The sequence below is a fragment of the Streptomyces sp. NPDC100445 genome, assembly GCF_044759735.1.
Classification (GTDB): domain Bacteria; phylum Actinomycetota; class Actinomycetes; order Streptomycetales; family Streptomycetaceae; genus Streptomyces.
The window spans coordinates 186,820-242,811 of the sequence record NZ_JBIVZV010000010.1; the positions used below are offsets into that span (position 1 = coordinate 186,820).

At 72.2% G+C, this 55,992-nt stretch carries 48 protein-coding genes, 1 tRNA gene, 4 pseudogenes and 1 riboswitch (2 of these 54 cut by a window edge); of the genes and pseudogenes, 21 read left to right on the forward strand and 32 right to left on the reverse strand.

The features are described 5' to 3' along the window. On the reverse strand, positions 1-647 hold the 5' portion of the coding sequence (locus tag ACIQVT_RS23690) for a GNAT family N-acetyltransferase (RefSeq protein ID WP_403757316.1). The gene continues 220 nt to the left of window position 1, outside the view; only the first 647 of its 867 coding nucleotides appear in the window; it begins with the start codon at positions 645-647; the stop codon falls past the left edge of the window. A 367-nt stretch (positions 648-1,014) separates the two neighbouring features. Here ACIQVT_RS23690 and ACIQVT_RS23695 point away from each other — a divergent pair, with 367 nt between their 5' ends. Then, positions 1,015-2,337: a globin domain-containing protein gene (locus ACIQVT_RS23695; RefSeq protein WP_403757319.1), complete on the forward strand. Its 1,323-nt coding sequence runs from the start codon at positions 1,015-1,017 to the stop codon at positions 2,335-2,337. A 6-nt stretch (positions 2,338-2,343) separates the two neighbouring features. Here ACIQVT_RS23695 and ACIQVT_RS23700 read toward each other — a convergent pair whose 3' ends face one another. From ACIQVT_RS23700 to ACIQVT_RS23720, 5 genes are all read right to left on the reverse strand, one after another. Then, positions 2,344-2,826 carry an NUDIX domain-containing protein gene (locus tag ACIQVT_RS23700; protein WP_403757322.1) on the reverse strand — a complete coding sequence of 161 codons (483 nt, stop codon included), beginning with the start codon at positions 2,824-2,826 and terminating at the stop codon, positions 2,344-2,346. An 89-nt stretch (positions 2,827-2,915) separates the two neighbouring features. Further along, entirely contained in the window at positions 2,916-3,821 is a 906-nt protein-coding gene (locus ACIQVT_RS23705; RefSeq protein ID WP_403757325.1) for a LysR family transcriptional regulator, read from the reverse strand. A 307-nt stretch (positions 3,822-4,128) separates the two neighbouring features. Then, positions 4,129-5,280, reverse strand: a complete 1,152-nt coding sequence (locus ACIQVT_RS23710; RefSeq protein ID WP_403757329.1) for a cystathionine gamma-lyase — start codon at positions 5,278-5,280, stop codon at positions 4,129-4,131. Beyond that, complete coding sequence (locus tag ACIQVT_RS23715; RefSeq protein WP_403757333.1) at positions 5,277-5,768, reverse strand: low molecular weight protein-tyrosine-phosphatase; 492 nt, start codon at positions 5,766-5,768, stop codon at positions 5,277-5,279. The genes ACIQVT_RS23710 and ACIQVT_RS23715 overlap by 4 nt, the downstream gene beginning before the upstream one ends. Positions 5,769-5,775: 7 nt before the next feature. Continuing rightward, positions 5,776-6,153: a phage holin family protein gene (locus ACIQVT_RS23720; protein WP_403757336.1), complete on the reverse strand. Its 378-nt coding sequence runs from the start codon at positions 6,151-6,153 to the stop codon at positions 5,776-5,778. A gap of 71 nt (positions 6,154-6,224) precedes the next feature. Here ACIQVT_RS23720 and ACIQVT_RS23725 point away from each other — a divergent pair, with 71 nt between their 5' ends. From ACIQVT_RS23725 to ACIQVT_RS23740, 4 genes are all read left to right on the forward strand, one after another. Beyond that, complete coding sequence (locus ACIQVT_RS23725) at positions 6,225-6,542, forward strand: cupin domain-containing protein (RefSeq protein ID WP_403757744.1); 318 nt, start codon at positions 6,225-6,227, stop codon at positions 6,540-6,542. Positions 6,543-6,675: 133 nt separating this feature from the next. Beyond that, positions 6,676-6,888, forward strand: a complete 213-nt coding sequence (locus ACIQVT_RS23730) for a DUF5326 family protein (RefSeq protein WP_403757339.1) — start codon at positions 6,676-6,678, stop codon at positions 6,886-6,888. Positions 6,889-7,082: 194 nt separating this feature from the next. Next, entirely contained in the window at positions 7,083-7,994 is a 912-nt protein-coding gene (locus tag ACIQVT_RS23735; RefSeq protein ID WP_403757342.1) for an IclR family transcriptional regulator C-terminal domain-containing protein, read from the forward strand. A 99-nt stretch (positions 7,995-8,093) separates the two neighbouring features. Continuing rightward, positions 8,094-8,531, forward strand: a complete 438-nt coding sequence (locus tag ACIQVT_RS23740; RefSeq protein WP_403757345.1) for an SsgA family sporulation/cell division regulator — start codon at positions 8,094-8,096, stop codon at positions 8,529-8,531. Between the two features lie 105 nt (positions 8,532-8,636). On the opposite strand, the gene ACIQVT_RS23745 is transcribed toward ACIQVT_RS23740, so the two are convergent. Further along, positions 8,637-10,109, reverse strand: a complete 1,473-nt coding sequence (locus ACIQVT_RS23745) for a YibE/F family protein (protein ID WP_403757747.1) — start codon at positions 10,107-10,109, stop codon at positions 8,637-8,639. An 81-nt stretch (positions 10,110-10,190) separates the two neighbouring features. After that, positions 10,191-10,367: riboswitch (TPP riboswitch) on the forward strand. Between ACIQVT_RS23745 and thiC the strand changes: the two genes are divergently transcribed. Then, positions 10,360-12,144, forward strand: coding sequence for a phosphomethylpyrimidine synthase ThiC (thiC, locus tag ACIQVT_RS23750; RefSeq protein WP_403757348.1), 1,785 nt, complete (start codon positions 10,360-10,362; stop codon positions 12,142-12,144). (Overlaps the previous riboswitch by 8 nt.) Before the next feature lie 99 nt (positions 12,145-12,243). Here thiC and ACIQVT_RS23755 read toward each other — a convergent pair whose 3' ends face one another. From ACIQVT_RS23755 to ACIQVT_RS23765, 3 genes are all read right to left on the reverse strand, one after another. Beyond that, a complete protein-coding gene (locus ACIQVT_RS23755; RefSeq protein WP_403757352.1) occupies positions 12,244-13,113 on the reverse strand; it encodes a hypothetical protein in 870 nt (289 codons plus the stop codon). Between the two features lie 189 nt (positions 13,114-13,302). Beyond that, positions 13,303-14,382, reverse strand: coding sequence for a metallophosphoesterase (locus tag ACIQVT_RS23760; RefSeq protein WP_403757355.1), 1,080 nt, complete (start codon positions 14,380-14,382; stop codon positions 13,303-13,305). 287 nt (positions 14,383-14,669) lie between these two features. Then, positions 14,670-15,782 carry a LacI family DNA-binding transcriptional regulator gene (locus ACIQVT_RS23765; protein WP_403757358.1) on the reverse strand — a complete coding sequence of 371 codons (1,113 nt, stop codon included), beginning with the start codon at positions 15,780-15,782 and terminating at the stop codon, positions 14,670-14,672. A 453-nt stretch (positions 15,783-16,235) separates the two neighbouring features. Between ACIQVT_RS23765 and hisC the strand changes: the two genes are divergently transcribed. The 4 genes from hisC (at position 16,236) to cydD (ending at position 23,901) form a co-directional block, all read left to right on the forward strand. Beyond that, complete coding sequence (hisC, locus tag ACIQVT_RS23770; protein ID WP_403757361.1) at positions 16,236-17,315, forward strand: histidinol-phosphate transaminase; 1,080 nt, start codon at positions 16,236-16,238, stop codon at positions 17,313-17,315. A gap of 422 nt (positions 17,316-17,737) precedes the next feature. Beyond that, the gene (locus ACIQVT_RS23775) at positions 17,738-19,246 is read left to right on the forward strand and encodes a cytochrome ubiquinol oxidase subunit I (protein ID WP_403757364.1); all 1,509 of its coding nucleotides are present in this window, start codon (positions 17,738-17,740) and stop codon (positions 19,244-19,246) included. Between the two features lie 15 nt (positions 19,247-19,261). Beyond that, positions 19,262-20,281, forward strand: coding sequence for a cytochrome d ubiquinol oxidase subunit II (gene cydB, locus ACIQVT_RS23780; RefSeq protein WP_403757367.1), 1,020 nt, complete (start codon positions 19,262-19,264; stop codon positions 20,279-20,281). 59 nt (positions 20,282-20,340) lie between these two features. Beyond that, positions 20,341-23,901 (forward strand): thiol reductant ABC exporter subunit CydD, encoded by a 3,561-nt coding sequence (gene cydD / locus ACIQVT_RS23785; protein ID WP_403757370.1) that lies wholly within the window; start codon positions 20,341-20,343, stop codon positions 23,899-23,901. 16 nt (positions 23,902-23,917) lie between these two features. Here the strand turns inward: cydD and ACIQVT_RS23790 are convergent, their stop codons facing one another. The 4 genes from ACIQVT_RS23790 to ACIQVT_RS23805 form a co-directional block, all read right to left on the reverse strand. Beyond that, positions 23,918-24,808, reverse strand: a complete 891-nt coding sequence (locus ACIQVT_RS23790) for a Cof-type HAD-IIB family hydrolase (RefSeq protein WP_403757373.1) — start codon at positions 24,806-24,808, stop codon at positions 23,918-23,920. A gap of 79 nt (positions 24,809-24,887) precedes the next feature. Further along, a complete protein-coding gene (locus tag ACIQVT_RS23795; protein WP_403757378.1) occupies positions 24,888-25,790 on the reverse strand; it encodes an LLM class flavin-dependent oxidoreductase in 903 nt (300 codons plus the stop codon). Between the two features lie 35 nt (positions 25,791-25,825). Further along, positions 25,826-26,374: an RNA 2'-phosphotransferase gene (locus ACIQVT_RS23800; RefSeq protein WP_403757381.1), complete on the reverse strand. Its 549-nt coding sequence runs from the start codon at positions 26,372-26,374 to the stop codon at positions 25,826-25,828. 181 nt (positions 26,375-26,555) lie between these two features. Next, entirely contained in the window at positions 26,556-28,310 is a 1,755-nt protein-coding gene (locus tag ACIQVT_RS23805; protein ID WP_403757384.1) for an SDR family oxidoreductase, read from the reverse strand. A 582-nt stretch (positions 28,311-28,892) separates the two neighbouring features. On the opposite strand from ACIQVT_RS23805, the gene ACIQVT_RS23810 reads away from it, so the two are divergent. From ACIQVT_RS23810 to ACIQVT_RS23825, 4 genes are read left to right on the forward strand one after another with little or no spacing between them, the layout of a single operon-like run. Beyond that, positions 28,893-29,858, forward strand: coding sequence for an ABC transporter ATP-binding protein (locus ACIQVT_RS23810; protein ID WP_403757750.1), 966 nt, complete (start codon positions 28,893-28,895; stop codon positions 29,856-29,858). Next, the gene (locus ACIQVT_RS23815; RefSeq protein ID WP_403757387.1) at positions 29,848-30,756 is read left to right on the forward strand and encodes an ABC transporter permease; all 909 of its coding nucleotides are present in this window, start codon (positions 29,848-29,850) and stop codon (positions 30,754-30,756) included. The genes ACIQVT_RS23810 and ACIQVT_RS23815 overlap by 11 nt, the downstream gene beginning before the upstream one ends. Then, positions 30,753-31,664 carry an ABC transporter ATP-binding protein gene (locus ACIQVT_RS23820; RefSeq protein ID WP_403757391.1) on the forward strand — a complete coding sequence of 304 codons (912 nt, stop codon included), beginning with the start codon at positions 30,753-30,755 and terminating at the stop codon, positions 31,662-31,664. The genes ACIQVT_RS23815 and ACIQVT_RS23820 overlap by 4 nt, the downstream gene beginning before the upstream one ends. 9 nt (positions 31,665-31,673) lie before the next feature. Further along, on the forward strand, positions 31,674-32,393 hold the full coding sequence (locus tag ACIQVT_RS23825) for an ABC transporter permease subunit (RefSeq protein WP_403757394.1): 720 nt from the start codon (positions 31,674-31,676) through the stop codon (positions 32,391-32,393). Between the two features lie 136 nt (positions 32,394-32,529). On the opposite strand, the gene ACIQVT_RS23830 is transcribed toward ACIQVT_RS23825, so the two are convergent. The 9 genes from ACIQVT_RS23830 to ACIQVT_RS23870 all read right to left on the reverse strand — a co-directional run bounded on the left by ACIQVT_RS23830 (position 32,530) and on the right by ACIQVT_RS23870 (position 42,459). Continuing rightward, a complete protein-coding gene (locus ACIQVT_RS23830) occupies positions 32,530-33,327 on the reverse strand; it encodes an HAD family hydrolase (protein ID WP_403757397.1) in 798 nt (265 codons plus the stop codon). Next, positions 33,324-34,601: a serine--tRNA ligase gene (gene serS, locus ACIQVT_RS23835; RefSeq protein ID WP_403757400.1), complete on the reverse strand. Its 1,278-nt coding sequence runs from the start codon at positions 34,599-34,601 to the stop codon at positions 33,324-33,326. The genes ACIQVT_RS23830 and serS overlap by 4 nt, the downstream gene beginning before the upstream one ends. A gap of 542 nt (positions 34,602-35,143) precedes the next feature. Then, a complete protein-coding gene (gene pheA / locus ACIQVT_RS23840) occupies positions 35,144-36,076 on the reverse strand; it encodes a prephenate dehydratase (protein ID WP_403757403.1) in 933 nt (310 codons plus the stop codon). A 113-nt stretch (positions 36,077-36,189) separates the two neighbouring features. Then, complete coding sequence (efeB, locus tag ACIQVT_RS23845) at positions 36,190-37,470, reverse strand: iron uptake transporter deferrochelatase/peroxidase subunit (RefSeq protein WP_403757406.1); 1,281 nt, start codon at positions 37,468-37,470, stop codon at positions 36,190-36,192. Between the two features lie 6 nt (positions 37,471-37,476). After that, positions 37,477-39,468, reverse strand: coding sequence for a copper resistance CopC/CopD family protein (locus ACIQVT_RS23850; protein ID WP_403757409.1), 1,992 nt, complete (start codon positions 39,466-39,468; stop codon positions 37,477-37,479). Between the two features lie 13 nt (positions 39,469-39,481). After that, positions 39,482-39,952, reverse strand: coding sequence for a copper chaperone PCu(A)C (locus ACIQVT_RS23855; RefSeq protein WP_403757412.1), 471 nt, complete (start codon positions 39,950-39,952; stop codon positions 39,482-39,484). Next, a complete protein-coding gene (locus ACIQVT_RS23860) occupies positions 39,949-40,599 on the reverse strand; it encodes an SCO family protein (RefSeq protein ID WP_403757415.1) in 651 nt (216 codons plus the stop codon). Before ACIQVT_RS23860 ends, ACIQVT_RS23855 begins: the two co-directional genes overlap by 4 nt. A gap of 116 nt (positions 40,600-40,715) precedes the next feature. Further along, the gene (locus ACIQVT_RS23865) at positions 40,716-41,435 is read right to left on the reverse strand and encodes a YcnI family protein (protein WP_403757418.1); all 720 of its coding nucleotides are present in this window, start codon (positions 41,433-41,435) and stop codon (positions 40,716-40,718) included. Between the two features lie 151 nt (positions 41,436-41,586). Beyond that, the gene (locus ACIQVT_RS23870; RefSeq protein ID WP_403757421.1) at positions 41,587-42,459 is read right to left on the reverse strand and encodes a hypothetical protein; all 873 of its coding nucleotides are present in this window, start codon (positions 42,457-42,459) and stop codon (positions 41,587-41,589) included. A gap of 181 nt (positions 42,460-42,640) precedes the next feature. On the opposite strand from ACIQVT_RS23870, the gene ACIQVT_RS23875 reads away from it, so the two are divergent. Then, positions 42,641-43,084, forward strand: coding sequence for an ATP-binding protein (locus ACIQVT_RS23875; protein ID WP_403757424.1), 444 nt, complete (start codon positions 42,641-42,643; stop codon positions 43,082-43,084). Between the two features lie 357 nt (positions 43,085-43,441). Here the strand turns inward: ACIQVT_RS23875 and ACIQVT_RS23880 are convergent, their stop codons facing one another. Further along, positions 43,442-44,926: an aminopeptidase P family protein gene (locus ACIQVT_RS23880; protein ID WP_403757427.1), complete on the reverse strand. Its 1,485-nt coding sequence runs from the start codon at positions 44,924-44,926 to the stop codon at positions 43,442-43,444. A 157-nt stretch (positions 44,927-45,083) separates the two neighbouring features. Continuing rightward, complete coding sequence (locus ACIQVT_RS23885; protein ID WP_403757430.1) at positions 45,084-46,469, reverse strand: PP2C family protein-serine/threonine phosphatase; 1,386 nt, start codon at positions 46,467-46,469, stop codon at positions 45,084-45,086. A gap of 605 nt (positions 46,470-47,074) precedes the next feature. Here ACIQVT_RS23885 and ACIQVT_RS23890 point away from each other — a divergent pair. Continuing rightward, the gene (locus ACIQVT_RS23890) at positions 47,075-47,740 is read left to right on the forward strand and encodes a bifunctional DNA primase/polymerase (protein WP_403757434.1); all 666 of its coding nucleotides are present in this window, start codon (positions 47,075-47,077) and stop codon (positions 47,738-47,740) included. A gap of 56 nt (positions 47,741-47,796) precedes the next feature. After that, entirely contained in the window at positions 47,797-48,381 is a 585-nt protein-coding gene (locus ACIQVT_RS23895; RefSeq protein WP_403757437.1) for a hypothetical protein, read from the forward strand. A gap of 226 nt (positions 48,382-48,607) precedes the next feature. On the opposite strand, the gene ACIQVT_RS23900 is transcribed toward ACIQVT_RS23895, so the two are convergent. The 3 genes and pseudogenes from ACIQVT_RS23900 to ACIQVT_RS23910 form a co-directional block, all read right to left on the reverse strand. Next, the gene (locus ACIQVT_RS23900) at positions 48,608-49,570 is read right to left on the reverse strand and encodes a DUF5926 family protein (protein ID WP_403757440.1); all 963 of its coding nucleotides are present in this window, start codon (positions 49,568-49,570) and stop codon (positions 48,608-48,610) included. Positions 49,571-49,995: 425 nt separating this feature from the next. After that, positions 49,996-50,613 (reverse strand): annotated as a pseudogene (locus ACIQVT_RS23905) (ATP-binding protein); the annotation flags it as partial. A 102-nt stretch (positions 50,614-50,715) separates the two neighbouring features. Continuing rightward, entirely contained in the window at positions 50,716-51,543 is an 828-nt protein-coding gene (locus tag ACIQVT_RS23910) for a glycerophosphodiester phosphodiesterase (RefSeq protein ID WP_403757443.1), read from the reverse strand. 248 nt (positions 51,544-51,791) lie between these two features. Here ACIQVT_RS23910 and ACIQVT_RS23915 point away from each other — a divergent pair, with 248 nt between their 5' ends. Continuing rightward, positions 51,792-53,258 carry a S1C family serine protease gene (locus ACIQVT_RS23915; protein WP_403757446.1) on the forward strand — a complete coding sequence of 489 codons (1,467 nt, stop codon included), beginning with the start codon at positions 51,792-51,794 and terminating at the stop codon, positions 53,256-53,258. A 207-nt stretch (positions 53,259-53,465) separates the two neighbouring features. Here ACIQVT_RS23915 and ACIQVT_RS23920 read toward each other — a convergent pair. Both ACIQVT_RS23920 and ACIQVT_RS23925 read right to left on the reverse strand, forming a co-directional pair. Further along, positions 53,466-53,750 (reverse strand): annotated as a pseudogene (locus ACIQVT_RS23920) (HTTM domain-containing protein); the annotation flags it as partial. Further along, a pseudogene (locus ACIQVT_RS23925) lies at positions 53,728-53,925 on the reverse strand (DUF5819 family protein); the annotation flags it as partial. The pseudogenes ACIQVT_RS23925 and ACIQVT_RS23920, both read right to left, overlap by 23 nt. Here ACIQVT_RS23925 and ACIQVT_RS23930 point away from each other — a divergent pair. The 3 genes and pseudogenes from ACIQVT_RS23930 to ACIQVT_RS23940 form a co-directional block, all read left to right on the forward strand. Continuing rightward, a pseudogene (locus ACIQVT_RS23930) lies at positions 53,915-54,268 on the forward strand (hypothetical protein); the annotation flags it as partial. The pseudogenes ACIQVT_RS23925 and ACIQVT_RS23930 overlap by 11 nt on opposite strands. Before the next feature lie 126 nt (positions 54,269-54,394). Then, positions 54,395-54,484: transfer RNA gene (locus ACIQVT_RS23935), tRNA-Ser, on the forward strand. 132 nt (positions 54,485-54,616) lie between these two features. Beyond that, a complete protein-coding gene (locus ACIQVT_RS23940; protein ID WP_403757449.1) occupies positions 54,617-55,279 on the forward strand; it encodes a histone deacetylase in 663 nt (220 codons plus the stop codon). Here the strand turns inward: ACIQVT_RS23940 and ACIQVT_RS23945 are convergent, their stop codons facing one another. Together ACIQVT_RS23945 and ACIQVT_RS23950 are read right to left on the reverse strand one after the other, a co-directional pair. Next, positions 55,280-55,804 (reverse strand): hypothetical protein, encoded by a 525-nt coding sequence (locus ACIQVT_RS23945; protein ID WP_403757452.1) that lies wholly within the window; start codon positions 55,802-55,804, stop codon positions 55,280-55,282. Positions 55,805-55,878: 74 nt separating this feature from the next. Next, on the reverse strand, positions 55,879-55,992 hold the final stretch of the coding sequence (locus ACIQVT_RS23950; protein ID WP_403757454.1) for a bifunctional DNA primase/polymerase. The gene runs 759 nt beyond the window's last position; only the last 114 of its 873 coding nucleotides appear in the window; its start codon lies off the right edge, out of view; its stop codon occupies positions 55,879-55,881.

A 55,992-nucleotide genomic window follows, 5' to 3' on the forward strand; every position in this document is an offset into this window, starting at 1 on the left:
CGGGCGATCAGCGGGCCGACGACATGGGTGTCCATGTTGGGCCAGGCGGCCGTGTACCCGATGAGCCGACCACTCTCCTCCGCCACCCTCAGCTGATCGGCGAAGGCCGGCAGCCGGGTGATGAGGGGGGTGCGGTCGGTGCCGAACACCTCTTCGTCGAGACGCAGGATCGCGTGCAGATCGTCCGCCGTGGCAGCACGGGTGGCGATCCGCGGCTCGGCCCCGTCCGGAACGAAATCGCCCCTGAGCATCTCCGCCCGGCCCGTCACCTTGAAGCCCAGCTCTTCGTAGAGCGGGCGGCCGTGGGGCGTGGCGTGCAGGGTCAGCGGGGTGGCTCCCATGGTTGACATGACATGCCGCATCAGGCGCCGGCCGACACCTTGGCGGGCGTAGCGGCCGGCCACCAGCACCATGCCGATGGCACCGAGATCCGGCCGCCCCCAGGAGCCGTACTCCGTGATCACGCACGCGGCGACGAGACCGCCTTCGGGGTCGTCGATCCCCAGGCCTTTCCCGGCGGTGAGCAGGAGACCCCACTTGTGTTCCTCGCGGGGCCACCCCCGGTCTTCGGACAGATCGGCGCACGCGGTGCGATCGCGGAACGTCAGGCGGCGGATGGGCAGAGCGGCGAGAGGAGGAGTCGGCACGCAGGTCAGGCTGTCCGACCGACACCCTCGCCGTCCACCCGTTTCGATGCGTACACACGTGCTTTTGGCCATCTCGTGGCCTCGTGGACAGCGCGAGGTCAGCTGAGGGCGTTTCACGTGAAACATCGGCGGACGTTTCCCGCGCGGGATGCGGGGCGCGCGCCCGTACGGAAGGGATCGGGACACGCAGCCTAACGGGAAGGAGAGATCGAGACTCGCGTTTCCGGGTATGCGACCGCGGCAGCCGGTCGGGATGGCAGGCTGCCGACCGAGTGCTACGGCCGGCCACCCGCCGGGGGAATGCATGCGCCCTGCGAAGAGCGGGGTGCGCGGACCGACCGAGAGATGTTCGAGGCGAGGGCACACCATGGACGCGCCGACCACCACGTCGGGGGAGAACGGCATGCCGGGCGAGGGCGGCTGGTTCCTGCCGCACGCGGAGCCTTCGGGGCCGGCCGGTGATCAGGCATCGCCGGGCGGGAGTGGGTCAGGCCCCGCGCCGGCACCCGTTCCACGGGACTCCGTGGTTCCGGAGCGCGGGCTCGCGCGACGGTCGGCGCCGGCCACGGCGGAGGACTCCGGGGACGCCCTCCTCATCCGCCGCACGATGACCGAGATCGCCCCCGTCGCCGACAAGGTCACCTCCTACTTCTACGCCCTCCTCTTCGTCCGCCACCCCGAACTGCGCTCGCTGTTCCCGGCCGCGATGGACACCCAGCGGGACCGCCTGCTCAGGGCGCTGCTCACGGCCGCCGAGCACCTCGACAACAGACGTGTCCTCGTGGACTACCTCCAGAACCTGGGCCGAGGACACCGCAAGTACGGAACGCGCGCCGAGCACTACCCGGCGGTGGGGGAATGTTTGATCGGCGCGCTGAGCAAATACGCCGGCACCGCCTGGACGCCGGAGACCGAGGCGGCCTGGGTACGGGCGTACACGACGATCTCCCAGGTCATGATCGACGCGGCGGCGGCGGACGAGCTGCGGGCACCGCCCTGGTGGCAGGCGGAGATCGTCGCCCACGAACTGCGCACCCGTGACGTCGCCGTCCTGACGGTCCGCCCCGCCCAGCCCTATCCCTTCCTCGCGGGCCAGTACACGAGCGTGGAGACGCCCTGGTGGCCGAGGGTGTGGCGGCACTACTCCTTCGCCTCCGCGCCCCGGCCGGACGGGCTGCTGACGTTCCATGTGAAAGCGGTCCCGGCCGGCTGGGTCTCCCAGGCGCTGACCCACCGGGCGCGGCTCGGAGACGTCATCCGGCTCGGCCCGCCCATCGGCTCGATGACCGTCGACCACACCACCGACAGCGGACTGCTCTGCCTGGGCGGCGGCACCGGCATCGCACCCATCAAGGCTCTGGTCGAAGATGTCGCCGGACACGGCGGACGCCGCTCCGTCGAGGTGTTCTACGGCGCCCGCACCGACCATGACCTGTACGACATCGACACCATGCTCAGGCTCCAGCAGCGCCACCCCTGGCTGTCGGTCCGCGCGGTGACCGATCAGCGGGCCCGGATGCGGCTCCCGGACGCCTTACGCGGATACGGTCCCTGGTACGAGCACGACGCCTATCTGTCGGGACCTCCCGAAATGATCCGCAGCGGCATCGCCGTCCTGCGGGACATCGGTGTCCCACCGGGGCGCATACGGCACGACACGGTGGAGGAACGACTCGTCGTCACCCGCTGACCATGATCACCCCAGGTCCGGGGCGTGCATCGCGCGCACACCCTCGATGTTGCCGTCGAGGTAGTGGCGCAGGGACAGCGGGACGAGGTGGACGGAGGCGATGCCGACACGGGTGAACGGGATGCGGACGATCTCGTACTCCCCGGCCGGCTCCTCCACCTCGGGGCCGTGTCGCAGGGAGGGGTCCATGGACTCCAGGCGGCAGACGAAGAAGTGCTGCACCTTCACGCCGGTCGTGCTGCTGTCCTCGCCGATGTGCTCGACGGTGTCCACGAAGCACGGCACGACATCGGCGATCTTGGCGCCGAGTTCCTCGTACACCTCGCGGTGCAGGGCGTCCACGACGGTGGAGTCCCCGGGCTCGACCCCGCCACCGGGGGTGACCCAGTACGGATCGACGCCGGGCTTGGTGCGCTTGATGAGGATCAGGTCGTCACCGTCCAGCAGAACGGCGCGGGCGGTGCGCTTGACCACGGGTCGGACGGTCATGGGAGAAATGTGGCCCGGCTGGTTCCACGTGAAACATCGCAAAGCGCCACGAGAGGACCACACGGTGTGCAGGCCCGGCCACCACGGCCTCAGCACCAGGCCGTTGCGGCACGCTGGAGCCACTCGCAGGCCCGTGCGACAAGGGGCAGGGCGAGGGTGCCGGTGCGCACCACCAGGAAGTACGTGCGCAACGGCGGGACCACCGGATCGTGCAGGGTGACGACCGAGCCCCGGCGGAGCGCCGGGGCGCACAGATAGCGGGGCAGTACGGCCAGCCCGGCCCCCGCGACCGCGCAGGAGAGGGCCGCCCGCAGATCGGGAACGACCACCGTGCCCGAGGCGGCCGGACGGGTGTCGAAGACGGAAGCCCAGTAGCGCGCGACGAACGGCAGCGATTCGTGCACCTCGACGACGGGCAGGTGGTCCAGGACCGGTGCGCCCTTCAGCCGCAACGCCTCGGAGTCGATGCGCTCCGCCCAGCGGGGGGCGGCGACCAGGACGTGTTCCTCGTCGCAGAGCGGAGTGGCGCTGAGCAGGGCCCCGCGTGGCCGGACCGTGCTGATGGCCAGGTCGTGATGGCCGGAGGCCAGTCCCTCCAGCACGTCCTCGGCGGTGCCGAAGGAGGCACGCAGCGCCAGGCGCCGGCCGTCCTCGCCGGTGAGCCCCGTGAGAGCGGGCAGGGCACGTTCGGCGGTGAACTCCGGGGGCCCGGCCAGGTGGAGCGTCCGGGGCGCAGACTCGTCGTCCAGACTGCTCTGGGCTATCTCCACCAGGGCGTCGAGGTGCGGTGCCGCCTTGTGCGCGAGTTCGTCACCGATGGTCGTCGGGACCACTCCGCGCGCCTGGCGGAGGAAGAGAGGTCTGCCCAGTTGCCGTTCGAGCGTGCGGATCTGCGAGGTGACGGCCGGCTGGGAGAGGCCGAGCAGTGCGGCGGCGCGGGTGAAGGAGCCGGCCCGGTGCACGGTGACGAAGGTCCGCAGCAGGGCCAGATCCATGGCATGCCTCCCTCTGCCCGCCTCTCCTCCGGCCCCCGCGCAGGCACCCACTATAAATATGTCGATAGACTCCTGTCGCTAGCGTGATTGGACACTGACGCTAAGTCAACTAGCCTTGACCACGCGGCTCTTCGGCAACGGGGCCGCGGACGGTCCGAGCCACGAGGGGGGAGGCTCGGACCGTCACCGAAGGCCCCGGAGACGTGCCGCCCGAGGCCTGCACCGGGTCACCACCGGCCGGCACTGCGTCCGGCACCGGGGCACGGCGTCCGGCGTGGCCCGTCCGCCCGGGGCCGCCCACCCCGGCTCAGTCCGCCGACTCGTCCAGGGCGCGCAGGACATCGGCCACGAGGTCCTCGGGGTCCTCCGCGCCGACCGACATCCGCACGAAGCCTTCCGCGACCGCGTCCCCGCCCCAGCGTCCCCGCCGCTCCGCCGTGGACCGCACCCCGCCGAAACTGGTCGCGTCCTCCACCAGATGCAGGGCCTCGAGGAACCGCTCGGCACGTGCCCGCGTGGGCAGGGTGAAGGAGACGACACAGCCGTAGCGGCGCATCTGCTGCGCGGCGATCTTGTGCGCGGGGTCGTCGGGCAGCCCCGGGTAGCGCAGGCCGGAGATCTCGGGCCGCTGCCGCAGGGCCTCGGCGAGGACGAGCGCGGTGGCGTCCTGCCGGTCGACACGCATCTGGAGCGTGGCGATGGACCGGTGCGCGAGCCAGGCCTCCATGGGCCCGGAGATCGCCCCGGCGATCTTGCGCCAGCGGCGCACGGCCGCCATCGTCTCGGCGTTCCGGCCGGTGACGTAGCCCAGCAGGACGTCACCGTGCCCGGTCAGTTGCTTGGTGCCGCTGGCCACGGAGAAGTCGGCGCCCAGCTCCAGCGGGCGCTGCCCGAGGGGCGTGGCGAGGGTGTTGTCGACGGCCACCAGAGCGCCACGCGCGTGTGCCGCCTCCGCGAGCCGCCGGATGTCGCAGACGTCGAGCCCCGGGTTCGACGGGGACTCGATCCACAGGAGCCGGGCGCCGTCCAGCACGTCCAGCTGGGCGTCGCCGCCGGTCGGCGCGGTGCGCACCTCGATGCCGTACGCCTCCAGCTGGGCGCCCACCAGCGGCAACACCTGGTAGCCGTCGGACGGGAGCACCACCGCGTCGCCCGCCCGCAGCTGGGAGAAGAGCACGGCGGAGATCGCCGCCATGCCGGAGGCGAAGACCAGGGTCTCGACGTCCTCCCGCCCGGGCGCCTCCAGCTCGCCGACGGCGCGCTCCAGCAGGGTCCAGGTCGGGTTGTCATCACGGCCGTAGGCGTACGGTCCCGTCACCTCGCCGGGCAGGTGGAAGTGGGCCGCGAACACCGGTCCGGGCAGGGTCGGCTCGTGCTTGACCGGCTCGGGCAGCCCGGCCCGCACCGCGCGCGTCCCGTCTCCGGCGCGTCCCTCGTCCCTCGTGGCGTCGTCGCTCATGCGGCCCGTTCCTCCAGCTCTTCCCGTACGGCGGCGAGCAGACCCGCGCTCGCCGCCTCCACCATCTCAAGACACCGCTCGAAGCCGTCACGCTGTCCGTAGTACGGATCGGGAACGTCGAGGTCGTCGCCGGCGGCGGCGTCGTAGGAGCGGAACAGGCGGATTTTGGCTTCGTCCTCCCCGGTCGGCGCGAGACGGCGCAGGGTCCTGAGGTGTCCGGAGTCGAGGGCGATCACGAGGTCGAGACGGGCGAACCACGACGGCTCGAACCGACGGGCGACGTGCTCGGCGCCGTAACCGTGCTCCTCCAGGACCGAGACGGTGCGTGGGTCGGCGTGCTCGCCCTCGTGCCAGCCGTCGGTGCCGGCGCTGTCGACAGCCACCAGATCCTGGAGCCCGGCCTCCGCCACGCGGGCGCGGAAGACGGACTCGGCCATCGGCGAGCGGCAGATGTTGCCGGTACACACGAAGCAGACGCGGTAGGTCATCGCGGGCTCAGTCCTCGTCGGGCAGGATGACATGCATCGCCCAGGAGACGATCGAGATGATCAGTCCGCCTAGCACGGCCGTCCAGAAGCCCTCCACGTGGAAGCTCAGGTCGAGCTTGCCGCACAGCCAGGAGGTCAGCAGCAGCATCAGCGCGTTGACGACCAGGGTGATCAGCCCCAGGGTCAAGATGAACAACGGCAGAGTGAGCAGCTTCACAACGGGCTTGACCAGCCAGTTCACCAGGCCGAAGATCAGCGCGACGACGACCAGCGTGCCGGCCTTCTTCGCGGTGTTGTCACCCGTGAGGGTGATCTTGTCGAGCAGCCACACGGCGACGGCCAGGGCGCCCGCGTTGGCGATCGTCTTGACTACGAAATTCTTCATGTGTCTGATCGTGGCAGACCGGACGGTCGACCAGCAGGGGCATGGTGAGCAGTGAGGCGAGGGCGGCGGCGATGAAGGCATTCCGGCTGGACGAACTGGAGGCGGAGCGTGCCGCCCACGACGGGGCCTACCTCCAGTTCCTGCGCGAGCGGAACATGTCGGTCGGCCTGTACGCCCTCGACGCGGGTGAGCAGGACCCGCAGAAGCCCCACCGCCAGGACGAGGTGTACTTCGTCGTCAGCGGCCGGGCGTCGATCACCGTCGGTGCGGAGACCACGCAGGTGGCGCGGGGCAGCGTCGTCTACGTCCCGGCCGGGGTGCCGCACAAGTTCCACCACATCAGCGAGGACCTCAGGGTTCTCGTCGTGTTCTCTCCCCCCGAGGCGTGAGCCCGGACCCCGAAGTCCCTAGGGGACGGATCAGGGGAGGACGAGGGGTGCGCGGCCCCCTCGGAGCCCCTTCGCGGCCCTAGCATCGTGTGCAGGACATCGACAGCGCACGAGAACACGAGGGACGAGGACGATGCGGGAGATCTTCGCGGGGATGCCGTGGTGGGTGAAGTGGGTCGCGGTGCCGGTCATCGCCCTGGTCGTGTTCGGCGGCCTGATAGCGACCGTCGTCGGGTTCGTGATCGGCCTGCTGTTCAAGCTGCTGGTCTTCGTCGCCCTGGTCGGCGGACTGATCTACGTCGTACGCAAGTTCGTGGCGAGCTCCTCGTCGCGCAGCGACTGGTGAGCCCCCTGGGGGCCGGCGGCATGGCGGGGCCATCGGTTCCCTCGGGGGAGGGAAGTTTTCGCGGGAGCCGTCTGCGCGCGGTGGCCGACGGTTAGAGTCCGGAACTCCCCACGGGATCCGGCTCCGTGGGTGGCGCAGACCCCCCTCCGTGCCCTTCCCGCACGGGCTGCCCCCTCGCGCTACGGGAGTACCCCTTGGCCACGGTCGACACCGCACCGGCAGAACCCCACGCACCCCCCGTCCCACCACGCTCGTGCGCGCCGCCCGCCCAGCGGCCGGCGCCCCTGGCCGCCCCCGGACGGTCCACGACCCCCGCCGTCCCCGGACAGCCCACGGCCGACGCGCCGGGACCACCGGCCGGCGCGACGCTCATCGGATCCGTCCAGCGCGCCATGCGCCTGCTCGAGGCCGTCGCCGCCCGGTCCTACGGTGCCCCCGCCAAACAGCTCGCCCGTGAGACGGGCCTCGCGCTGCCCACGACCTACCACCTGCTGCGCACCCTGGTGCACGAGGGCTATCTCTACCGGGAGAAGGGCCTGTTCTTCCTCGGTGACGCCGCCGCGCGGCTCGCGAGCAGCGGAGCACAGCAGAAACGTCGCAGCTCGGTGGGGAACATCCTTGCCCACTGGCGGGATTCGATCGGTGTGCCGGTGTACTACGCGATGTACCGGGACGGCGAGATCGACATGATGTGCGTCTCCGAGTCCCGTGAGGCTCCCGCGGTCGAGGAATGGGCCGACTTCCGTGAGACGGGCCACGCCCATGCCGTCGGCCAGTGCCTGCTGGCGCAGTTGGACGAGGACGCCCGGCGCGACCACCTCTCCCGCTACCCGGCCCAGCCCCTCACGCCGTACACCGTGCGGGACCACGGGGCGCTGCTGCGACGGCTGGCCCGCACCCGGCGCATGGAACTGATGGTGGAGCGCCAGGAGTACGCGCTCGGGACGGTTTGCGCGGCGGTCCCCATCACGGTCGGCGCGACCGCGGCCACCCTGGCCATCTCCCTGCCCGCCCAGCGGGCGGACCGGCTGCTGCCCGCCGCGCGTCGGCTCCAGACGGAGATCGGCCGGCACGTCGGGTCACTCACGCTTTCTATCAGTATGTGAAAACTCACTCCTTGTGATCTGTCGCGTACGTTCAGCAAGATTTACCCAGGGCTAGAGGGATCAATCCCGGCCAGTCGATGTCATATGACGGGGTAGGCGATGCGCGAGTCCGTACAGGCAGAAGTCATGATGAGCTTTCTCGTGTCGGAGGAGCTCTCCTTCCGCATCCCGGTGGAGTTGCGCTACGAGACCTGTGATCCGTACGCGGTACGGCTCACCTTCCATCTGCCCGGTGACGCCCCGGTGACCTGGGCCTTCGGGCGTGAACTGTTGATCGACGGGGTGGGGCGGCCCTGCGGGGAGGGTGATGTGCGTATCGCCCCCGCCGACGTCGAGGTGCTGGGCGAGGTGCTGATCCGACTCCAGGTGGGCGCGGACCAAGCGCTGTTCCGTTCCTCGACGCCGCCGCTGGTGGCCTTCCTGGACCGCACGGACAAGCTCGTCCCCCTCGGGCAGGAGGGCGCGCTGGCCGACTTCGACACGCATCTCGACGAGGCCCTGGACCGCATCCTGGCCGAGGAACAGAGCACGGGCTGAAGCCTCACGGCAGGGGCGCCGACACTTCGTCATCCCGCCCGCGGTTGTGCAGGAACGCTTCTTCAGCCGGTCGCGGACCGCCGGCTCCCGACGGACCGCGGCGTTTCACCGCTTCCGGCGCCGGCCCCGGCCGCCGCGCGTCGGTCCGGGACGCGCTCCGGCAGTCGCCGCGGCGGCCGGTTCCGGCCGGTCGGCCGAGACCACCAGCGCGGCCAGCAGGGTGGTGACCGGCACCGAGGCGACCAGGCCGATCGACCCCACGAGCGTGCGCACGATCTCCGTGGCCACCAACTCGCTGTTGGCCACGGTCCCCACGCTGCTCCGGGCGATCGAGAACAGCAGCAGCAGCGGCAGCGCGGCACCGGCGTAGGCGAGGACCAGGGTGTTGACCACGGAGGCGATGTGATCGCGGCCGATGCGGATGGCCGCCCGGTACAGTCCGCGCCGGCCCATCGCCGGGTTCGCCTCGTGCAGTTCCCAGACGGCCGACGTCTGCGTCACCGTCACGTCGTCCAGGACACCGAGCGAGCCGATGATGACGCCGGCCAGCAGCAGACCGCTCATGTCTATCGACGGATACAGGCCGTGGATCAGACCGGTGTCGTCGTCCGTGTTGCCGGTCAGCGCGGACCAGCCGATGAAGATCGAGCCGAGCAGGCCGATCAGCGCCAGGGAGACCAGCGTGCCGAGCACCGCCACCGACGTGCGGGCCGACAGGCCGTGGCACATGTACAGCGCGATCAGCATGATGGCGCTCGCTCCCACCACGGCGACCACCAGGGGGTCGGAGCCCTGGAGGATGGCGGGCAGGATGAACAGGGTCAGCACCAGGAAGCTCACCGCCAGGGCGACCAGTGCCATGACCCCGCGCAGCCGGCCGACCACCACGACGGCGACGGCGAAAATCCCCGCGAGCAGCGCCATGGGGAAGCCCCGGTTCACATCGGTCACCGAGTACTGGAGGTTCCTCGGTGCCGAGGGCTCGTAGGCGACGACGACCTTCTCGCCCTGGTGCAGTTGCCGGGTCTGGTCCGGCTGCACGATCTCGGTGAACGTACGGCCCTTGTCCCCGCCGGTGTCGACCCGCACGGTGGCCTTGACGCAGGTTCTGCCGGCTCCCTTTTCCGCGGAAGCGCCGCCACCCGTGGCAGGGGCGCCGGGCGGTGCGGCGCCGGACGCGTTCACCGAGGCGCAGTCGACCTCGCTGACGCGGGTGACCGTGGCCTGCTGCGTCTGCCGGTCGAAGCCGACGCCGGTGCGGGTGTGGGACGGGGCTCCGTCGGGCCACAGCACCACCAGGCCCACCACGACCGCCACGGTGAACGGAACCAGGATCGCGGCGATGACCTTCCGCAGATGCCGGGAGACCGGTGCGGCCGGGCCGTGTCCGTGCGCGTGGCCGTGATGGCCGCCTCCGTCGCTGCCCCTCGCGTGCGTGAGGTGGCCGCCCTCACCGGCGCCCCTGTCGTGCACGTGCGTGGGATGGCCGCCCTCACCGATCCCGTCGCCGTGCCCGTCGGCCGGTTCCGCGGCGTCGCGGCGGGGCGGATCGGACGGCTGGTGGGGATACTGCTGCATCCTGGTCACCGCCCGATCATCGCAACAAGCGCGGGGGCCTACTGTTCACCGCGCCCTCCATGCCGCTAGCGTGGAGACACCTTTTGCACACGCGGGAGCTCGGAGCACCGGGCTGAGAGGGCGCTGACCTCCGTAGACGCGATGTTTCACGTGGAACACCCAGGTTCCACCCAGAACATCGGCATACGGGATCCGCTGCGTCGACCGCCGAACCTGTTACCGGGTAATGCCGGCGTAGGGAGTAGGTCTGATGACCAACAAGGACGCACGCACGCCTGCCTCCGTTCGGGACGACAAGTCCGACGAGGCCGGGAAGTCCATCGGCTGGCACAAGGCGTACGTCGAGGGTTCGCGCCCCGACCTGCGCGTGCCGGTCCGTCAGGTGCACCTCACCAACGGGGAGTCGGTCACGCTGTACGACACGTCGGGCCCGTACACCGATCCGCTCGCCGACACGGACGTCCGCAGGGGGTTGTCACCGCTGCGGGAGAACTGGATCATCGGCCGCGGTGACACCGAGGAGTACGCGGGCCGTCCCGTACGCCCCGAGGACGACGGGCTCAAGCACACCTCGCCGCGGGGCGGGCTGCGCAATCTGGACGCGGTCTTCCCCGGCCGTCCCCGCCAGCCGCGGCGGGGACGCAGCGGCCGCCCGGTGACCCAACTCGCGTACGCCCGACGGGGCGAGATCACACCGGAGATGGAGTTCGTGGCCCTCCGGGAGAACGTCTCCCCCGAGGTGGTCCGGGAGGAGATTGCGGCGGGCCGAGCCGTGCTGCCGGCCAACGTCAACCACCCGGAGATCGAGCCGATGATCATCGGCAAGCGGTTCCTGGTCAAGGTGAACGCCAACATCGGCAACTCCGCGGTGACGTCCTCCATCGAGGAGGAGGTCGAGAAGATGACCTGGGCGACCCGCTGGGGTGCCGACACGGTCATGGACCTCTCCACCGGCCGCAACATCCACACCACACGCGAGTGGGTGCTGCGCAACTCCCCCGTCCCCATCGGCACGGTGCCGCTCTACCAGGCCTTGGAGAAGGTGGACGGCAAGGCCGAGGAACTGACCTGGGAGATCTACAAGGACACCGTCATCGAGCAGGCCGAGCAGGGCGTGGACTATATGACCGTCCACGCGGGCGTCCGGCTGCCGTACGTCCCGCTCACCGCCAACCGCAAGACGGGCATCGTCTCGCGCGGCGGATCGATCATGGCCGCGTGGTGCCTGGCCCACCACAAGGAGTCGTTCCTGTACGAGAACTTCGAGGAGCTGTGCGAGATCCTCGCCGCCTACGACGTCACGTACTCGCTCGGGGACGGGCTCAGGCCCGGTTCGATCGCGGACGCCAACGACGAGGCGCAGTTCGCGGAACTGCGGACGCTCGGGGAACTCAACCGCGTCGCCAGGCGCTTTGACGTACAGACGATGATCGAGGGCCCCGGGCACGTCCCGATGCACAAGATCAAGGAGAACATCGACCTTCAGCAGGAGATCTGCGATGAAGCGCCGTTCTACACGCTCGGCCCGCTGACCACGGACATCGCGCCGGCGTACGACCACATCACCTCCGGCATCGGTGCCGCGATGATCGCCTGGTGGGGTACGGCGATGCTCTGCTACGTGACGCCCAAGGAGCACCTGGGCCTGCCCAACCGGGACGACGTCAAGACCGGCGTCATCACCTACAAGATCGCCGCGCACGCGGCCGACCTGGCCAAGGGGCATCCGGGTGCCCAGGAGTGGGACGACGCGCTGTCGGACGCCCGCTTCGAGTTCCGGTGGGAGGACCAGTTCAACCTGGCCCTGGACCCGGACACGGCACGGGAGTTCCACGACGAGACGCTGCCCGCGGAACCCGCCAAGACGGCCCACTTCTGCTCCATGTGCGGGCCGAAGTTCTGCAGCATGAAGATCTCGCAGGACATCCGGCGTGAGCACGGAGGCGACCGGGCCGAGATCGAGCAGGGCATGGCCCGGAAGTCGCAGGAGTTCGCGGCGGCGGGCAACCGGGTGTACCTGCCGATCGCCGACTGACAGGTGCGGTGAACCCGCCGCGCGTGCCGGGCCCGTGACGGGACGGCCGGCGCGGCGGGCTCCGGCCGGCCGGCCCGGCCGGGACCGCCGCGGGTGCGGTCAGTCGGGCTGGTGCTCCGGACCGCCGTAGTCCGGGCTCGTGTAGTCGGGACTGGTGAAGCTCGGGCGGCCGGTCGCGGTGCCTTCGTCCCCGGGACTGCTGAAGCCGGGACGGTCGTAGCCCAGACGCGGGATGCGGCCGGTCGTCGGCGCGGGTGGGGTGGTGCGGCGGACGGCGGGCGGACCCGGGTCGCGGAGCGCCTCCCGCAGGAACGGCAGGATGCCGCGCTCCAGCAGCGCCTTCTGCCAGGCCTCTCTGGCTCTGACCAGTTCCTCGTGCGCCGCCTTCTGGGCGCGGGCCTCCGCCGAGGTGCTGTTGCGCAGGGCGGTGAGCAGCAGCCCGACGGCGGCGACGAGTATCCCGGCCGCCGTCAGCGCGCCGAACACCCAGCCGGTGGTGAGCATGGTCCGGGCGAAGGCGTGCCCGGGGTCCAGCGCCTTCAGGATGTAGCCGACGAGCAGGAAGAGGACGGCTGCGGTTCCGGAGAGGAGGGGAGCGAGGACGGCGATGACGGCGACGGCACCCGCGCCGGTGCTGTCGGCGGCCTCCCCGAGGGCGGCGGCGAGGTCCGTGGTGTCCGGGCCGGCCTCCGCGGCGCCGGGGCTGCCGGTGGCGGGCTGTGCGGACAGTGCCGGGTGCCGCAGTTCGTCGCGGACCTCGACGTAGTGCTGGTACTCGGCCGCCGCGGCCGCGGTGATCAGGGCGCCGGCGTTCCGGGCCATGGTGCGCAGTTGTTCGGGATTGAGCCGCTGACCCACGGCGGCCAGGTCCGGCCGGTCGGGTGCGGAGCGCAGCGCCTCGTCGAGGAGCCGCTCGAAGTCCTGGCGGTCCTCGCTCAGAAGGTGCTGCGGAACGCTGTTCATGTGCATCCCCCGGTGCTCCGTAGGGCTGGGGCTCGCACGCCGGCGAGCCGTCGGGCAGAAACGGAGGGGAGCCTGCTACGGATAAGCCGATGGTAGAGCCGGTACGGCGCGCGGTGACAGGGGTTGCCGGAAATTGCATTCCGGCCTGCGGTTATGCGGCCGGATGACGCGCGCGACGGGGTGTGCCGGTAACGGTCAGCGTTCCAGGGGCAGTTGCTGGACCAGCAGCTTGCCGGCCATGGTGACTCCGCCGTCCATGGCGATGGCGAGGCCGTCGGCGTAGACGTGGGGTCCTTCGACGGACGGGCCCGTGCCCTCCTCGCCGTCCTCGGAACCGACCTCGCCGAGGAGGTAGGGAATCGGGCTGTGTCCGTGAACCACCCGGGTGCCTCCGTACGTACCGAGGAGCGAGCGGACGGCGTCGGCGCCGCCCTCGTCACGGAAGGAGAAGCGCTTGGTGAACTTGCGGAACAGGTCCCAGACCTCGTCGGCGTCGTTGCGGGTCAGGGCCTCGCGGATGGTGTCGTTGACCGCCTCGATGGAGTCGCCGTAGTCGAGGTAGGCGGTGGTGTCGGAGTGGATGAGCAGATAGCCGTCGACCTCCTCGACGGCGTCGAGGCGGGCCATCCACTGGAGGTGGTGGTCCTGGAGGCGGTCCATGTCGGTCTTTTGGCCGCCGTTGAGCAGCCAGGCCGCCTGGAAGGTGGCGGTGCCCGCACCGGAGTTGACGGGGGTGTCGCCGAACCGTTTGGCGCCGAGGAGCAGCAGCTCGTGGTTGCCCATGAGTGCCTTGCAGTAGCCACCGGCGGCGGCGGCCTCGGCGGACAGCCGCATGACGAGGTCGATGACGCCGATCCCGTCGGGGCCGCGGTCGGTGAAGTCGCCGAGGAACCACAGCCGGGAGGTGCCGGCGGACCACTGGCCCGCCGCGTCGACCAGGCCCTGCGCCCGGAGCGCGGTCATCAGTTCGTCGAGGTAACCGTGGACGTCACCGACGACGTAGAGCGGTCCGGGACCGGAGGCGGGCTGTGGTGCCGGGGCGGCGGGAGCCGGCTCGACGGGGACCTGGAGGGTGTCACCGGGACCGATGACGGGCAGGTCGCGCTGGGTGGGGGTGTACCCCTCCGGGTACACCTCGTCGGCGTGCGGTTCCACGTCGCCCGGGTGGACGGCGTGGACGTACGGACCGGTCTCGTGGACGTACGCGGGTACCCGGAAGTCGCGTAGCGTCGCCGTCCGCTCCATCTCGGGTCCCTGACCGGCCCCCTGAGTCATCAGACCCCTCCACCATCGCGCCGCAGCTGCACCGCTTCGGACTGCCTGGTCGCAGCGGTCCACGGTGTCGTGGGCCCATCATAGGAATGCGCGTAGCGCCATGTGATGACCCAGGGGTGGTGAATCGGAACAAGACTCCGGTTCGCCGCGGCTTTCGCCCCCTTTGGGCAGGTGTTCGGTAGGCCGTCGGGTGCCCGGGGTACCGGCCGGCCGCGCGTTCGCCGCCCCGGCCCCGCTCGTGCCGGGACGTGCCGGGCCCCGTGTGCCTCGGTGCCGGTGCCCGGGTGTCACGTGTCGTCCGGCGTACGGGGGGGACTGACCGTCGTGCGCGGCGGGCGTCGCTGGGACGAGGTGCGCACGATCAGCTCGGTCGGTATCACCTGCTCGACCGGACGATCGCCCTGGACGCCCTCGATGGCGTCGATGAGCAGTTGCACCACCGCCGTGCCGATGCGGCGCGGTTTCAGGGAGAGCGTGGTGATGGGCGGCTCGGTGCCGGCGTACACCGTCGACTCGCTACAGCACACGACCAGCAGGTCCTCGGGGACCCGGAGCCCGTAGCGGCGGGCGGCGGCGAGCAGGTCGGTGCCGTTGGGGTCGAACAGGCCGTAGACGGCGTCGGGGCGGTCGGGGCGGGCGAGCAGCCGGTCGGCGGCGACGGTGCCGGCGCACGGGTCGTGCGCGGGGTAGGCCTCGTAGACGGGTTCCTGGCCGACCCGTTCGCACCAGTGCAGGTAGGCGGAGGTCGACAGGTGGGTGTACGTGTCCGTCGAGGTGCCCGTGAGCAGGCCGATGCGGCGTGCCCCGGAGGCGGCGAGGTGGTCCAGGATGTCGAGCACGGCGGCGGCGTGGTCGTTGTCGACCCAGGCGGTGACGGGGAGCGTGCCGGCCGGGCGGCCGTCGGAGACGACGGGCAGCCCCTGCCGCACCAGTTCGCTGACCACCGGATCCTGGTCGGAGGGGTCGATGACGATCGTGCCGTCGAGGGCCACGTTGGACCAGACGTCGTGGCGGGAGGTCGCGGGCAGGATGACGAGGGCGTAGCCGCGGGCGAGCGCGGCCGAGGTCGCGGCCCGCGCCATCTCGGCGAAGTAGGCGAACTCCGTGAAGGTGAAAGGTTCATCCCCGTACGTCGTCACGGTCAGCCCGATCAGGCCGGACTTGCCGGTACGGAGGGTGCGGGCGGCGGCCGAGGGCCGGTAGCCCAGCCGGTCGGCGACCTCGCGGACGTGGCGGCGGGTGGCGTCCGGCAGTCTGCCCTTGCCGTTGAGGGCGTCGGAGACGGTCGTGATGGAGACCCCGGCTGCCGCGGCGACATCTCTGATGCCGGCCCGGCCGGGCCGGTTGCCTCGACGCGAGGTTTCCGCGCGGCTCACCTGGTGCTTCCCTGCTGCTGTCATGGCGAGCCGATAGTAGGGCTCATGCGGTGGGGTAGTGCGGACGCATATGCACCCGTTGACAGGCACGTTTCTGCATGGTCATACGGAGTCAACTCCCTTGAAAACCAAGGTAGTTGATCGATCCAATGGTACGACGTGACGCGTCGGCGCGGATGGACCTGCCGACGGTCCGATGTCTCGAAGAGGTCTCAACTCACCTTCACGAGGGACGCGCGCCACGGCGCGAGCCACCGGCGCTTAGATATATGTACGGCGCGCCCCCCGAAACGCACGCCTTCGTACGGTGATGCCCGGGATGCCGCGGGGCGGCGCGGCATTCGTCCTGTTCGCGGACCGCGTTCGCACAGCTGCTCGTCCATGCCTGTACGCAGGGGCGCCGAATCCTCTTAAGGTGAGGAGTAATGGGAAGCCGGTGGCGTCGATGGTCCGCCGGTGGTCGCGAGGAGGACTGCGGTGAGCGAGACGAACCCCAAGCTGCGCGCCGAGCTGGAGGGAATCCCCACCTACAAGCCCGGCAAGCCGGCCGCGACCGGCGGACCGGTCGCCTACAAGCTGTCCTCCAACGAGAACCCGTACCCGCCGCTGCCCGGTGTGCTGGAGAGCGTGACCACGGCGGCCTGCGCCTTCAACCGCTACCCGGACATGGCCTGCACCGGGCTGATGGAGGAACTGTCGAATCGTTTCGGCGTCCCGGTCTCGCACCTGGCCACCGGGACCGGCTCCGTCGGGATCGCCCAGCAGCTGGTGCAGGCCACCAGCGGACCGGGCGACGAGGTGATCTACGCCTGGCGGTCGTTCGAGGCGTACCCGATCGTCACGCAGATCAGCGGCGCCCGGTCGGTACAGGTGCCGCTGACCCCGGGTGAGGTCCACGACCTGGACGCGATGGCGGACGCGATCACCGAACGGACGCGGCTGATCTTCGTCTGCAACCCCAACAACCCGACCGGCACGGTGGTCCGGCGGGCCGAGCTGGAGCGGTTCCTCGACCGGGTGCCCGCCGACGTGCTGGTGGTGCTGGACGAGGCCTACCGCGAGTTCATCCGGGACCCCGAGGTGCCCGACGGCGTCGAGCTGTACCGGGAGCGGCCCAACGTCTGTGTCCTGCGGACGTTCTCCAAGGCGTACGGGCTCGCCGGGCTGCGCGTCGGCTTCGCGATCGCCCATGAGCCGGTGGCGGCGGCGCTGCGCAAGACGGCGGTGCCGTTCGGGGTGAGCCAGCTCGCCCAGGAGGCAGCCGTCGCCTCGCTGCGGGCCGAGGACGAGCTGCTGGGCCGGGTCGGCTCGCTCGTGTGCGAGCGCACGCGCGTGGTCGACGCGCTGCGGGGGCAGGGCTGGACGGTGCCGGAGACCCAGGCCAACTTCCTGTGGCTGCGGCTGGGGGAGCGGACGGTCGCGTTCGCGCAGGCCTGCGAGGAGCACGGGGTGGTGGTCCGGCCGTTCGCGGGCGAGGGCGTGCGGGTGACGATCGGGGAGACCGAGGCGAACGACATCTTCCTGAAGGCCGCCGAGGCGTTCCGCGCGGCGCTGTAGCCCACCGCTCTCCTTCACTTTTCGATCAGCTCCACCCGACGGGGGCGCCGCTTCGTGCGCGCGTCGGTACGCCGGCGTCCCCGTCCACGCCGCCGAGCGCGTCGCGCGGCGCGGCGGCACGTCCCCGACTCACTCCGCGGGGCGGCCCGGCCGGCCTGGACCGGCATGGGTCGTAGGGCGGGACGGGCGTGTGGCGTCCGTCCGGAAGACGCCCGCGCCCGGGTCCCGGGACGTCGAAGGCGCTGCCGCGGGCCTGGCGCGACGGCGCAGAAGGTACCCCCCTTCAACAACCGAAAATCAGTGCGTCATAATGGCTTGTGAATGTGAACGCGTTCACAAGCGCGTCCCGATTGCTCCGATATGTGCGAGAGCAACCGGGGCAGATCGCCGCTGTACCACGGCGTAGTAAGGAGAGTGACGACGTGGACCTGGCTCTGGCGCCGGAGACACTGGCGCGCTGGCAGTTCGGCATCACCACCGTCTACCACTTCCTGTTCGTTCCGCTGACGATCTCCCTGGCCGCCCTGACGGCCGGGCTCCAGACGGCCTGGGTGCGCACGGAGAAGGAGAAGTACCTCCGGGCGACGAAGTTCTGGGGCAAGCTCTTCCTGATCAACATCGCGATGGGCGTGGTCACCGGCATCGTGCAGGAGTTCCAGTTCGGCATGAACTGGTCGGACTACTCGCGGTTCGTCGGTGACATCTTCGGTGCCCCGCTGGCCTTCGAGGCGCTGATCGCCTTCTTCTTCGAGTCCACCTTCATCGGCCTGTGGATCTTCGGCTGGGACAAGCTGCCGAAGAGGATCCACCTGGCGTGCATCTGGATGGTCTCGATCGGCACGGTGCTCTCGGCGTACTTCATCCTCGCGGCCAACTCCTGGATGCAGCACCCCGTCGGCTATCGGATCGACAAGGCGAAGGGGCGGGCTGAGCTGACCGACTTCTGGGCCGTACTGACCCAGAACACCGCCCTCAGCCAGGCCTTCCACACCCTGTCCGCCGCCTTCCTCACCGGTGGCGCCTTCATGGTGGGGATCTCCGCCTACCACCTGGCCCGCAAGAAGCACATCCGCGAGATGAAGACCTCGCTGCGGTTGGGGCTGATCACCGTCGTCATCGCCGGTCTGCTCACCTCGGTCAGCGGTGACGTGCTCGGCAAGGTCATGTTCAAGCAGCAGCCGATGAAGATGGCCGCCGCCGAGGCGCTGTGGGACGGCCGGCAGCCGGCCCCGTTCTCGGTCTTCGCCTACGGTGACGTGGACAAGGGCCACAACACGGTGGCCGTGGAGATACCCGGCCTGCTGTCCTTCCTCGCCGACGACAACTTCTCCTCGTACGTCCCCGGCATCAACGACGTCAACAAGGCCGAACAGCAGAAGTTCGGGCCCGGCGACTACCGGCCCAACATCCCGGTCGCCTTCTGGGGTTTCCGCTGGATGATCGGCTTCGGTATGGCCTCCTTCGGTGTCGGACTGGCCGGGCTCTGGCTGACGCGCAAGAAGTTCCTGCTGGCCCAGCACCTCAGGGTCGGCGACGACGAGGTGCCCCACCTGGTGCTGTTCCGGAACAAGGCCCTGAGCGCGAAGCTCACCCCTTGGTACTGGCGCATCGCGGTGTGGACCCTGGCCTTCCCGCTGATCGCCAACTCCTGGGGTTGGATCTTCACCGAGATGGGCCGCCAGCCGTGGGCCGTCTACGGCGTCCTCCAGACCCGCCAGGCGGTCTCCCCCGGTGTCTCGCAGGGTGAGGTCCTCCTGTCGATGGCCGTCTTCACCGCGCTGTACGCGATCCTCGCGGTCGTCGAGGTGAAGCTGCTCGCGAAGTACGTCAAGGCCGGCCCGCCCGAGCTGACCGAGGCCGACCTCAACCCGCCCACGAAGATCGGCGGCGACACCCGTGACGCCGACCGGCCGATGGCCTTCTCGTACTAGGCCGAGGGAACAGTCATGGAACTTCACGACGTCTGGTTCGTCCTGATCGCCGTCCTGTGGACCGGCTACTTCTTTCTGGAGGGCTTCGACTTCGGGGTCGGCATCCTCACCAAGCTGCTGGCCCGGGACCGGGCCGAGCGCCGGGTGCTCATCAACACCATCGGTCCCGTCTGGGACGGTAACGAGGTGTGGTTGCTCACCGCGGGCGGCGCGACCTTCGCCGCGTTCCCGGAGTGGTACGCCACCCTCTTCTCCGGCTTCTACCTGCCCCTGCTCCTGATCCTGGTCTGCCTGATCGTCCGCGGCGTCGCCTTCGAGTACCGGGCCAAGCGCCCGGAGGAGGACTGGCAGCGCAACTGGGAGACGGCGATCTTCTGGACCTCGCTGCTCCCGGCGTTCCTGTGGGGCGTCGCCTTCGGGAACATCGTCGGGGGTGTACGGATCGACCGGAACTTCGAGTACGTCGGCAGCGTCTGGGATCTGCTCAACCCCCATGCCCTGCTCGGTGGCCTGGTGACGCTCACCCTGTTCACCTTCCACGGGGCGGTGTTCACCGCGCTCAAGACCGTCGGTGACATCCGGGTACGGGCCCGCAGGCTGGCCCGGTGGGTCGGAGTCGTCACCGCCGTCGTGGCGCTGGCGTTCCTGCTGTGGACACAGGCCGACACCGGTGACGGCGCGAGCCTGGTGGCCCTGATCGTGGCGGTGGCCGCCTTGGTGGCCGCCCTCGTGGCCAACGGGCTGGGCCGCGAGGGATGGGCGTTCGCGCTGTCGGGGGTGACCATCGTGGCCACCGTGGCGATGCTCTTCCTGTCGCTCTTCCCGAACGTCATGCCGTCCACCCTCGACAGCGATTGGAGCCTGACGGTCACCAACGCCTCGTCGAGCCCGTACACGCTGAAGATCATGACGTGGTGCGCGGCGATCGCCACACCGCTGGTCCTGCTCTACCAGAGCTGGACCTACTGGGTGTTCCGCAAGCGGATCGGCACGCAGCACATCGCGGTCGACCAGGTCGTCGGCACCGCGCACTGAGTCCACCGAGGGTGTGTTTCACGTGAAACACACCCTCAGGACCGAAGGGCCTGTTTCACGTGAAACCGATCGATCCACGTCTGCTGCGGTACGCCCGCGCCACCCGGTTCTTCCTCGCGGCGATCGTCGCCCTGGGCGCCGTCGGTGCGGGGCTGGTCATCGCCCAGGCGATGCTCGTCGCCGAGATCGTCGTCGGAGCGTTCCAGCACGGAAAGCCGGCGACCGCCCTCGCCACTCCCCTGTCGCTGCTGGCGGCCGTCACCGTGGGGCGGGCGGTGGTGGCGTGGCTCACCGAACTCGCCTCCCACCGGGCGAGCGCGGCCGTGAAGTCGGAGTTGCGGGGCAGGCTCCTGGACCGGGCGGCGGCGCTCGGACCCGGATGGCTGAGCGGACAGCGGACCGGTTCGCTCGTCACCCTGGCCACGCGTGGGGTCGACGCCCTGGACGACTACTTCTCGCGCTACCTCCCGCAGTTGGGGCTCGCGGTGGTCGTGCCCGTGGCGGTGCTCGCGCGGATCGTCACCGAGGACTGGGTGTCGGCGGCGATCATCGTCGGCACCCTGCCGCTGATCCCGCTCTTCATGATGCTGATCGGCTGGGCGACCCAGTCCCGGATGGACCAGCAGTGGCGGTCGCTGTCCCGGCTGTCCGGACACTTCCTGGACGTGGTGGCGGGGTTGCCCACGCTGAAGGTGTTCGGCCGGGCCAAGGCACAGGCCGTTTCCATCCGGCGGATCACCGGGGAGTACCGGCAGGCCACGCTGCGAACGCTGCGGATCGCGTTCCTCTCCTCGTTCGCCCTCGAACTGCTCGCCACGCTCTCCGTCGCGCTGGTCGCCGTGACGATCGGCATGCGGCTGGTCCACGGTGAGATGGATCTGTACGTCGGGCTGGTGATCCTGGTGCTGGCGCCCGAGGCGTATCTGCCACTGCGGCAGGTGGGCGCGCAGTACCACGCGGCGGCGGAGGGACTCGCCGCTGCGGAGGAGATCTTCTCCGTGCTGGAGACGCCGGTGCCGGAGCCCGGTACCGGCGCGGTACCCACGGGGGCGGTGGCCTTCGAGGACGTCACCGTGCGCTACCCCGGCCGTTCCGAGGCCGCCGTGACCGGGGTGTCCTTCACCGTCGAGCCCGGGGAGACCGTCGCCCTGGTCGGGCCGAGCGGAGCGGGCAAGTCGACGCTGCTCAGCGTCGCGCTGGGGTTCGTGCGGCCCAGTGAGGGGCGGGTGCGGATCGGGGGCGCCGATCTCGCCGGGCTGGACCTCGCGGAGTGGCGGTCGCGGATCGCCTGGGTGCCGCAGCGACCGCACCTGTACGCCGGGACCATCGCGGAGAACGTACGGCTCGCCCGGCCCGGCGCGGACGACACCGCCGTACGGCGGGCGCTGCGGGACGCGGGGGCGTGGGAGTTCGTGGCGGCGCTGCCCGACGGGGTGGACACCGTGCTGGGGGAGGACGGGGCGGGGCTGTCGGCGGGGCAGCGACAGCGGTTGGCGTTGGCGCGCGCGTTCCTCGCGGACCGTCCCGTGCTGCTGCTGGACGAGCCGACGGCCGCGCTCGACGGAGTGACGGAGCGGGAGGTCGTCGCCGCGGTGCGCCGGCTCGCCGCGGGGCGGACCGTGGTGCTGGTGGTGCACCGGCCGGCGCTGCTGGAGGTGGCTGACCGGGTGGTCCGGCTGGGCGACGCCGAGCCGGCGACGCTCCCGGCGGGCATCGACGCCTCCGGCGGGCTCCGCCCGTCGCCGGCCGCCGGACCGCCCGGCGAGCCGGCGGACGGTCCCGGGGCGGCCGGGCCCGGCGACCCGGCGGGCGCGCCGGCCGGAGCCGTGGCCGGCGGGGCGGGAGGACGGGGGGTCCTCGGGCGCGTGTTGCGGGGCGGTGGGGCCTGGCGTGGGCGGATGGGGCTCGCCTGGCTGCTCGGGAGCCTGGCCGTCGGCAGCGCCGTGGGACTGATGGCGACTTCCGGGTGGCTCATCTCGCGGGCCTCGCAGCAGCCGCCGGTGCTGTACCTGATGGTGGCCGTGACCGCGACGCGCGCGTTCGGGATCGGGCGGGCCGTCTTCCGGTACGCCGAGCGGCTCGTGTCGCACGACGCCGTCCTGCGGATGCTGGCCGACACCCGGGTCGCGGTCCACCGGCGTCTCGAACGCCTCGCGCCCGCCGGACTGCGCCGCGTGCGCCGCGGTGACCTGCTCACCCGGCTGGTCGCGGACGTCGACGCGTTCCAGGACTACTGGCTGCGCTGGCTGCTGCCCGCCGGGGTCGCCGTCGCGGTCTCCGTGGCCTCCGTCGGCTTCACGGCATGGCTGCTGCCCGGGGCCGGCGCCGCGCTCGCGGGGGGCCTGCTCGCGGCCGGCGTCGGTGTGCCGTTGCTGACCGCGCGGGTGGCCCGGCGCACCGAGCGCCGGCTGGCGCCGGCCCGGGGAGTGCTCGCGACGCGGGTGACCGACCTCCTCACCGGCACCGCGGAGCTGACCGTCGCCGGCGCGCTGCCCGGCCGTACGGCCGCGGCCCGGCGGGCCGACACCGTCCTCACCCGGATCGCCGCCCGCGCCGCCGCCGTCACCGGTCTCGGCGACGGACTGACCGCGCTGGTCTCCGGGCTGACCGTCACGGCCACCGCGCTGCTCGGGGCCCAGGCGGTGGCGGCCGGCCGGCTCGGTGGCGTGGCCATGGCCGTGGTCGTCCTGACCCCGCTGGCCGCGTTCGAGGCCGTCCTCGGACTGCCGCTCGCCGTGCGTCACCGGCAGCGGGTCGAGCGCAGCGCGGAACGCGTGTACGAGGTGCTGGACGCCCCCGCGCCCGTGCGCGAGCCCGAATCACCCCGGCAGGCGCCCGCCTCGCCGTTCCCGCTGGTCGTCAAGGGGCTGACCGCCCGGTACGCGGGACAGCGGCGGGAGGCGTTGAGCGGACTCGACCTGAGGCTGGAGCGGGGGCACCGGGTGGCGGTGGTCGGCGCGTCCGGTGCCGGCAAGTCGACCCTCGCCCAGGTGCTGCTGCGGTTCCTCGACCCGGAGGCGGGGTCGTACACGCTCGCCGGTGCGGACGCCCGCGCGCTCGCCGGTGACGACGTACGGCGGCTCGTCGGGCTGTGCGCCCAGGACGCCCACCTCTTCGACAGCTCGGTGCGCGAGAACCTGCTGCTGGCCAGGAAGGATGCCACCGAGGCCGGGCTGCGCGAGGCGCTGGCCCAAGCCCGGCTGCTCGACTGGGTGGACTCACTGCCCGACGGCCTGGACACGCTGGTCGGCGAGCACGGGGCGCGGCTGTCCGGCGGTCAGCGGCAGCGGTTGGCGCTGGCCCGCGCGCTGCTGGCGGACTTCCCCGTCCTGGTGCTCGACGAGCCCGCCGAACACCTGGATCTGCCGACCGCGGACGCGTTGACCGCCGATCTGCTGGCCGCCACGCGGGGCCGTACGACCCTGCTGATCACCCACCGGCTGGCGGGGCTGGACGCGGTCGACGAGGTGCTCGTGCTCGACGGGGGCCGGGTGGTGCAGCGGGGACCGTACGCACGGCTGGTCGCCGAGGAGGGACCGCTGCGCGAGCTGGCCCGGCGGGAGGCGGAGGCGGAGACCCTGCTGGGGGCCCCGGCCGCGATGGCCGGCGGCCCGGGGTAGGGGCCGGCCTGTGGGGCTACGGGGTGTGCCGCGCGAGCAGGTCCTCGATCACCACCGCGACCCCGTCGTCGTTGTTGGCGACCGTACGGCCCGACGCGGCGGCGATGACGTCCGGGTGGGCGTTGCCCATCGCGTACGACTGTCCGGCCCAGGTGAGCATCTCCACGTCGTTGGGCATGTCGCCGAAGGCCACGACCTCCTCGTGGGAGATGCCGCGCTCGGCGCAGCACAGGGCGAGGGTGCTGGCCTTGGACACCTCGGGGCCGCTGAGCTCCAGCAGGGCGCTGGGGCTGGAGCGGGTGACGTTGGCGTGCTCACCGACGGCGAGCCGGGCCAGGGTGAGGAAGGCGTCGGGGTCGAGCGACGGGTGGTAGGCGAGGATCTTCAGGACGGGCTGGTCGGCGTCCGGGCCGTCGGGCGCGAGCAGCTCCTCGGCGGGCCGGAGGTTGTCGGGGATCTCCATGTGGAGCTTGGGGTAGTCCGGCTCCTGGTGGAAGCCGTAGGTCTGCTCCACGGCGAACACCGTGCCGGGTGCCGCCTCGCGCAGCAGCCGCACGGCGGTCAGGGCGTTCTCCCGGCGCAGCTCGCGGACCTTGACGAACCGGTGGGTGCCGGGGCCGCCGTGCAGGTCGACCACGGCGGCGCCGTTGCCGCAGATCGCCAGGCCGTGGCCGTGGACGTGGTCGCTGACCACGTCCATCCAGCGGGCCGGCCGGCCGGTGACGAAGAAGACCTCGATGCCGGCCGCCTCGGCGGCGGCCAGCGCGGCGACGGTCCGCGGGGAGACCGACTTGTCGTCGCGCAGCAGGGTGCCGTCGAGGTCGGTGGCGATCAGCCGCGGCCGGAGGGCGGCGGACGGGGTCCCGGGCTGTCTGGTCGCTGAGGTCACCCGGTCATTCTCGCGCATATGCCCGCACGGTCGTGCGGAAGTGCGCACAGATGAGACGCAGATGACGCTCGGCGGGCTCGGACGGCCCCGGCGCGGCTCAGGCCAGCTGGGCCGGGGCTTCGGTGGCGATCCGCTCGAAGACCTTCTCGTCCGCGGCGAAGTCGGAGTCCGGGATGGGCTGGTGGATCACGATCTCGGTGAAGCCCAGGGCCTGGTGGCGCCCGGCGAAGTCCACGAACGCGTCCAGCGACTCCAGTGGCCGGCCGCGGTCCGGGGTGAAGCCGGTCAGCAGGACCTTGTCCAGGTCGGCCGCGTCCCGCCCGGCGGCCTCGCAGGCCTCGGACAGCCTGCCGATCTGCCCGCGCAGCGCGTCGACGGACTGCTCCGGGGTGCCGGTCTCGAAGAGCTTGGGGTCGCCCGTCGTCACCCAGGCCTGGCCGTGCCGCGCGGCGAGCTTCAGGCCGCGGGGCCCGGTGGCCGCCACGGCGAACGGCAGGCGGGGGCGCTGCACACAGCCGGGGGCGTTCCGGGCCTCGTGCGCCGAGTAGAACCGGCCGTCGTGCGTCACGGTGTCCTCGCTGAGCAGGCGGTCGAGGAGCGGCACGAACTCGGCGAACCGGTCGGCGCGCTCCCGCGGGCTCCACGACTCCTGGCCGAGTGCGGTCGCGTCGAAGCCGGTGCCGCCCGCGCCGATGCCCAGGGTGATCCGGCCGCCGGAGATGTCGTCGAGGGTGACGAGTTCCTTGGCCAGCGTGACCGGGTGCCGGAAGTTCGGCGAGGTGACGAGCGTGCCGAGGCGCAGCCGGTCGGTGGCCGCCGCGGCCGCGGTGAGGGTCGGGACCGCGCCGAACCAGGGGCCGTCGCGGAAGCTGCGCCAGGTCAGGTGGTCGTAGGTGTACGCCGTGTGGAAGCCGAGCTGCTCGGCCCGTACCCAGGACGCACGGCCGCCTTCGCTCCAGCGGCGGTACGGCAGGATCACGGTGCTCAGTCGCAGACTCATGGGTCCGAGACTATGCGCCCCGGGCGAGCCGCTGCTCAGCGCGGGTCCGGGAAGCGCAGGTAGCGCGGGGGTACGGCCGCCGTCAGCCAGACTCCGTTGGCGCTGACGTGGAAGACGTGGCCGTCGCGGTGCATGGCGCCGGAATCGACGGTGAGCACCACGGGGCGGCCCCGGCGGGCGCCGACCCGGCCGGCGGTCTCCCGGTCGGCGGAGAGGTGGACGTCGTGCCGCCGCATGGGCCTGAGGCCCTCCGCGCGGATGGCGTCCAGGCTGCCGCCCACCGTCCCGTGGTAGAGGTGCGGCGGAGGGGTGGCCGGCGGCAGGCCGAGATCGACCTCGATGGTGTGGCCCTGGCTGGCGCGGATCCTGCCGTCCCGCGTCACGAAGCGCCGCTTGTCGTTCGTGGCGACGACGTGGTCCAGCTCCTCGCGGGTGAACCGGAACCCGTGTGCGGTGGCCGCCGCGATCAGGGTGTCGATCTCCACCCAGCCGCCCGGGTCCGGCGTGATCCCGATCCGCTCGGGCTGGTGGCGCAGGTGTCTGGAGAGGTACTTGGACACCTGCACGGTGCGTCGTTCGTCCATGGGGCCAGCGTGCGGGAGAGACGTGGATCACGCAGGTTCTTTTTCCCGGCGGGTTTGTTCCACAGCGAAGTGAGGTTATCCACAGGAGAATCGGCGAAGGTGTGGACAAGTGGTGGGCGGACCGGGCGGCTTCGCGGACATCGTCAGCCGGGGGCGGGCCGCGACCGCGCCCGCCCCCGGGTCACAGTCTGGGTTCCACCCGGGCGAGTCGGCGCAGCGCGCCCGGCAGGTAGCGGGACAGCAGACGCGCGGCCCGGGCCTCCGGTGTCACCGGAACCACGGCGCGGTTGTGCGCCACCGCGTCCAGGACGGCCGCGGCGACCTTCTCCGGCGGGTAGTTGCGCAGGCCGTACAGGCGGGCGGACCGCTGCCGGCGGCGCCGTTCCTCGGCCTCGTCGACACCGGTGAAGCGGGCCGTGGAGGTGATGCCGGTGTTGACGATGCCGGGGCAGATCGCGGTGACGCCGATGTCCCGGGAGGCCAGTTCGGCGCGCAGGCACTCGGAGAGCATCAGCACCGCCGCCTTGGAGGTGCTGTAGGCGGGCAGGACACGGGAGGGCTGGTACGCCGCGGCGGACGCGATGTTGACGATGTGGCCGCCCTGGCCGCGCTCGGCCATGCGCGCGCCGAAGAGCCGGCAGCCGTGGATCACCCCCCACAGGTTGACGTCCAGGACCTCGCGCCAGTCGTCGGCCGTGGTGGTGAGGAAGGAGCCCGACAGACCGATGCCCGCGTTGTTGACCAGCACGTCCGGCACGCCGTACTCGCGGTGGACCCGCTCGGCGAGCTTCTCCATGCTCCGCTCGTCGGAGACGTCCGCGAACTCGGCCCGGGCGTCGGGCGCGCCGGCCAGCCGGGACAGTTCGGCGGTGCGGGCCGCGGCGTCGGCGTCCCGGTCGACGGCGATCACCCGCGCGCCGGCCGCCGCGAAGGCGACCGCCGTGGCCCGGCCGATGCCGCCGCCGGCACCGGTGATCAGCACCAGCCGTCCGCCGAACCGGTCGGCGTGGCGGCCGGTGCCCCGCGGCGTGGGGCGGCCGTCCTCCACGGAGGTGACGAAGTCGGCGATCCAGTCCGAGACCTGGTCGGGCCGCGTGCGCGGAACCCAGTGCCGGGCCGGGAGGGTACGGCGGGTCAGCCGCGGCACCCACCGGTCGAGGTCGTCGTAGAGCCGCTCGGAGAGGAACGCGTCGTCCTGCGGGGTGATGAGTTGCACCGGCGCGTGCGCGTACGCGTCCGGGCGGGGCCGGCGCATCCGGGCGCGGACGTTGTCCCGGTACAGCCAGGCGCCGTGGGCCGCGTCGGTGGGCAGGGAGGCGGTGGGGTAGTCGCCGTCGGAGATCCGCTCGGCCCGCTCCAGGATCTTCGGCCAGCGCCTGCCGAGCGGACCGCGCCAGGCCAGTTCCGGCAGGAGCGGGGTGTGCAGCAGGTAGACGTACCAGGACCGGGCGCCCTGGCCGAGGAGCTGGCCGACCCGGCGCGGCGTCGGACGCTTCACGCGCGCGTCGATCCAGTGCCCGAAGTGGTCGAGGGAGGGCCCGGAGATCGAGGTGAAGGAGGCGATGCGGCCCTCGGTGCGGCCGACCGTCACGAACTCCCAGGACTGCACCGAGCCCCAGTCGTGCCCGACGAGGTGCACCGGACGGACCGGGCTGACCGCGTCCAGGACGGCGAGGAAGTCGTCCGTGAGCTTGGCGAGCGTGAAGCCCCCGCGCAGCGGCCGGGGCGCCGTCGAGCGGCCGTGGCCCCGGACGTCGTACAGGACGACGTGGAACCGGTCGGCGAGCCGGTCCGCGACCCGGGACCAGACCTCCTTGCTGTCCGGGTAACCGTGCAGCAGGACGACCGTCGGCCGTCGCGGGTCGCCCAGTTCGGCCACGCACAGCTCGATGCCACCGGTGGACACCCGGCGCTCACGCGCCTCTTTCCCTGTCACTTCTCCTCCGCCCAGCGCCGCGCGTGCGGCAGGTCGTCGTCCAGCCGGGAGGCGCCGCCCCCGGGGTCCGGCCGCCCGCCGGCGCGGTCGCGCGGCGGACGGGGTGACGGGTGGCGCCGCCCGGCCCGGTCCACCGCCGGCGGTGTGCCTCCGGGCCGGCCGTCGGCCGGTTCGGCACGGGCCCCGCGCCCGGCGGGTCCGGGCGGCCGGTGCGCGCCGGGTACCCCCCGCGCACCGGGGCCATGTGCGGGACGGACGGCATGCCGCTCGCCCCTGAACCCCCTTGGAGCCAGGGGGAGTCCGCTGCTCGTCACCGCCGTCACGCCTCCCCGTCCCCTCACCGTCGTGACGCCTCGCGCCGGCCGCGGTACGCGCCGGTAACCCGACACCGGTGAATCTCGCAGTTGTTAGAGGTGGCGTCAATAGGGGGGATCCCGGAGCCGTGGCCGGCGTCCGGCGGCCGCCCGGGACCACCCCAGGGGAGGTCCCCCCGGGGAACCCCTACTACCTGGGTCTGACACGAAACGGCTCTGAGGTCTGACGACCGGGGTGGTACGGGTCACTACTGTCGGGGACGTGACTGTGATCGCGACCGAAAGCCTGAGCAAGCGGTTCCCCCGGGTGACCGCACTCGACCGGCTGTCCGTGGACATCGGACCCGGTGTGACCGGGCTCGTCGGGGCCAACGGCGCCGGCAAGTCCACCCTGATCAAGATCCTGCTGGGTCTGTCCCCCGCCACGGAGGGCCGCGCCGAGGTGCTCGGCCTCGACGTCGCCACCAAGGGCGCCACCATCCGCGAGCGCGTCGGGTACATGCCGGAGCACGACTGCCTGCCGCCCGACGTCTCGGCCACCGAGTTCGTCGTGCACATGGCCCGCATGTCCGGCCTGCCGCCCACCGCGGCCCGTGAGCGCACCGCGGACACCCTGCGCCACGTCGGCCTGTACGAGGAGCGGTACCGCCCGATCGGCGGCTACTCCACGGGCATGAAGCAGCGGGTGAAGCTGGCCCAGGCGCTGGTGCACGACCCGCGGCTGGTCTTCCTCGATGAGCCGACCAACGGCCTGGACCCGGTCGGCCGCGACGACATGCTCGGTCTGATCCGCCGTATCCACACCGACTTCGGCATCTCCGTCCTGGTCACCTCGCACCTGCTGGGCGAGCTGGAACGCACCTGCGACCACGTCGTCGTCGTCGACGGCGGCAAGCTCCTGCGCTCCAGCTCCACCACCGACTTCACCCAGACCACGACCACCCTCGCGATCGAGGTCACCGACAGCGACAGCCACCCCGACGGCACCCGCGCGGTCCGCGAGGCGCTCCACGCGCGCGGCGTCGACACCCACGCCGAGGTGGGTGGCCTGCCCGGCGCCGGGCACATCCTGCTGCTGACCGCCGCGGGCGAGGAGACGTACGACCTCGTCCGGGACGTGGTCGCCGACCTCGGACTCGGCCTGGTGCGCATGGAGCAGCGCCGGCACCACATCTCCGAGGTGTTCACCAGCAACGACGAACAGCGGACGGAGGCCGTCGGCCATGGCGGTTGAGCATCCCCCGGCGGCGCCCACCGGCGACCGGTCCCGCATCCACGACATCGGCTACCGCGGCTACGACGGCCCCCGCCTCGGCCGCGCCTACGCCCGTCGCTCGCTGTACTCGCAGTCCCTGCGCGGCGCCTACGGCCTCGGCCGGTCGGCGAAGTCCAAGGTGCTGCCGATGCTGCTGTTCGCGGTGATCTGCGTGCCCGCCGCCATCATGGTGGCCGTCGCCGTCGCCACCAAGGCGCACGAACTGCCGGTGTCCTACACCCGCTACGCGATCACCATGCAGGCCGTGATCAGCCTGTACATCGCCTCGCAGGCCCCCCAGGCGGTCTCCCGCGACCTGCGCTTCAAGACCGTGCCGCTGTACTTCTCGCGGCCGATCGAGAGCGCCGACTACGTGCGTGCGAAGTTCGCGGCGCTCGCCTCCGCCCTGTTCGTCCTCACCGGCGCCCCGCTCCTCGTGATGTACATCGGCGCGCTGCTGGCCAAGATGGGCTTCGTCCATCAGACCGAGAAATTCGCCCAGGGACTGGTCTGCGTGGCCCTGCTCTCACTGCTCTTCGCCGGCATCGGCCTGGTCATCGCCGCCTTCACCCCGCGCCGGGGCTTCGGCATCGCCGCCGTCATCGCCGTGCTCACCATCTCCTACGGAGCGGTGTCCACGCTCCAGGCCATCGCCGACTCCCAGGGCAGCGGCGGCGCCGTCCCGTGGATCGGGCTCTTCTCGCCGGTCACCCTCATCGACGGCGTGCAGTCCGCCTTCCTCGGGGGCAGCTCCGGCTTCCCCGGCGGGGTCGGGCCGTCCGGCGGGGAGGGCGTCGTGTACGTCGTCCTCGCCCTGGGCCTGATCGCGGCCTGCTACGCCATCCTGAACCGCCGCTACCAGAAGGTGGGACTGTGACCACGCTCACCATCGACCACGTGTCCCGCTGGTTCGGCAACGTCGTCGCCGTCAACGACATCACCATGACCATCGGACCCGGCGTCACCGGCCTGCTCGGCCCGAACGGCGCCGGCAAGTCGACCCTCATCAACATGATGGGCGGCTTCCTCGCCCCCTCCACCGGCACGGTCACCCTCGACGGGCAGCCGGTCTGGCGCAACGAGGCCATCTACCGCAAGATCGGCATCGTCCCCGAGCGGGAGGCGATGTACGACTTCCTCACCGGCCGCGAGTTCGTCGTCGCCAACGCCGAGCTGCACGGCCTGGGCGACAAGGCGGCCCGGCGCGCCCTCGCCACGGTCGAGATGGAGTACGCGCAGGACCGGAAGATCTCCACGTACTCCAAGGGCATGCGGCAGCGCGTGAAGATGGCGAGCGCCCTCGCCCACGACCCCTCGCTGCTCCTGCTGGACGAGCCGTTCAACGGCATGGACCCGCGTCAGCGCATGCAGCTGATGGAGCTGCTGCGCAGGATGGGCGACGAGGGCCGCACGGTGCTGTTCTCCTCGCACATCCTCGAGGAGGTCGAGCAGCTCGCCCGGCACATCGAGGTCGTCGTCGCCGGACGCCACGCGGCCAGCGGTGACTTCCGCCGGATCCGCCGGCTGATGACCGACCGCCCGCACCGCTACCTGGTGCGCTCCAGTGACGACCGCGCCCTCGCGGCCGCGCTGATCGCCGACCCGTCGACGTCCGGCATCGAGGTCGACGTGACCGAGGGCGCGTTGCGCGTCCAGGCCGTCGACTTCGGCCGTTTCACCGCTCTGCTGCCGAGGGTCGCCAGGGACCACGGCATCCGGCTGCTCACGGTCTCGCCGTCCGACGAGTCCCTGGAGTCCGTCTTCTCTTACCTGGTCGCGGCGTAGGAGGCCCTGATGTATGACCCCACCGTCGCCCGACTCACCTACCGGGCCCTGCTCGGCCGCCGCCGGGCCCTCATCCTCGGCGCGCTGCCGCTGCTGCTGATCGTGATCTCCGTGGCCGTGCGTGGCCTGACCGGGGCCGACGACCAGACCGCGGCGGACGTCCTCGGCGGCTTCGCGCTCGCCACCATGGTGCCGATCATCGGTGTCATCGCGGGGACGGGCGCGATCGGCCCGGAGATCGACGACGGCTCCGTCGTCTACCTGCTGTCCAAGCCGCTCAAGCGGTCCACCATCATCCTGACCAAGCTGATCGTGGCCGTCGGCGTCACCATGGTCTTCTCCGCGGTGCCGACCCTGGTGGCCGGCCTGATCCTGAACGGCAACGGCCAGCAGATCGCCGTCGCCTACACGGTCGCCGCGCTGGTCTCCTCCATCGCCTACTCGGCGCTGTTCCTGCTGCTGGGCACGGTCTCCCGGCACGCGGTGGTCTTCGGGCTCGTCTACGCCCTGGTGTGGGAGGCGCTGTTCGGCTCCCTGGTGCCGGGTGCGCGCACGCTGAGCGTCCAGCAGTGGTCGCTGGCCGTCGCCCACAAGCTGGCCGGCGGTGACCTGGTGACCTCCGAGGTGGGCCTGACGACGGCCACCGTGCTGCTGGTGGCGGTCACCGTGCTCGCCACCTGGTACGCCGGGCAGAAGTTGCGGACGCTGAAGCTGGCGGGCGAGGAGTAGGCCGCGGCGGTACGCCGGCGGTTGGTCGGGGGCGGCTCCCCGGTCCGGGCGGGTCGCCCGGACCGGCCGGGGCGGCCCCCGGCCCCGTTGTCCATCCCGGTGATGGTGACGGTGCCGCGGGCCGGGTGCGCGAGCGCTACGGCAGGAGCCGCTCCAGGACGACCGCGATGCCGTCGTCCTCGTTGGAGGCCGTCACCTCGTCGGCGACCGCCTTCAGTTCCTGGTGGGCGTTGGCCATGGCCACGCCCCGGGACGCCCAGCCGAACATCGGGATGTCGTTGGGCATGTCGCCGAAGGCGATCGTGTCGGCGGCCTTCAGGCCGAGCCGGCGGGCGGCGAGGGACAGGCCCGTGGCCTTCGACAGGCCGAGCGGGAGCAGTTCGACGATGCCCTCCCCGGCCATGGCCACCGAGACGAAGCCGCCGGCCGTCTGCCGGGCGACGGCCGCCAGTTCGTCGTCGCCCAGCGTCGGATGCTGTATGTAGATCTTGTTCAGCGGGGCGGCCCAGAGGTCGGACGCGTCCGTGAACGGTGTCGCGGGGAGCCTGCCCGTGACCGCGTACCCCGGGCCGACCAGCACCTCGCCGTCCAGGCCGTCCCGACTGGCCGCCAGGTACAGCGGGCCGGCCTCGGCCTCGATCTTGGCCAGGGCCACGCCCGCCAGCTGCCGGTCCAGGGTGACGGAGGTCAGCAGGCGGTGGCTGCCGGCGTCGTACACCTGGGCGCCCTGGCCGCAGACGGCGAGGCCGTCGTAGCCGAGGTCGTCCAGGATGTGCCGGGTCCAGGGCACCGCGCGGCCGGTGACGACGATGTGCGCGGCGCCCGCCGCGGTCGCCGCGGCGAGCGCATCCCGGGTGCGCCGCGAGATCGACTCGTCGGAGCGCAGCAGCGTGCCGTCGAGGTCGGTGGCGATGAGCCCGTACGGGAAGGTCACCGGGACACCGGCTCCAGCACCTCGCGGCCGCCCAGGTAGGGGCGCAGCACCTCGGGGACCCGGACGGAGCCGTCGGCCAGCTGGTGGTTCTCCAGGATCGCCACGATCGTGCGCGGTACGGCGCACAGGGTGCCGTTGAGCGTGGCGAGCGGCTTGACCTGCTTGCCGTCGCGGAGCCGGATGGACAGGCGGCGGGACTGGAACTCGGTGCAGTCCGAGGTCGACGTCAGCTCGCGGTACTTGCCCTGGGTGGGGATCCACGCCTCGCAGTCGTACTTGCGGGCGGCCGAGGAGCCGAGGTCACCGGAGGCGACGTCGATCACGCGGAACGGCAGCTCCAGCGACTCCAGCCACTGCTTCTCCCACGCCAGCAGACGCTGGTGCTCGGCCTGCGAGTCCTCGGGAGCGACGTACGAGAACATCTCGACCTTGTCGAACTGGTGCACGCGGAAGATGCCCCGCGTGTCCTTGCCGTGCGAGCCGGCCTCGCGGCGGAAGCAGGGCGAGAAACCCGCGTACCGCAGCGGCAGCTTGTCGGCGTCGATGATCTCGTCCATGTGGTAGGCCGCCAGCGGGACCTCTGAGGTGCCGACCAGGTACAGGTCGTCCTTGTCGAGGTGGTAGACGTCCTGGGCGGCCTGGCCGAGGAAGCCGGTGCCCGCCATGGACTGCGGGCGGACCAGTGCCGGGGTGAGCATCGGGGTGAAGCCGGCCGCGGCGGCCTGCGCGATCGCCGCGTTGACCAGGGCCAGCTCCAGCAGGGCGCCGACACCGGTGAGGAAGTAGAAGCGGGAGCCGGAGACCTTGGCGCCGCGCTCGACGTCGATCGCGCCGAGGAGCTGGCCCAGCTCCAGGTGGTCGCGGGGCTCGAAGCCCTCGGCGCCGAAGTCACGGATGGTGCCGTGGGTCTCCAGCGTGACGAAGTCCTCCTCGCCGCCGACGGGCACGTCGGGGTGGACGAGGTTGCCGAGCCGGAGCAGCAGCTCCTGGGTCTCGGTGTCGGCCGCGTCGCGTTCGGCGTCGGCGGCCCTGACATCGGCCTTCAGCTGCTCGGCACGCTTGAGCAGCTCGGCCTTCTCGTCGGGGGAGGCCTTGGGGATCAGCTTGCCGAGCTGCTTCTGCTCGGCACGCAGCTCGTCGAAGCGGACGCCGGATGACCTGCGCCGCTCGTCGGCAGACAGGAGGGCGTCGACGAGCGCGACGTCCTCTCCACGGGCGCGCTGGGACGCGCGCACACGGTCGGGGTCCTCACGGAGCAGGCGAAGGTCAATCACGGGGCCAAGGCTACCGGTGCGCGGTCGCGGCTCACGAATCACTATTCCGGGGTGTTGGGATTCGTCGCTTACGTTCCGTTATGCGGTTATTGCCGAACGTGTCAAGGAAAAGTGTCCCACTCCCTGGGACGGGGCACCGGCCGGCCGCCGCGTTGACCGGATTTCCTTGTGACGGACGGGATTTGGCGATCCGGTTGTCCACAGAGCGCCGGGCGTTCCGAAGAGTTATCCACAGGCTGTGTGGAAGATCTGTGGATTTCGGAATTGATCACTCCGGAAACCTCGGACCGGCTGAGGAATTCCCCGGGCAAACCCCATCGACACCTACGTTCGGGTGGAAAACGGTCGCCCCAAAAGATGAATCGAGGCAAACGGGTGACCGAAGGGTGGTCGTACGGGCGGTGACCGGGCCAGGGGGATGTACAGCGATTTGTCGACCCACCGGGCCTTCACTGTCGACTTGTCCCCAGGTCGAGAAGGGCACCTGTGGATAACTTCTGTGGATAACGTTGGTATGCAGGTACGACCGGCCGGAACGGCTGCTAGAACCGGCCGTCCTGGCAGCGCGCGACCCAGTCCGACGCCGCCATGAACTCCTCGTCCGACGTCCCCGGCAGGGTCGGACGGACCGCGTCCGGCGTGATGTCCGCGCGCGGATAGGAACCCAGGAAACGCACCTGGAGACAGATGCGCTTCAGCCCCATCAACGTCTCCGCCATCCGCCGGTCGGAGATATGGCCCTCGGCGTCGACGCAGAAGCAGTAGTTGCCGATACCGGCGCCGGTCGGCCGGGACTGGAGCAGCATGAGGTTGATGCCGCGCGAGGCGAACTCCCCGAGCAGGTCCCGCAGGGCGCCGGGGTGGTCGTCGCGCTGCCACAGCACCACCGAGGTCTTGTCGGCACCGGTCGGCGCGGCGGGCCGGGCCGGGCGGCCGACCAGCACGAACCGGGTCTGGGCGTTCTCCGCGTCGTGGATGCCGGTCTCCAGCGCCTGGAGGCCGTACCGGGCGGCGGCGAACTCACCGGCGAAGGCGGCGTCGTAGCGGCCCTCCTGGACCAGGCGGGCGGCGTCCGCGTTGGACGCGGCCGACTCCCACACCGCCTCGGGGAGGTGGGCGCGCAGCCAGTTGCGCACCTGCGGCTGGGCCGCGGGGTGGGCGGAGACGGTCTTGATGTCCGTCAACTTGGTGCCGGGCCGCACCAGCAGCGCGAAGGTGATGGACAGCAGCACCTCGCGGTAGATCGTCAGCGGGGCGCCCGCGACCAGCTCGTCCAGGGTGGTGGTGATCCCGCCCTCGACCGAGTTCTCGATCGGCACGAACGCGGCCTCGGCCTCGCCGGCCCGTACCGCGTCCAGCGCGGACTGCACCGACACGTACGGGATCAGCTCCCGGGTGGCCGCCTCCGGAAGCGTGCGCAGGGCGACCTCCGTGAAGGTGCCCTCCGGGCCGAGATAGGCATAGCTCGCTGGCATGCCCTCACCCTAATGGCCGCGCGCCCGGTCGGTCCGGCCGTCTCACGCTCGCCACCCGACCGGGTGGTTTCGACCCGGAACGTCCCCCGGACGGACGGCGATGCGCGTACGGGTCACCCCTCCAGCAGCCGCTGCCCCACGTACTCGCCCTTCGCCGCACCGCCCGGCACCGCGAACAGGCCGCTCGCCTCGTGCCGGATGTACCGCGACAGCGCGTCGCCGCGGTCGAGCTTGCGCTGTACGGGGACGAAACCCCGCAGCGGATCGGCCTGCCAGCAGATGAAGAGCAGCCCGGCGTCCGGCGTGCCGTCCGGGTCGATGCCGTCGTGGTAGGAGAAGGGGCGCCGGAGCATGGCCGCCCCGCCGTTCCGGTCGGGCCGGGTGATCCGGGCGTGCGCGGTGAGCGGGACGACGTACGCGCCGTGGGCGTCGGTCTTCTCCAGGTCCATCTCGGTCGTCTCGTCGCCCCCGGACAGCGGCGCCCCGTCGGCCTTGCGGCGCCCGATGACCTGCTCCTGCGCCGTCAGCGGGAGCTTCTCCCAGTCGTCCAGCAGCATCCGGATCCGGCGTACGACGGCGTAGGAGCCGTTCGCCATCCACCCGGGCTCACCCGACGCGGGTACGAAGATCCGCTGCTCGAAGTCGGTGTCGGCCGGCTTGGGGTTGCGGGTGCCGTCGAGCTGGCCCATGAGGTTGCGGGCCGTCATGGGGTGGGCGGTGGCGCCGGGACTGCGGTTGAAGCCGTTCATCTGCCACCGAACCCGGGCGGCGGAGCCCGCCTCCTTCTGGATGGCGCGCAGGGCGTGGAAGGCGACCAGGGCGTCGTCCGCGCCGATCTGCACCCACAGGTCGCCGTCGCTGCGCGCCTTGTCCAGGTGGTCGGCGGAGAAGTCCGGCAGCGGGTCGAGGGCGCCGGGCCGCTGCTTCTCCAGGCCGGTGCGCGCGAAGAAGCTGTGGCCGAAGCCGAAGGTCACGGTCAGCGAGGAGGGACCCGCGTCCCGGGCCACATCCGTGTCGTCGTGCGGGGCGGCCTCGCCCGCCATGAGCCGTTCGGCCGTCGTCGACCAGCGGCGCAGCAGGGCCGTCGCCTCCTTGCGGCCCGCGCCCGCCGTCAGGTCGAAGGCGACGAGATGGCCGCGCGCCTGGAGGCCCTCGGTGATGCCGGGCTGATGTTTCCCGTGAAACATCGCCCGGCCGGAGCCCACCGAGGACAGCGGGGCGGCCTGGGCGGGTGCCGCGACGTACCCCGCGGCACCGCCCGCCGCCCCGAGGGCCAGCCCGGTGGCCCCGGCCGTGCCGAGCAGGGCGCGCCGGGAGACACCGCGCGCCCCCGACACGGGCCCGGCCACCGGCGTGTGGGGGGTGCGGGTATGCGGGAGGGACTGGTCGGGCATGGTGGTTCAGCCGATCTGCGCGTGCTTGGAGACGGTCGTCTGGTCGATGTCGGAGGTGCGGACCGTGACGGCGACGGTCCAGTCGCCGGCCATCGGGATCTGCACTCCGCTCGCCGACCAGTGGCCGGTGGTGATGTGGTCGGGGGCCACCGGCAGCGGGCCGATCTTCTTCGCCTCCAGGGTGAAGGAGATCTTCACCTCCGGGACGTCGAAGGCCCGGCCGTTGGGGCGCTGGACGTAGACGTGCATCTCGTTGCCGCCCACGCGCGCGGGGTCGAGGTCGATGCTGACGACGCCCTTGCCGTCGGTGCCGCCGGTGTCGAACGGCATGTCCAGGGTGAGCGCCCCGGACGTGGAGGAGGCTGCGGAGCCGGACCCGGCGGAGGTGGCGGCCTTCGCGTCCAGCTCGGTACGGCCCGGCTCGGTCTGGGTCAGCGCGGTGGTGACGGCGAGCAGGACGAGGGCGACACCGGTCTCGGCGAGCACCGAGCGGCGCAGCCCGGCGCGGTGCGGGTCGGCGTCGCGCAGCCGCTTGCGACGGGCGGCGTCGACGGCCGCGCGCTGCCGGGCGAGCTGGGCGGCACGCCGGGAGTCACCCGAGCCGGAGCCGGAACCCGACCCGGTGCCTGTGTCGGCGCCCTTGCCGTTGCCCGCGCCCTTGCCGTCGCCCGCACCCGAGCCGTCGTCGGCGCCCTTGCCGCCCGCGGGCGTCCCGGCGGTGACCTGCTCCCTGGCCTGGGCCTTCTCGGCCTTCCCGGTGCGGACGGCCGGGTCCGCGAGCCGGCCGGTCCAGCGCCGGGACGCCGCCGCGAGGGCGACCAGCAGCGCCACCAGGCCGATCTTGATCAGCAGGAGCTGCCCGTACCGCGTGTCGGTGAAGGCCGACCAGGAGCCGAGCTGCCGCCAGGACTGGTAGACGCCGGTGGCGACGAGTGCGACGACGGAACCGAGGGCCACCCGGGAGAACCGCCGCACGGCGGTGGCGCCGACCGGGGTCTCGGCGGGCGCCCGGTACAGGGCGACCAGCAGCGCGGTGAGACCGCCCAGCCAGGCGGCGACGGCCAGCAGGTGGACGACGTCGACCGGCATGGCGATGCCCGGCTGGAGACCGGTGGAGGCGTGCTCGGCCATCGCCCAGCTGGACGCCAGGCCCGCCGCGACGACGCCGCCGCCCACCGCGAGCCCGAAGGTCAGGTCGCGTTTCTCCCGCAGTTCCTCGCGCCGGGTGTAGGTGCCGAAGAGGACGGCGACGAACAGCGCGGCGGCGGCGAGCAGCAGCAGCCGGGAGACCAGCGCGGCACCGGTCTTGGTCTGGAGCACCTGGCCGAGCAGGCCCAGGTCGAAGACGTCGGCGAGCTTGCCGGAGGTGGTGTACGAGCCGCGCAGGAGCAGCAGCCACAGGGTGGCCGCGGTCAGCGTCACCCAGCCGCCGGCCACCAGCCGCTGGAGGGCCCGCACTCCGGCGCCGCGCTGCCAGCAGGCCAGCACGAAGGCCGCGCCGCCGGCGAGCACGATGAAGCCGGCGTAGGACACGTACCGCCCGAACGCGTACAGGGCGCCCACGACTCCGCCGCCCGCGGTCGGTCCGGTGCCCTGCACGACGGTCGGCGAGGGGGCGCCGACGGAGAAGGTGTAGGCGCCGGAGACGGGATGGCTGTCCGCCGAGACGACCTGGTAGGTGACGGTGTAGGTGCCCTTGGCGAGGCCACCGCGCAGGCGCACGGCGTACGTGGTCCCGCTGATGTTCGCGGGGCTGCCGGTCTGGACCGGCTTGCCCCTGGGGTCGAGGACGCGCAGGGAGTCGTCGTTCATCGCCACCTTCTCGGAGAAGGTGAGCGACACCTGGGTGGGCGCCTTGTCGGCCACCACCCCCTGCGCGGGGTCGCTGCCGGTCAGGGCCGCGTGCGCGGCGGCCGGTCCGGCGCCCGCGAGCAGCGCGCCGGTGACGGCGAGCAGCAGCACCAGGTACCGCAGGCGGGGGGTGATGGTCCGGGTCACGGTGGTCCCTCCCTCAGTGGCCGGTCGACGGGTGATACGTGGCGGGCTCCACCGGCATCTCGACGGTGAGGTGACCCGATCGGGCGAACGTGAGCCGCACGGTGACCGTCTGGCCCTGCTTCGGCGCGCGCCGCAACTTCTCGAACATCAGATGGTTGCCGCCGCTGCGGAACACGAGCCGGCCGTGGGCGGGGACCGTGAAGGACGACTTCTCCGTCATGGCACCGCCCTGCGTGCTGTGCATGGTCACCTGGCCGGCGATGTCGCTGCTGACCGAGGTCAGCTCGTCCCCGGCGCCACCCTTGTCGGTGATCGTCAGGAAGCCGGCGGCCATGTCGGCGGAGACCGGCTGGGGCATGTACGCCGAGTCGACGGACAGCTCGGCCCGGTCCGGTGCGGAAGCGGAACCGGACCCCGAGCAGCCGGTGAGGGCCAGGGCGCCGGCGAGCGTGCCGGCGGCCAGGGCGGCGGTGCGTCGCCTCACGGCTTGGCTCCCTCGACGAGCTTGGGCAGGTCCCGGCTGTAGTCGTCGACCGTGGTGTTCTCGCCGTAGAGGACGTAACCGGCGTCCGTCTTCGGGGAGAAGGCGATGACCTGGGTGCCGTGCACCGAGACGAGCTTGCCGTTCTTGTCCTTGGTCGTCGGCTCCACGGCGATGCCGACCGAGCGCGCGCCGGCCTTGACGGCGGTGAAGTCGCCGGTGAGGCCGATGAACCGGGGGTCGATGCCCTTGAGCCACTTGCCCAGCTCGGCAGGGGTGTCGCGGCCGGGGTCGGTGGTGACGAACACGACGCGGAGGTCGTTCTGCTCGGCCTTGGGCAGCGTCTTGAGGGCGACGGCGATGTTGCTCATCGTCGTGGGGCAGATGTCGGGGCAGTGGGTGTAGCCGAAGTAGAGCAGGGTCGGGTGGCCGTGGGTCTCCTCGCGGAGGTCGTACTTCTTGCCGTGGGTGTCGGTGAGGACCAGGCCGGGCTTCTTGAACGGCTGGTCGAGAACGGTGGCGGCCTTGCCCGCGTCCGACCCTTCCTGGACCACGGTGGCCGGCGCGTTGCCGTCGTCGGTGCCGCAGGCGGAGAGGGTCAGGGTGGCGGCGGCGAGCAGCGCGGCCGCGGCGAACGTCTTCTTGCGCATAGAGAAATGTCCCAGATGTGTGAACTCCGGCGCGCACCGGGGTCGTACGACGGGCGTCCTCGGCCGGGGCCGACGGGCCCGCCGTACGACGCCCGGCGCGCGCGGGGCGGAGAGGATCAGGTGGTGCGGCGGCGGCCGGCGAGGACGCCGTAGGCCACGCCCGCGACGCCGGCGACGATGCCGGCCACGCCGAGTACGCGGGCGGTGGTGTCACTGCCGCCGCCGGAGTCCGCGGCCGTGGTCTTCTCGGCCTTGCCGTCCGTGTCGTCGGCGGCCGGGGCGGCGTGGTGGTCGTCGTCGGAGGCGGCGGTCAGCTCCAGGACGGGGGCCGGGTTCTCCGGCTCGTCCTGGCCCTCGCGCGGGACCTCGATCCAGCGCACGACCTCCTTGTTGGAGTACGTCTGCACCGCCTTGAACACCAGCTGGTCGGTGTCCTCGGGCAGGGCGCCCAGGGAGAGCGGGAACTTCTGGAAGTAGCCGGGCGCGATGCCCTTGCCGTCGGCGGTCCAGGTCACCTTGGTGACGGCCTGGTCGATCTTCTCGCCGTGCATGGTCAGCGGCTTGGCCAGGGTGGACTTCGTGACGTCGATCTTCCAGCCGGGGATCGGCTGCGGCATCACCGAGGCGATCGGGTGGTCCGCCGGGAGGTTGACCTCGATCTTGGTGGTCGAGGCGTTGTCGCGCTCGTTGGGGACCTTGAAGTCCACGACCGCGTAACCGCCCTTGGCCGCGGCGCCCTCCGGCTGCACGCTGACGTGCGCGAAGGCGGGGGCCGAGAGGACGAGGACGGCCGAGCCGGCGAGGGCAGCGGCGGCGGCGATACGAGAAGCCTTCATGGAAGGAAGTACTCCACTCTGAATGGGATCCGGTGGTGGCGAGGAGTACGCGCGTGCGTGGCCGGCGAGTCCGCCGTACCGCTGGGATGAGAGCGCGCACGCGCGCGTGCCGCGCGTCGGCGGCCACCGGGTCCGTGGAGCGGGGGTCGCGTCAGGCGGCGAGGAGGAACGCGGCGGCGGGCGGGCCGCGCCGGATCACCGAGTGCTGGAGTACGCCGGTGCGCGGGGCCGGTGCCTCGTCACGGTCGGTACGACGACCGCGCGGGGCGGTCCCGGCCTCGGGGAGCAGCCCGGCGCACAGGGCGTGCACCAGCGTGAGGGCAGCGCGCAGGGACCGTACGAGCGCTGCCTCCGCGACTCCGTGCGCCGACAGCTCGATCAGCCGCAGCACCGCGAGGTCCCCGCGGCGCAGCAGCCAGCCGACGGCGAGGGCCGCGAGCACGTGACCGAGCAGCATCGGCAGCGAGGGCAGCAGCCCCGCCGCGGCACCGGTGGCGTCGTGCGCGTGGTACAGGGCGGGCGCGTCGCCCGTCGGTCGGCCGGCGCGGTCGATGAGGCGCGCGTCGAGCAGCAGCCGGAAGGCGTGGCCCGGGGTCAGGGACGGCGGGGCCGAGCCGCACAGCAGGTGCGCGGCCCGCTCGACGAGCGCGTTGTCGCTGAGCGCCCCACCGGCGGAGCCCACCGGGCCGGACGACACCATCGACGGCATCGACGCCATCGTCATCCCGCCGGAGGCCGCCGTGACGCCGTGCTGGCCCAGGCCGAACAGCGTGTGCAGCACGGTCTGGCCGAGGGCGAGGAGCGCGGCGATGCCCGGCAGCGAACGGGCCCGCCCGGCGAGCGGTGCCACGAGCAGCAGGGAGCCGAGGAACCCCGCGCCCAGCGTCCACAGCGGCACGCTCGCGCAGGAGGCCAGGGTGTGCCCGGCCGCGGCCAGCGCGACGCAGACCGCGGCGAACACCGCGGCCCGCAGCATCCGGAGCCCGGCTCCGGGGCGCGCCGTGCGCGGGTGGGGGGCAGTCATGGCGGGGTCATCATCGCACTGCGCCCGCCGGCTGCCTACGGCAGGGCGGGCGATCCCGCATACACCGGTTCCATCCGCGGCGCATCGGCTGTATGGGCGCAGTCACGCCCACGGGGTGCTTACGGCCGCCTACGGGCGGCAATACGTAACGTATGTCGAGCCGCGGCCGGGAGGCTGGAGCATGAGCATCTGGTGGTCACTCCATCTGCGGCGCGAGGCCGCGAGCGTGCCGCTCGCCCGGCGACTGCTGATGGGCACCATGGAGACGGCGGGTGTCGACCCCGAGATCTCCTACGATCTGTCCGTCGCCCTGAGCGAGGCCTGCGCGAACGCCGTCGAGCACGGCGGGGACACCGCGCCCGGCACCTCGGAGGCGTACCGGGTGACCGCGTACCTCGACGGCGAGAAGTGCCGCATCGAGGTGACCGACTCGGGTCCCGGCTGCGTCCGCACCCAGGACATCCGGCCCGCCCGTCCGGACGCCGAGCACGGCCGGGGCCTGTGTCTCATCCGGGAGCTCGCCGACCACGTCCACATCGGTCCCAAGCCGGGCCGCGGCGGGACCGTGGTCAGCTTCGACAAGATCCTCAAGTGGACGAGGGACCCCTCCCTGCTCACGGCCTGACCCGTACCGGGCCCTGCGGGTGGTGGGACCCGGCGGTGCCGGTCGGCCGCCGAGGGCGCCCGGTGTCGGTCCAGCTCCGAAGACGCCCGGTTCCGCCGCGAGGCGCCGGGCGGCCGGGTGCCGGGGCCGGGGGCGAGCCGCCCGTCCGGTACGGCGTCCCGCAGCGCGCGCTCCGGTCCGGCCCGGCGCCCCTCCGCCACCTCGGGCGCCGGGACGCGGGTCCGCAGCCCGCGCCCGACCGGTGGCCGACCGTCCACGCCGGTCCTCCCGGCGGGCGCCTGAGACCTCCGCGTGTCCGTCTCCGTGCCGACGGCCGGGCACCACCGCGGTGCCCGGCCGTCATGGTGCGCGTGGTGGTCAGCCCTTCAGGGCGGCCATCCACGCCTCGACCTCGTCGGACCGCCGCGGCAGTCCGGCGGACAGGTTCCGGTTGCCGTCCTCCGTGACGAGGATGTCGTCCTCGATGCGGACGCCGATGCCCCGGTACTCCCGCGGCACCGTCAGGTCGTCGGCCTGGAAGTACAGGCCGGGCTCGACGGTGAGCACCATGCCCGGCTCCAGCGTGCCGTCGACGTACGTCTCCACGCGCGCGGCGGCGCAGTCGTGGACGTCCAGGCCCAGCATGTGACCGGTGCCGTGCAGCGTCCAGCGGCGCTGGAGGCCCAGCTCCAGGACGCGCTCGACCGGGCCCTCGGCCAGCCCCCACTCGACGAGCTTCTCGGCGAGCACGCGCTGGGCGGCGTCGTGGAAGTCGCGGTACTTGGCGCCCGGCCGCACGGCCGCGATGCCGGCCTCCTGGGCCTCGTACACGGCGTCGTAGATCTTCTTCTGGATCTCGCTGTAGGTGCCGCTGACGGGGAGCGTGCGCGTGACGTCGGCGGTGTACAGCGTGTGCGTCTCCACGCCCGCGTCGAGCAGGAGCAGGTCGCCGGAGCGGACCGGGCCGTCGTTGCGGACCCAGTGCAGGGTGCAGGCGTGCGGACCGGCGGCGGCGATCGTGCCGTAGCCGACGTCGTTGCCCTCCACGCGCGCACGCAGGAAGAACGTTCCTTCGATGTAGCGCTCGCTCGTCGCCTCGGCCTTGTCGAGGACCTTCACGACGTCCTCGAAGCCGCGGACCGTGGAGTCGACGGCCTTCTGGAGTTCGCCGACCTCGAACTCGTCCTTGACCAGCCGGGCCTCGGAGAGGAAGACGCGCAGCTCCTCGTCGCGCTCGGCGGTGACCTTGTCGGTCAGGGCCGCCTCGATGCCGGCGTCGTGGCCACGGACCACGCGGACCGGGCCGGTGGCCTCGCGCAGCTGCTCGGGCAGCTCGCGCACGTCGGCGGCCGGGATGCCGTAGAGCGCCGCGGACTCGGTGAGGGAGTGGCGGCGGCCGACCCACAGCTCGCCCTGGCCGGAGAGCCAGAACTCGCCGTTCTCGCGGTCGGAGCGCGGCAGGAGATAGACCGTCTCCCGGTGGCCGTCGGCGGTGGGCTCCAGGACGAGGACGCCGTCCTCGGTCTGGTCGCCGGTGAGGTAGACGTACTCGACGGAAGCGCGGAAGGGGTACTCCGTGTCGTTCGAGCGGGTCTTCAGGTTGCCCGCCGGGATCACCAGGCGCTCGCCGGGGAAGCGGGCGGAGAGCGCGGCGCGGCGGCGGGCGGTGTGCCCGGCCTGCTCGACCGGCTCCAGGTCACGCAGTTCCGTGTCGGCCCAGCCGGACTTCATGTTCTCGGCCAGCTCGTCGGAGACGCCCGGGTACAGGCCGTTCTTCCGCTGCTGGATGGGCTCGTCGGACTCGGTCTCGGGGCCCTCCGCGGTAGCGGAGTCGGGCACAGCCGGGTTGAGCTCGTCGGACACGTGATCCTCCTCGATACGCCATGTGATCTCCCCCGGGGCCCGCGACGCTCCTGCTTGTGGCCGAGCGGGGACCTCCATCATCGTACGGTCGTACCGCGGACGGGCCGGGTCCGGATGACCTGCTATGCCCGGTCATGCCGGTTCCCGGGCGCCGGGCTCAGCCGAAGCGGACCGCCAGCAGGACCACGTCCTCGTCGCTGTCCGCCGTGTCCAGTCCGTCCGGCAGGACGGTGCGCAGGACGTGGTCGGCGACGGCTCCCGGATCGTGGCGCACCGCGCGCGGGACGCCCGCGGCCGCCGCGTGCAGCCGGGCGAAGGCGCGGTCCATCGGGTCGCCGGTGCGGTGCAGCAGCCCGTCGGTGTAGAGCAGGACCGTCTCCCCGGCCTCCGCCTGGATCTCCACGCTGGGCGCCTCCCAGCAGGCGAGCATGCCGAGCGGGGCGGAGACGGTGGTCTCGGCGAACTCGGTGCGCCGCTCCCCGATGAGCAGCGGCGGACTGTGTCCGGCGCCGGCCAGGGTGACCTTGCGCAGGGCGGGCTCGCAGAAGGCGAACAGGGCGGTGGCGGAGCGGGCGGGCTCCGTCAGCCGCAGCAGCAGCTCCAGGTCGGACAGGACGGCCACCGGGTCCTCGCCCTCCATCACGGCGTACGCGCGCAGGGAGGCGCGCAGCCGGCCCATGGCGGCCACCGCGCTGGGCCCGGAGCCGGTGACCGAGCCGACCGACAGGCCCAGCGCGGCGTCCGGCAGCGGCAGGGCGTCGTACCAGTCGCCGCCGCCGCGCGGGCCGGTGCGGTGCCGGGCGGCGAGCTGGACGCCGGCCACCCGGGGCAGCCGGGTGGGCAGCAGCTCCGCGGTGATGGTCGCCATGCAGGCGCGCGTGCGCTCCACCTCCAGCAGCCGGGCCAGGTGCTCGGTGGCGTGCCGGACGTACAGGCCGGCGAGGTGGCGCTGCCGCTCGTGCGGCTCGGCCGGCTCGTCGTAGAACCAGACGGCGGCACCGAGCCGGCCGGCGGACCCGGTGGCGAGGGGCAGGGCGTAGCTGGCGGCGTAGTCGAGGCGGACGGCCACCTCGCGGTGGCGGGGGTCGAGGCCGTCCTCGGCGAGCAGGTCGGGGTGGACGGTCTCGCCGCCGCCCGGGTCGTACGGCAGGGCGCCGCGCGGCACGGTCTCCAGCAGGCCGAGGTCGGCCCGGCCGAGCCCGAGGCCGAGGGTGGTGCGGGGGCCGAGGCCGTCGCCGGGGTCCAGGACGACCAGACCGCGACGGGCGCCGACGAGGGACGCCCCGGCGGCCAGCAGTTCGCGCAGGGCGGGGTCCAGGGCGGTGGTGCGCGTCAGGCGCTCGGTGAGTTCGTGGAGGGTCGTGAGGTCCGAGACCCAGCCGGCCAGCCGGTCCTGGAGGACGGTGCCGGGCGTGGGCGGGTGCGGAGCGGGAACGGGGGCGGGCCCGGCGGTGGAGGTGGGGGAGGTGGGGGAGGCAGTGTGGGCGGGGGTGGGAACCGTCGGATCGATTCCGGCCACTTTCGAGGGGTGCGGGGCGTTCATGGTGTCCGGCTTTCAGACCGGTGCGTATGGCTCAGAAGCATCGCAAACCCCCATGTCATTCTGCGCCGCTGGCAGTGTCTCCACATGTACACGCACTCGTGAGGGGATGTCCAGCATTGTCCTGCGGGGATTCCTGGTGTCCATGGGGACGACGAGGTTTTTTCCCGAACGCCTTGCCTTACCGGCAAGTTGACTGAAAACTGCCTCAGGTATCGGTTCATTGCGGTCGACTGGCCTAGCTCCACAGAGCGTCACAGCGGTCGTGATGGGTACGTACTCGAAAGAAGGCCAGGGGTGGTTGGGGGCCGCCCGGAACCTGGCGACGGACCCGGGCGTCATAGCCACCGACGGCCGAGCCCCATCCTCCCGTGGCGGAGGCGGAAGAACCACGCGCGACGGCGAAACGCCAGACTTCGCCACCCCCGTGCCGCAGCCGTGCATGTGAGCGACGCACCATGGACGCGGCCGACGTTCGACCCTTGGGGTTCCCCCTGCCGTGCGCGGGGCGGTGATGCGCCAACAGGTACGCACAGTGAATCGATCGACACATGGTGTGATGTGAACCACGGTGTTGCCAGCGGTGCAACGGAAAGGAACGAGCGCTCATGCGCGAGATCCTCGGAAGGCGACGCAGGCTCCTGTCCAGGCGGAACGACGGGCGGCCCGATCTGATCGGCGCGGCCCTGACCTTCGCGACGCAATGGCAGTGGCCCGTACTCCCGGGCGTGGCCCCGGACCCACAGGGACGGGGCCGCTGCGCCTGCCCGGACCCGGAATGCACGGTGCCCGGCGCGCACCCGTTCGACCCCGGCCTGCTCGCGGCCAGCACGGACGCGCGCCTGGTGCGGTGGTGGTGGACCAACCGGCCGGCCGCGCCGGTCATCATGGCCACCGGCGGTAGAGCGCCCTGCGCGGTGAGCCTGCCCGCGCTCGCCGCCTCCCGCGCGCTCGCCCTGCTCGACCGGCGCGGCATGCGGCTGGGCCCGGTGATCGCCTCGCAGACCCGGTGGGCTCTGCTGGTCAAGCCGTACTCGCTGGAGCAGCTGGGTGAACTGCTCTACGCCAAGGACTTCGTCCCCGGCTCCCTGCGCTTCCACGGCGAGGGCGGTTATGTCGCCCTGCCCCCGTCCGAGACCGGCCAGGGCGCGGTCCGCTGGGAGCGCGCCCCGCTGCCCGGCTCGGCCTCGCCGTGGGTACCGGACGTGGAGGCCGTGGTGGACGCGGTGGTCGACGCCCTCACTCGTACGGGTGTGAGCGCACCCGAGTTGTAGGGGATGTCGGGCGCGGACGCGGCCGGTGGGCCCCGTCCGCTCGTACTGTTCCGCCCATGCCGCGTCATTCCCGGGGTCACAGCGCCCCCCAGCCGTTCCGCGGCGGGCCGGACGGCCGGAAACTTCGTCTGCTCGCCCTCCTGGGCGTCGTGGCGGCCGTCGCCGCGCTGCCGTTGGCCGTGGCGTCCGCGGGGCAGGGTGCGGGCGCGGACCGGTCCGTCGGCCGGTCCGCCGCACCGGCCGTGCCCCGTGGCGACGCCAAGTCCCGCCCGGCCCACGCCGGCCGCTCCCCGTTCCTCCTCGGACTGGGGCTGGCGACCGCCGCCCGCTGCGGGCCCGGACTCACCTCGCCCGACGGCATCGAGGCGCAGACCTGTGTGCTGACGCAGGGCGCCGACACCTGGGCGCGCACCTACTACCGCAACGCCACCGGCGACTCGCTGGACTCCGTGCTGAGCCTGATGGGGCCGGGCGGCCGGACCGTTCAGACGCACTGCGTCACGGGCGCCGACGACGAGCCCGCCACCTGTGAGACGCCCCGCGAACACAGCCGGGGCGGGCCGGACGGCTACACGGCCGTCACCGAGTTCGCCGCGCACGGCGACGGGGCGCTGCTGCTGCGCTCGGGCAGCAACTCGTAAGACGTGGGCGGCAGTTGACATCCGCCGGCGCGCTGTACAGCGGGCGCGGACATGGAAGAACCCGGTTGCTGGCGACGGGGGATGCACCAGCAACCGGGCTACTGGAACGGTAACAAGAGATCGGCGGTTCGCAAATTCCGCCTGGGCTATTCGGACACCGATTTCCCTGGCGCGGCAGGGAGTTGTGACAGGAGTCACCCGTTGTGCGGCCCGGGGCCGCGGGTCGTCAGCTGAGCGTGACCTGCCGGTTGGTGAGCCCGCCGCGCGCCCGGCGCTCGTCGGCCGTGAGCGGCTCCGTGACGGCGAGCGCGGCGGCCAGCCGCTCGGCGAACTCGGCGGCTGGCTTCTCCACGTCCTCGGCCCCGACGCCGCTCGGCAGGTCCCAGACCGGAACGGTGAGCCCGTGAGCACGGAAGGAGCCCACGAGCCGGGTGCCGTCGCCGAGGCTGGAGCGCCCCGCCGCGTGCAGCCGCGCCAGAGCGTCCAGAAGCTGCTCCTCCGGATGCGGCATGACCCAGCGCAGGTGGTTCTTCTCCGGCGTCCGGCACCAGTACGCGGCCTCCACCCCGGCCAGCCGCACCGTGGGGATGGCGGCGGCGTTGGCCCGCTCCAGGGAGGCGGTGACCTCCGGGGCGGCGTTCTCCGCGTCCGGCACCCAGAACTCGAAGCCGCTGTGCACGACCGGCTCGAAAGCACCCTCCGGGTCGAGCAGGTCCTGGAGCCGGGGTCCTTCGGCGGGGGAGCGGCGGCCCTGCACCGGGTTGCCGGGCTGAGCCTCCAGCGCGCGCAGCAGCGTGTCGGCGAGGTCGCGGCTGATGTCGCCGGAGGCGGTGTCGTTCTGGAGGCCGATCAGGACCGAGCCGTCGTCGCGCCGCAGCGCGGGCCAGGCCATGGGCAGCACGGTGGCGAGCGTGACCGACGGGACGCCCTCGGGCAGGCCGTCCCGCAGGGTCAGCGCGGCCGTCGCCGCCGGGACCAGTTCGCGCAGGGCGACCCAGTCGCACTCGCCCGGCAGCCCCTCGAAGGGACGGTGCACCAGTTCGGTCGCGGCGTGCGCGGCGGCCCGGCCGTGACAGGCCTTGTAGCGCCGGCCGCTGCCGCAGGGGCAGGGTTCGCGGGCGCCGACGACCGGGATCTCCCCGTCGGTCAGCTGCGGCTTGGCCTTCGTCTGGGGTCGCTTCTTGGCCATGGTGGGGTCTCCCGGTTACGGCGCTTCTCGTACGTCCGGAGCCTAGCCGTTCGGACCGGTCGCGACGGGAGCCTGTGGACAACGCCCGCGCGCCCGGCGCAGCCGGTGCGGGCCTGTGGACGACGACCCGGGCCGGCCGGGCGGGAGCCGATCCCGGGCGGGGAACCGGTCCCGGGCGGCCGGGGACCGGCTCCGGATCAGTCGAGGTCCTCGAAGGCGTCCGCGAGGCCCAGGCCGGGCAGCTCCGGGAGCGCCAGATCAGGGAAGGCCAGGTCCGGGAGGGTGGCGTCGGCGGGGCGCGTCAGATCCGCGATCCCCAGGTCCGGCAGCGGCACGTCGGCACACGTCAGGTCCGGGAGGGTCAGGTCCGGGTGTGTCACGTCCGCCGCGGCGAGGTCCGGGAGGGTCATGTCCGCGGACGTCAGGTCCGCGAGCGTCATCTCGGGCAGCCCGGCGGTCCCGGCGGGCTCGACGCGCGTAGCGAGCGTGCCGCGGCGGCACCCGGCGCCGGCGCCGCGCACGTCCTGGTGGACCACCACCCAGACCGTCACCTCGCCGTGGACGTCGTCCCGGACGCCCCAGTCGTCGGCGAGGGCCGCGATGATGTTCAGCCCGCGGCCGCCGCGCGCGGTCACCGAGGGGGTGGCCGGCGCCGGGCGGGTCGGGCCGCCGCCGTCCGTGACCTCCACGACGAGCCGCCCCCGCGTGTCCACGCGCCACGCGGCACGCACGTCCCCGTCCCCGGCGGGTGCGTCACCCAGGGGCCGGCCGTGTTTGCAGGCGTTGCTCAAGAGCTCCGAAAGGATCAGTACGGCGTCGTCCACCACCGATTCCGCGACGCCGCCGCCGCGCAGCTGCGCGCGCATCCGGCGCCGCGCCTCCCCCACGCCCGCAGGACCATGGGGTACGGCCATGCTCGACGACGTGGGCACCTCCTGTGCCACCACCAACGCCACCCCCGAGACCTCCTTCGCCCCACGCCACGGTGTGGATGCCCCATCGGTCTGCGCCGGAAACCGGCCAGTCCCCTTCCGGTGACGCATTCGGAACAAGAGGCCACGCAGCGCACGCGCCGGAGCACTCACGGTGACGCAGTACGCCGTCCGGCGGTAGATGGTCGACGGTCGGTGGCCCGGGCGTCGGGATCAGCGCCCCAGTTGCCGCAGCACCGCGCGCGGGCGGTTGGTGATGATGGCGTCCACACCCAGCCCGGCGCAGAGGTCGACGTCGGCGGGCTCGTTCACCGTCCACACGTGGATCTGGTGGCCGTTGCGCTTCAGCCGCTCCACGTACGCGGGGTGGCTGCGCACGAACCGGATCGAGGGGCCCGCGATCCGCACGCCCGCGGGCAGCCGCCCGTCGCGCAGCCGGGGTGAGACGAACTGCATCAGGTAGACGGTCGGCAGCGTCGGCGACGCGGCGCGCACGCGGTGCAGCGAACGCGCCGAGAAGCTCATGACGCGCACCTGCGAGCCCGCGGCCGGGTCGGGCGCGTCCAGGCCGAACCGCTTGAGCAGGGTCAGCAGCCGCTCCTCCACCTGCCCGGCCCAGCGGGTGGGGTGCTTGGTCTCGATGGCCAGCTCCACCCGGCGCCCGGCGTCCGCGACCAGCTCCAGCAGCCGCTCCAGGGTGAGGACGGAGGTGTCCTCGCGGTCCTCCGGCCGGTGTTCCCAGTCGGGCTCCTCGTCCCGTCCGTGCCAGGCCTCGCGGGTCCTGCGGGAGCCGAAGTCGAGGGCCGCCAGATCGGCGAGCTCCAGCGCGGAGACCGCGCCGCGGCCGTTGGAGGTACGGTTCACCCGCCGGTCGTGGACGCAGACCAGATGGCCGTCCGCGGTCAGCCGTACATCGCATTCCAGGGCGTCCGCGCCGTCCTCGATCGCCTTCCGGTAGGCGGCCAGGGTGTGCTCGGGGGCGTCCTCGGAGGCGCCTCGGTGGGCGACGACCTGAATGGAGTGCTGTGGTGCGTGGGTCACCGCGTCATGGTGCCACCGACACCGGGTACACGGGCGCCCGCACGGCCGGTCGGCCGACCGGGGTGGCCGCCGCCGGCGAACCAGGGCGGTCGCCCTGTTCCTCTGTATAACGTTTGCGTCAAAGATCCTATATAAAGAAGAGTCTCGGACCCACAGCCACCGCTTATGGTGCTCTGACGGCCCGTGGGAAAAGCTGACTACCGACCGAGTGCGACCGACGACCCAGGCGTGGATCTAGGAGAAGAGCTGTGAGCACCGAGAACGAGGGCAACGCGGTACCCCCGGCCCCGTCCGCACCTCCCGTGCCGGTGGCCTCTCACGACGCCTCCCCGCAGGGCCCCGCGCCCGCGGGGAACGCGCCGACGGCACCGCTCCCGCCCGTGCCCCACGACACGCCGGCGGCCTTCGGGACGCCCGAGGCCCCCGCGGCCTTCGCCGCGTCCGGACACGGTCCGGCGCACCAGCCCGGCCCGGCGCCCGACGGCTCCTGGCCGCCCCCGCCGCCGGGCACCCCGTCCTACGGCGACGGCGGCGCCGGCGGCCCCGGTGCCGGCTGGGGAGCCGGTTACCAGCAGCCCGCCCCCAAGCCGCGCGGCGGACGCGGCGGCATGGTGGCGGCGGTCCTGGTGGCCGCCCTGGTCGCGGGCGGCCTGGGCGGCGGCCTCGGCTACACCTTGGCCAAGGACCACGACGACCACGGCTCGACCACGGTCTCGGCCTCCGACGGCAGCGCCGCCCAGATCAAGCGCGCGCCCGGCACGATCGCCAACGTCGCCGCCAGGTCGCTGCCCAGCACGGTCACCATCGAGGCCGAGAGCAGCAACGGCGAGGGCGGCACGGGCACCGGGTTCGTCTTCGACACCCAGGGCCACATCGTCACCAACAACCACGTGGTGGCGGACGCGGTGGACGGCGGCAAGCTCACCGCCACCTTCCCGAGCGGCAAGAAGTACAACGCCGAGATCGTCGGCCACGCGCAGGGTTACGACGTCGCCGTCATCAAGCTCAAGAACGCCCCCTCGGACCTGAAGCCGCTCGCCCTCGGCGACAGCGACAAGGTGGCCGTCGGTGACGAGACCATCGCCATCGGCGCCCCCTTCGGCCTGTCCAACACAGTGACGACCGGCATCATCAGCGCCAAGGACCGTCCGGTGGCCTCCAGCGACGGCAGCTCCACCAGCAAGGCCTCCTACATGAGCGCCCTCCAGACGGACGCGTCCATCAACCCGGGCAACTCCGGCGGCCCGCTGCTGAACTCCTCCGGCGCGGTCATCGGCATCAACTCCGCGATCCAGTCCAGCAGCAGCGGCGGGTTCGGCGGCTCCGGCCAGTCCGGCTCGATCGGCCTGGGCTTCGCCATCCCGATCAACCAGGCCAAGTACGTCGCCCAGCAGCTGATCAAGACCGGCAAGCCGGTGTACGCCAAGATCGGCGCCTCCGTCTCCCTGGAGGACACCACCGACGGCGCGAAGATCACGGACCAGGGCACGGGCGGCTCCGCCGCGGTCGAGTCCGGCGGCCCCGCGGACAAGGCCGGCCTCAAGCCCGGCGACCTCATCAGCAAGCTCGACGACCACGTGATCGACAGCGGCCCCACCCTGATCGGCGAGATCTGGACCCACAAGCCCGGCGACAGGGTCACGGTCACCTACAAGCGGGGCGGCCAGGAACACACGGCCGAACTCACCCTGGGGTCCCGGGAGGGCGACAGCTGAAGACCGTAGTGACGTGAAAGCGTCACCGTGGGTATGAACCCACCGCCAGGTCGCAGACGTGCTGGTCAGAAGGGGTGCCCCGCGGTGAGGGGCACCCCTTCGGGCTGGAGCCTTCCGCATGCCTACGTTCGGGAAGGCGCTGTGCCGACCGTGGCGTGTTCCGTCACCGTGAGCACGACGGTGACGAATGATCGCGAGCGCCCTGCGGGGCACGGTCACGCGTGTCGCTCCCCGCCGGGGCGCCGGCAGCCGGACGCCCGACCGCAGTGCCGTGCGCCGACCGAGGTGAGGCAGGACGGCGTAGAAGCGGTCCGGCAGGAACACGGCATCCGCGATGATCATGGCTCCCGAGAAAAGGGGCAGTCCCGGGACCACCGCGATGCCGACGTGCATGCTCAGCAGCGTGACCAGAACGGGGTACTTGAGCCTGCCGAACAGCACGAAGGGGAAGGCGACCCGGGTGAGGACGGTCAGGTAGCCGACGGCCGCGATTGTCGTGGTCGGCGACGCGATCCGCGGCGATGTTGCTCAAATACATCCGCGTCGTCTCCGCCCGTTCCGAGCGGGCCGTGTCGTCCGTTCCGTGTGTCTCGACGTAGGACGACCAGGCGCGGCGCAGCAGGTTCTGAGCCGTGTGGCTCGGAAGAACGTGGTGCCCGACGGGCACGGCGCTGGCGGAGATCGTGCGAGCCGCCGGCGCCCGCTGGGCGATCGAGGAGTGCTTCCAGGCCGCGAAGCACGAGGCCGGCCTGGACCACTACCAAGTACGCCACTACCCGGCCTGGTACCGGCACATCACCCTGGCCATGGCCGCCGCCGTCTCCTCCAGAACAGTCGGCCGTCTTCGGCGGTGCCGAATTCTTTGCTGTGCTCGCGGACCGGGCGCACCAGGACGGGGACTTGTGGCGGTGCCTGTTGGCGGGTGGGCAGGGGACGAATCCGGAGGGAGCAGCGAGCGGAGCGTCCCGGAGAGGCACAGGGCCGCCGGTCCGGGGACAGCGGTCGGGTGAGACGGCCGGTCCGGGTCGGGAAGTGCTCCGGAGCGGAGCCACTGGGCCCCGTGTGGACCACAGCCGCCGTACGGCCTCCGATCCCGGTACGCTGTACCCGCTCCGTCCCAGGTGGTCGAGGGCACAGGTGGGTTGCCCGAGCGGCCTAAGGGAACGGTCTTGAAAACCGTCGAGGCAGCGATGTCTCCGTGGGTTCAAATCCCACACCCACCGCCAGCGGGTCGAAGGGGTGCGGCTCTCCGGAGCGGCACCCCTTCCGCATGGCCCCGGGTGCCCGCGAGGGGACCGTCCGGTCGGCGGGTACGACCTGTCCGCGCAGGTGAGGACGTTCCCCGGGAGCCGTGACGCGTGAAGCCGGTGCAGGAGGTCGACCCGACGCTGCCGGACGATCTCGACCCCGAGCATGTCTGGTACACGTCATACGGCTCCAACGTGCACCTGGACCGCCTCCGGATCTACCTCCGGGGCGGACGGCTGCCCGGCACGGCACGGGACCACCCCGGGTGCCGGGATCCACGGATGCCCGCCCGCTCCGTCCCGGTCGAGCTGCGCGGTGCCCTGTACTTCGCGACCGAGTCCCCGGTCTGGGGCGGCGGGAGGGCGTTCTACGACCCGGACGCGCAGGGGCGCGTCCTCGCGCGGGCGCACCTGCTGACGGCGGGACAGTTCTCCGACATCGCGGCCCAGGAGATGTACCGGGAGCCGGGTGCGGGGATCGACCTCGCAGAGGTCCTGACCCGGGGCAGGGCGGTCCTCGGCGACGGGCGCTACGAGACGCTGGTCTGCCCGGGCAGGCTGGCGGGGCTGCCGCTGCTGACCTTCACCGCCCCGTGGGGGTGGCGGGAGGTCTCGTGGAACCCTCCGTCGGCCGCGTACGTGCGCTACCTGGCGGCCGGCCTGCTCTCCACCGGAGCCTGGGACGCGGAGACGGTCGTCTCGTACGTGGCGGCCTGTCCCGGCGTGGCCGGTCACTGGTCGCGGGAGGCGGTCGCGGCCCTGCTGCGGGACTGATCACCCGACCTCCAGCGCCACCCGCGCCACGTCCAGGAAGCCCACGTGCTGCTCGCTGAAGCACCGGTACGCCTCCTCGTACGCGGACCGGGGCTCCTCCGTGCCGTCGTGCAGCCGTACCAGCAGCAGATGGGCGTCGACGGCCGTGCGGTGCAGCTCCCGCGCGGCCTTCACCACGCTCGCCGGACCCTCCAGGCAGACGTCCCTGCTGGTCCTGGTCACCTCGCTCACGCACCGGCGGGAGGCGCCGTGCATCTGACCGAGCAGTTCGGTCCGTTCCTCCCTCGTCGCCGCGAGGTCGACCACTTCCAGCCGCCAGAACACCTCGGACAGGGCGTGCACCGCCGTGCTCAGGTCCCGGTAGGCGTCCCGTCTGCGGTTACGCGCCTCGGCGACCTGGCCGGCATGTGCGCCGACCTCCGCCTCGACCCGTACGGAGCGCGTGTTGCCCCGGGTCGTGATCCAGCTCCCGCCCAGCGCCGCCGCGCCCGTGAGCAGCGCCGCCCACCAGTCGCCGTCCCCCATGCGGCCAGTGTGGTCGGCCACCGGCCGCCGGTGCCAGGGCGAAGCAGGCCACGTGTGGGCCCTGGGCCGGGGAGTCAGGGCCGGCGGCCCGTCATGCGGGCCGCCGAGGCGATCGTCGCGCGGGCCTCGTGCTCCGGCAGGCCGGCGTGGAGGGCCGCCTCGGTGAGGGGGGCCTCCAGGGCCGGGCC

Coding starts and splice junctions, on each gene's coding strand:
- ACIQVT_RS23765 (WP_403757358.1), bottom strand. CDS start 15,782: ATGACAGCAGCAGGGAAGCACCAGGTGAGCCGCGCGGAAACCTCGCGT.
- ACIQVT_RS23715 (WP_403757333.1), bottom strand. CDS start 5,768: ATGACCTACCGCGTCTGCTTCGTGTGTACCGGCAACATCTGCCGCTCG.
- ACIQVT_RS23815 (WP_403757387.1), top strand. CDS start 29,848: ATGGCGGTTGAGCATCCCCCGGCGGCGCCCACCGGCGACCGGTCCCGC.
- ACIQVT_RS23710 (WP_403757329.1), bottom strand. CDS start 5,280: ATGAGCGACGACGCCACGAGGGACGAGGGACGCGCCGGAGACGGGACG.
- ACIQVT_RS23725 (WP_403757744.1), top strand. CDS start 6,225: ATGAAGGCATTCCGGCTGGACGAACTGGAGGCGGAGCGTGCCGCCCAC.
- ACIQVT_RS23720 (WP_403757336.1), bottom strand. CDS start 6,153: ATGAAGAATTTCGTAGTCAAGACGATCGCCAACGCGGGCGCCCTGGCC.
- ACIQVT_RS23870 (WP_403757421.1), bottom strand. CDS start 42,459: ATGACTGCCCCCCACCCGCGCACGGCGCGCCCCGGAGCCGGGCTCCGG.
- ACIQVT_RS23800 (WP_403757381.1), bottom strand. CDS start 26,374: ATGGACGAACGACGCACCGTGCAGGTGTCCAAGTACCTCTCCAGACAC.
- ACIQVT_RS23895 (WP_403757437.1), top strand. CDS start 47,797: ATGCCGCGTCATTCCCGGGGTCACAGCGCCCCCCAGCCGTTCCGCGGC.
- ACIQVT_RS23885 (WP_403757430.1), bottom strand. CDS start 46,469: ATGAACGCCCCGCACCCCTCGAAAGTGGCCGGAATCGATCCGACGGTT.
- ACIQVT_RS23730 (WP_403757339.1), top strand. CDS start 6,676: ATGCGGGAGATCTTCGCGGGGATGCCGTGGTGGGTGAAGTGGGTCGCG.
- ACIQVT_RS23745 (WP_403757747.1), bottom strand. CDS start 10,109: ATGCAGCAGTATCCCCACCAGCCGTCCGATCCGCCCCGCCGCGACGCC.
- thiC (WP_403757348.1), top strand. CDS start 10,360: ATGACCAACAAGGACGCACGCACGCCTGCCTCCGTTCGGGACGACAAG.
- ACIQVT_RS23875 (WP_403757424.1), top strand. CDS start 42,641: ATGAGCATCTGGTGGTCACTCCATCTGCGGCGCGAGGCCGCGAGCGTG.
- ACIQVT_RS23700 (WP_403757322.1), bottom strand. CDS start 2,826: ATGACCGTCCGACCCGTGGTCAAGCGCACCGCCCGCGCCGTTCTGCTG.
- ACIQVT_RS23865 (WP_403757418.1), bottom strand. CDS start 41,435: ATGAAGGCTTCTCGTATCGCCGCCGCCGCTGCCCTCGCCGGCTCGGCC.
- ACIQVT_RS23705 (WP_403757325.1), bottom strand. CDS start 3,821: ATGGATCTGGCCCTGCTGCGGACCTTCGTCACCGTGCACCGGGCCGGC.
- ACIQVT_RS23825 (WP_403757394.1), top strand. CDS start 31,674: ATGTATGACCCCACCGTCGCCCGACTCACCTACCGGGCCCTGCTCGGC.
- ACIQVT_RS23945 (WP_403757452.1), bottom strand. CDS start 55,804: ATGGGGGACGGCGACTGGTGGGCGGCGCTGCTCACGGGCGCGGCGGCG.
- ACIQVT_RS23740 (WP_403757345.1), top strand. CDS start 8,094: ATGCGCGAGTCCGTACAGGCAGAAGTCATGATGAGCTTTCTCGTGTCG.
- ACIQVT_RS23795 (WP_403757378.1), bottom strand. CDS start 25,790: ATGAGTCTGCGACTGAGCACCGTGATCCTGCCGTACCGCCGCTGGAGC.
- ACIQVT_RS23890 (WP_403757434.1), top strand. CDS start 47,075: ATGCGCGAGATCCTCGGAAGGCGACGCAGGCTCCTGTCCAGGCGGAAC.
- cydB (WP_403757367.1), top strand. CDS start 19,262: ATGGAACTTCACGACGTCTGGTTCGTCCTGATCGCCGTCCTGTGGACC.
- ACIQVT_RS23755 (WP_403757352.1), bottom strand. CDS start 13,113: ATGCACATGAACAGCGTTCCGCAGCACCTTCTGAGCGAGGACCGCCAG.
- ACIQVT_RS23860 (WP_403757415.1), bottom strand. CDS start 40,599: ATGCGCAAGAAGACGTTCGCCGCGGCCGCGCTGCTCGCCGCCGCCACC.
- ACIQVT_RS23900 (WP_403757440.1), bottom strand. CDS start 49,570: ATGGCCAAGAAGCGACCCCAGACGAAGGCCAAGCCGCAGCTGACCGAC.
- ACIQVT_RS23790 (WP_403757373.1), bottom strand. CDS start 24,808: ATGCGCGAGAATGACCGGGTGACCTCAGCGACCAGACAGCCCGGGACC.
- pheA (WP_403757403.1), bottom strand. CDS start 36,076: ATGCCAGCGAGCTATGCCTATCTCGGCCCGGAGGGCACCTTCACGGAG.
- ACIQVT_RS23695 (WP_403757319.1), top strand. CDS start 1,015: ATGGACGCGCCGACCACCACGTCGGGGGAGAACGGCATGCCGGGCGAG.
- ACIQVT_RS23760 (WP_403757355.1), bottom strand. CDS start 14,382: ATGACTCAGGGGGCCGGTCAGGGACCCGAGATGGAGCGGACGGCGACG.
- efeB (WP_403757406.1), bottom strand. CDS start 37,470: ATGCCCGACCAGTCCCTCCCGCATACCCGCACCCCCCACACGCCGGTG.